The organism is Streptomyces sp. NPDC055025 (assembly GCF_053608565.1).
This window is the reverse complement of record NZ_JBSGVS010000002.1, coordinates 244,379-301,826: the sequence shown is the minus strand read 5'-3', so window position 1 is coordinate 301,826 and position 57,448 is coordinate 244,379. Positions and strand designations below refer to the sequence as shown.

General features: G+C 72.4%; 50 protein-coding genes and 1 riboswitch (1 of these 51 only partly in view). Of the genes, 26 read left to right on the top strand and 24 right to left on the bottom strand.

Annotation, left to right across the window (positions count from 1 at the left end; translation table 11 throughout):
- Positions 1-17: 17 nt before the first annotated feature.
- A complete protein-coding gene (locus tag ACWGDX_RS02370) occupies positions 18-1,877 on the bottom strand; it encodes a protein phosphatase 2C domain-containing protein (protein ID WP_453621386.1) in 1,860 nt (619 codons plus the stop codon).
- Between the two features lie 341 nt (positions 1,878-2,218).
- On the opposite strand from ACWGDX_RS02370, the gene ACWGDX_RS02365 reads away from it, so the two are divergent.
- Entirely contained in the window at positions 2,219-3,211 is a 993-nt protein-coding gene (locus ACWGDX_RS02365; RefSeq protein WP_453621384.1) for a helix-turn-helix domain-containing protein, read from the top strand.
- Between the two features lie 233 nt (positions 3,212-3,444).
- Here the strand turns inward: ACWGDX_RS02365 and rsgA are convergent, their stop codons facing one another.
- Positions 3,445-4,572: a ribosome small subunit-dependent GTPase A gene (rsgA, locus tag ACWGDX_RS02360; RefSeq protein WP_453621382.1), complete on the bottom strand. Its 1,128-nt coding sequence runs from the start codon at positions 4,570-4,572 to the stop codon at positions 3,445-3,447.
- A gap of 493 nt (positions 4,573-5,065) precedes the next feature.
- On the opposite strand from rsgA, the gene ACWGDX_RS02355 reads away from it, so the two are divergent.
- Entirely contained in the window at positions 5,066-6,094 is a 1,029-nt protein-coding gene (locus ACWGDX_RS02355; RefSeq protein ID WP_453621380.1) for a helix-turn-helix transcriptional regulator, read from the top strand.
- Between the two features lie 103 nt (positions 6,095-6,197).
- Here ACWGDX_RS02355 and ACWGDX_RS02350 read toward each other — a convergent pair whose 3' ends face one another.
- From ACWGDX_RS02350 to ACWGDX_RS02310, 9 genes are all read right to left on the bottom strand, one after another.
- On the bottom strand, positions 6,198-7,478 hold the full coding sequence (locus ACWGDX_RS02350) for an extracellular solute-binding protein (protein ID WP_453621378.1): 1,281 nt from the start codon (positions 7,476-7,478) through the stop codon (positions 6,198-6,200).
- Between the two features lies 1 nt (position 7,479).
- Positions 7,480-8,847 (bottom strand): MFS transporter, encoded by a 1,368-nt coding sequence (locus ACWGDX_RS02345; RefSeq protein ID WP_453621376.1) that lies wholly within the window; start codon positions 8,845-8,847, stop codon positions 7,480-7,482.
- Between the two features lies 1 nt (position 8,848).
- Entirely contained in the window at positions 8,849-9,529 is a 681-nt protein-coding gene (locus ACWGDX_RS02340) for a GTP cyclohydrolase II (RefSeq protein WP_453621374.1), read from the bottom strand.
- Positions 9,526-10,314, bottom strand: coding sequence for a PIG-L deacetylase family protein (locus ACWGDX_RS02335; RefSeq protein WP_453621372.1), 789 nt, complete (start codon positions 10,312-10,314; stop codon positions 9,526-9,528). The genes ACWGDX_RS02340 and ACWGDX_RS02335 overlap by 4 nt, the downstream gene beginning before the upstream one ends.
- On the bottom strand, positions 10,311-11,525 hold the full coding sequence (locus ACWGDX_RS02330; protein WP_453621370.1) for a hypothetical protein: 1,215 nt from the start codon (positions 11,523-11,525) through the stop codon (positions 10,311-10,313). The genes ACWGDX_RS02335 and ACWGDX_RS02330 overlap by 4 nt, the downstream gene beginning before the upstream one ends.
- A 1-nt stretch (position 11,526) precedes the next feature.
- Positions 11,527-12,654, bottom strand: coding sequence for a glycosyltransferase (locus ACWGDX_RS02325; RefSeq protein WP_453621368.1), 1,128 nt, complete (start codon positions 12,652-12,654; stop codon positions 11,527-11,529).
- On the bottom strand, positions 12,651-14,351 hold the full coding sequence (locus ACWGDX_RS02320) for a WD40 repeat domain-containing protein (RefSeq protein ID WP_453621367.1): 1,701 nt from the start codon (positions 14,349-14,351) through the stop codon (positions 12,651-12,653). The genes ACWGDX_RS02325 and ACWGDX_RS02320 overlap by 4 nt, the downstream gene beginning before the upstream one ends.
- Positions 14,352-14,362: 11 nt before the next feature.
- Complete coding sequence (locus tag ACWGDX_RS02315; RefSeq protein ID WP_453621365.1) at positions 14,363-14,917, bottom strand: GNAT family N-acetyltransferase; 555 nt, start codon at positions 14,915-14,917, stop codon at positions 14,363-14,365.
- Between the two features lie 134 nt (positions 14,918-15,051).
- Positions 15,052-16,275: an SAM-dependent methyltransferase gene (locus tag ACWGDX_RS02310; RefSeq protein WP_453621363.1), complete on the bottom strand. Its 1,224-nt coding sequence runs from the start codon at positions 16,273-16,275 to the stop codon at positions 15,052-15,054.
- 240 nt (positions 16,276-16,515) lie between these two features.
- Here ACWGDX_RS02310 and ACWGDX_RS02305 point away from each other — a divergent pair, with 240 nt between their 5' ends.
- From ACWGDX_RS02305 to ACWGDX_RS02285, 5 genes are all read left to right on the top strand, one after another.
- Complete coding sequence (locus tag ACWGDX_RS02305; RefSeq protein ID WP_453621361.1) at positions 16,516-17,250, top strand: RibD family protein; 735 nt, start codon at positions 16,516-16,518, stop codon at positions 17,248-17,250.
- Positions 17,247-17,945, top strand: coding sequence for an HAD family hydrolase (locus tag ACWGDX_RS02300; protein ID WP_453621359.1), 699 nt, complete (start codon positions 17,247-17,249; stop codon positions 17,943-17,945). Before ACWGDX_RS02305 ends, ACWGDX_RS02300 begins: the two co-directional genes overlap by 4 nt.
- 587 nt (positions 17,946-18,532) lie before the next feature.
- On the top strand, positions 18,533-19,666 hold the full coding sequence (locus ACWGDX_RS02295) for an NAD(P)/FAD-dependent oxidoreductase (RefSeq protein WP_453621357.1): 1,134 nt from the start codon (positions 18,533-18,535) through the stop codon (positions 19,664-19,666).
- A gap of 183 nt (positions 19,667-19,849) precedes the next feature.
- Positions 19,850-20,338: a MarR family winged helix-turn-helix transcriptional regulator gene (locus tag ACWGDX_RS02290; protein ID WP_453621355.1), complete on the top strand. Its 489-nt coding sequence runs from the start codon at positions 19,850-19,852 to the stop codon at positions 20,336-20,338.
- Positions 20,335-21,621 carry an MFS transporter gene (locus ACWGDX_RS02285; protein WP_453621353.1) on the top strand — a complete coding sequence of 429 codons (1,287 nt, stop codon included), beginning with the start codon at positions 20,335-20,337 and terminating at the stop codon, positions 21,619-21,621. The genes ACWGDX_RS02290 and ACWGDX_RS02285 overlap by 4 nt, the downstream gene beginning before the upstream one ends.
- Before the next feature lie 77 nt (positions 21,622-21,698).
- Here the strand turns inward: ACWGDX_RS02285 and ACWGDX_RS02280 are convergent, their stop codons facing one another.
- The 6 genes from ACWGDX_RS02280 to ACWGDX_RS02255 form a co-directional block, all read right to left on the bottom strand.
- The gene (locus tag ACWGDX_RS02280; RefSeq protein WP_363085856.1) at positions 21,699-22,205 is read right to left on the bottom strand and encodes a Dps family protein; all 507 of its coding nucleotides are present in this window, start codon (positions 22,203-22,205) and stop codon (positions 21,699-21,701) included.
- A gap of 160 nt (positions 22,206-22,365) precedes the next feature.
- Positions 22,366-23,187 (bottom strand): ECF transporter S component, encoded by an 822-nt coding sequence (locus tag ACWGDX_RS02275; RefSeq protein ID WP_453621351.1) that lies wholly within the window; start codon positions 23,185-23,187, stop codon positions 22,366-22,368.
- A complete protein-coding gene (locus tag ACWGDX_RS02270; RefSeq protein ID WP_453621349.1) occupies positions 23,184-24,854 on the bottom strand; it encodes an ABC transporter ATP-binding protein in 1,671 nt (556 codons plus the stop codon). The genes ACWGDX_RS02275 and ACWGDX_RS02270 overlap by 4 nt, the downstream gene beginning before the upstream one ends.
- Entirely contained in the window at positions 24,851-26,035 is a 1,185-nt protein-coding gene (locus ACWGDX_RS02265; RefSeq protein ID WP_453621347.1) for an energy-coupling factor transporter transmembrane component T, read from the bottom strand. The genes ACWGDX_RS02270 and ACWGDX_RS02265 overlap by 4 nt, the downstream gene beginning before the upstream one ends.
- A 3-nt stretch (positions 26,036-26,038) precedes the next feature.
- Positions 26,039-27,037: a hypothetical protein gene (locus ACWGDX_RS02260; protein ID WP_453621345.1), complete on the bottom strand. Its 999-nt coding sequence runs from the start codon at positions 27,035-27,037 to the stop codon at positions 26,039-26,041.
- Positions 27,034-29,820: a prenyltransferase/squalene oxidase repeat-containing protein gene (locus tag ACWGDX_RS02255; protein ID WP_453621343.1), complete on the bottom strand. Its 2,787-nt coding sequence runs from the start codon at positions 29,818-29,820 to the stop codon at positions 27,034-27,036. Before ACWGDX_RS02255 ends, ACWGDX_RS02260 begins: the two co-directional genes overlap by 4 nt.
- A 353-nt stretch (positions 29,821-30,173) precedes the next feature.
- A riboswitch (cobalamin riboswitch) is annotated at positions 30,174-30,248 on the top strand.
- 120 nt (positions 30,249-30,368) lie between these two features.
- On the opposite strand from ACWGDX_RS02255, the gene ACWGDX_RS02250 reads away from it, so the two are divergent.
- The 3 genes from ACWGDX_RS02250 to ACWGDX_RS02240 all read left to right on the top strand — a co-directional run bounded on the left by ACWGDX_RS02250 (position 30,369) and on the right by ACWGDX_RS02240 (position 34,355).
- The gene (locus tag ACWGDX_RS02250) at positions 30,369-31,781 is read left to right on the top strand and encodes a hypothetical protein (protein ID WP_453621341.1); all 1,413 of its coding nucleotides are present in this window, start codon (positions 30,369-30,371) and stop codon (positions 31,779-31,781) included.
- Between the two features lie 110 nt (positions 31,782-31,891).
- Entirely contained in the window at positions 31,892-32,062 is a 171-nt protein-coding gene (locus ACWGDX_RS02245; protein WP_453621339.1) for a hypothetical protein, read from the top strand.
- A 139-nt stretch (positions 32,063-32,201) separates the two neighbouring features.
- Entirely contained in the window at positions 32,202-34,355 is a 2,154-nt protein-coding gene (locus ACWGDX_RS02240) for a phosphocholine-specific phospholipase C (protein WP_453621337.1), read from the top strand.
- Positions 34,356-34,482: 127 nt separating this feature from the next.
- On the opposite strand, the gene ACWGDX_RS02235 is transcribed toward ACWGDX_RS02240, so the two are convergent.
- Positions 34,483-36,297: a glycoside hydrolase family 13 protein gene (locus ACWGDX_RS02235; protein WP_453621335.1), complete on the bottom strand. Its 1,815-nt coding sequence runs from the start codon at positions 36,295-36,297 to the stop codon at positions 34,483-34,485.
- A 233-nt stretch (positions 36,298-36,530) separates the two neighbouring features.
- The gene (locus ACWGDX_RS02230; RefSeq protein ID WP_453621333.1) at positions 36,531-36,842 is read right to left on the bottom strand and encodes a YkvA family protein; all 312 of its coding nucleotides are present in this window, start codon (positions 36,840-36,842) and stop codon (positions 36,531-36,533) included.
- Positions 36,843-37,679: 837 nt separating this feature from the next.
- Here ACWGDX_RS02230 and ACWGDX_RS02225 point away from each other — a divergent pair.
- On the top strand, positions 37,680-38,570 hold the full coding sequence (locus ACWGDX_RS02225) for a S1 family peptidase (protein ID WP_453621331.1): 891 nt from the start codon (positions 37,680-37,682) through the stop codon (positions 38,568-38,570).
- A gap of 232 nt (positions 38,571-38,802) precedes the next feature.
- On the top strand, positions 38,803-39,213 hold the full coding sequence (locus ACWGDX_RS02220) for a VOC family protein (protein ID WP_453621329.1): 411 nt from the start codon (positions 38,803-38,805) through the stop codon (positions 39,211-39,213).
- Here ACWGDX_RS02220 and ACWGDX_RS02215 read toward each other — a convergent pair.
- The gene (locus tag ACWGDX_RS02215) at positions 39,153-39,899 is read right to left on the bottom strand and encodes a helix-turn-helix domain-containing protein (protein WP_453621327.1); all 747 of its coding nucleotides are present in this window, start codon (positions 39,897-39,899) and stop codon (positions 39,153-39,155) included. The genes ACWGDX_RS02220 and ACWGDX_RS02215 overlap by 61 nt on opposite strands.
- Positions 39,900-39,903: 4 nt before the next feature.
- The gene (locus ACWGDX_RS02210; protein ID WP_453621325.1) at positions 39,904-41,148 is read right to left on the bottom strand and encodes a YihY/virulence factor BrkB family protein; all 1,245 of its coding nucleotides are present in this window, start codon (positions 41,146-41,148) and stop codon (positions 39,904-39,906) included.
- Positions 41,149-41,165: 17 nt separating this feature from the next.
- On the opposite strand from ACWGDX_RS02210, the gene ACWGDX_RS02205 reads away from it, so the two are divergent.
- The 14 genes from ACWGDX_RS02205 (at position 41,166) to ACWGDX_RS02140 (ending at position 55,264) form a co-directional block, all read left to right on the top strand.
- Positions 41,166-42,842, top strand: a complete 1,677-nt coding sequence (locus ACWGDX_RS02205) for an acyl-CoA dehydrogenase family protein (protein ID WP_453621323.1) — start codon at positions 41,166-41,168, stop codon at positions 42,840-42,842.
- Between the two features lie 190 nt (positions 42,843-43,032).
- Positions 43,033-44,418, top strand: coding sequence for a GAF domain-containing protein (locus tag ACWGDX_RS02200; protein WP_453621321.1), 1,386 nt, complete (start codon positions 43,033-43,035; stop codon positions 44,416-44,418).
- 222 nt (positions 44,419-44,640) lie between these two features.
- Entirely contained in the window at positions 44,641-45,264 is a 624-nt protein-coding gene (locus ACWGDX_RS02195; RefSeq protein WP_453621319.1) for a GNAT family N-acetyltransferase, read from the top strand.
- A gap of 159 nt (positions 45,265-45,423) precedes the next feature.
- Entirely contained in the window at positions 45,424-45,507 is an 84-nt protein-coding gene (locus ACWGDX_RS02190; RefSeq protein WP_342671247.1) for a putative leader peptide, read from the top strand.
- A 117-nt stretch (positions 45,508-45,624) separates the two neighbouring features.
- Complete coding sequence (locus ACWGDX_RS02185) at positions 45,625-47,322, top strand: nitrite/sulfite reductase (RefSeq protein WP_453621438.1); 1,698 nt, start codon at positions 45,625-45,627, stop codon at positions 47,320-47,322.
- 103 nt (positions 47,323-47,425) lie between these two features.
- The gene (locus ACWGDX_RS02180) at positions 47,426-47,602 is read left to right on the top strand and encodes a hypothetical protein (protein ID WP_405984442.1); all 177 of its coding nucleotides are present in this window, start codon (positions 47,426-47,428) and stop codon (positions 47,600-47,602) included.
- On the top strand, positions 47,599-48,300 hold the full coding sequence (locus ACWGDX_RS02175; RefSeq protein WP_453621316.1) for a phosphoadenylyl-sulfate reductase: 702 nt from the start codon (positions 47,599-47,601) through the stop codon (positions 48,298-48,300). The genes ACWGDX_RS02180 and ACWGDX_RS02175 overlap by 4 nt, the downstream gene beginning before the upstream one ends.
- On the top strand, positions 48,297-48,887 hold the full coding sequence (cysC, locus tag ACWGDX_RS02170) for an adenylyl-sulfate kinase (RefSeq protein ID WP_453621314.1): 591 nt from the start codon (positions 48,297-48,299) through the stop codon (positions 48,885-48,887). The genes ACWGDX_RS02175 and cysC overlap by 4 nt, the downstream gene beginning before the upstream one ends.
- Entirely contained in the window at positions 48,884-49,819 is a 936-nt protein-coding gene (cysD, locus tag ACWGDX_RS02165) for a sulfate adenylyltransferase subunit CysD (protein ID WP_365901807.1), read from the top strand. The genes cysC and cysD overlap by 4 nt, the downstream gene beginning before the upstream one ends.
- A gap of 2 nt (positions 49,820-49,821) precedes the next feature.
- On the top strand, positions 49,822-51,201 hold the full coding sequence (locus ACWGDX_RS02160) for a sulfate adenylyltransferase subunit 1 (protein ID WP_453621312.1): 1,380 nt from the start codon (positions 49,822-49,824) through the stop codon (positions 51,199-51,201).
- A 267-nt stretch (positions 51,202-51,468) separates the two neighbouring features.
- A complete protein-coding gene (locus tag ACWGDX_RS02155) occupies positions 51,469-52,584 on the top strand; it encodes an aliphatic sulfonate ABC transporter substrate-binding protein (protein WP_453621310.1) in 1,116 nt (371 codons plus the stop codon).
- A gap of 93 nt (positions 52,585-52,677) precedes the next feature.
- Complete coding sequence (locus ACWGDX_RS02150; protein WP_365901809.1) at positions 52,678-53,469, top strand: ABC transporter ATP-binding protein; 792 nt, start codon at positions 52,678-52,680, stop codon at positions 53,467-53,469.
- A complete protein-coding gene (locus tag ACWGDX_RS02145) occupies positions 53,456-54,442 on the top strand; it encodes an ABC transporter permease (protein ID WP_453621306.1) in 987 nt (328 codons plus the stop codon). The genes ACWGDX_RS02150 and ACWGDX_RS02145 overlap by 14 nt, the downstream gene beginning before the upstream one ends.
- 6 nt (positions 54,443-54,448) lie before the next feature.
- Positions 54,449-55,264 carry a sirohydrochlorin chelatase gene (locus tag ACWGDX_RS02140; RefSeq protein WP_453621304.1) on the top strand — a complete coding sequence of 272 codons (816 nt, stop codon included), beginning with the start codon at positions 54,449-54,451 and terminating at the stop codon, positions 55,262-55,264.
- 50 nt (positions 55,265-55,314) lie between these two features.
- On the opposite strand, the gene ACWGDX_RS02135 is transcribed toward ACWGDX_RS02140, so the two are convergent.
- From ACWGDX_RS02135 to ACWGDX_RS02125, 3 genes are all read right to left on the bottom strand, one after another.
- Complete coding sequence (locus ACWGDX_RS02135) at positions 55,315-55,677, bottom strand: nuclear transport factor 2 family protein (protein ID WP_453621302.1); 363 nt, start codon at positions 55,675-55,677, stop codon at positions 55,315-55,317.
- Entirely contained in the window at positions 55,670-56,218 is a 549-nt protein-coding gene (locus ACWGDX_RS02130; RefSeq protein ID WP_453621300.1) for a DUF1697 domain-containing protein, read from the bottom strand. The genes ACWGDX_RS02135 and ACWGDX_RS02130 overlap by 8 nt, the downstream gene beginning before the upstream one ends.
- Before the next feature lie 151 nt (positions 56,219-56,369).
- Positions 56,370-57,448: the 3' portion of a S8 family peptidase gene (locus ACWGDX_RS02125; RefSeq protein ID WP_453621298.1), read on the bottom strand. It continues 178 nt past the right edge of the window; the window shows 1,079 of its 1,257 coding nt (coding positions 179-1,257); its start codon lies beyond the right edge, outside the window; its stop codon occupies positions 56,370-56,372.

Below are 57,448 nucleotides of genomic sequence, written 5' to 3'. Positions count from 1 at the left end.
GGTCCGAACGAGAGGCCCTAGTCCTCCCACACCCCGGCGGCGGTGCGGTCGTCGGCGTATCCCTCGATCCTGAGCTGGATGTCCGCGAGGTATTCGGTCAGCCCCGGAGCGCCGGCCGGTGCCCAGCGGGCGGCCAGTTCCCCGGCGAAGGCGGGCTCGCCGCGCAGCGGTTCCGCGAGGCCGCCGCTGCACAGCAGGAGCGTGTCCCCGGGCCGGGCGACCGAGGCACGGAAGCGGAACGGCTCGGGCGGCGGCGGAAGCGGATCCTCTATATAGGGGGACGGGGGCTTGGTGATCGCCAGATCCATGGTGAGCTGATCGGCCTCCGGGGCCCTGGTGGGCCGGGAGCCGAAGCCGACGACCGGGGCACCGGTGACGGCGCCCGGCTCGGGGACCGCCGGTTCGAGGTCCTGCCAGACACCGTCCCGCAGCCGGAAGAGGCCGCCGTCGCCGACCCCGAAGAACACCCGCGTCCGGCACTCCGGGTCGGCGGAGAGCAGCAGACAGCGCAGGCCCGCAGTGTACTCCTCGGGTGCCACGCCCAGTTCGGCGGCGCGGGCGCGGAGCTTGCCGAAACCGCGGTCGGTGAGCCGGTGCAGCCCGGACTTGAGATCGCCCCTGCGTCCCGCCCTTATGTCCTCGGAGAGCCGGCTGTGGCTGCGCCCGACGGCGCCGCCGATCCAGCGGCACACATCCGCCGCCGCTCGATGGGTGCCCTCGGCCGCGCGGGAACCACTGGCGACGGCCACGAGGACGAGCGCGCCGACGCCGGTGCCGAAGCGGGCGGTGAGCAGCGCGTCGCGGCGGGGCTCGCCGCGGTAGCGGGCGGAGTCGCCTCGTACGGACACGGTCCGCAGGGAGTACGAACCATAGGACGCGCCGTCGAGAACGGTGTCCGGGACGAGTTCGTCCAGCCGCTCGGCGTCGGCGGCGGGCAGCGTGGCGGGCTGGGGGGCGTAGGTCGGGGGTCTGTCCCCGAGATGGGTGACAGCGGGCCGGGGGGTGGACGGCGGCGGGGGCACGGGCGGTGCCGGGGGCGCCGCTGATGTCCGCCGGGGCGAGGACGGCGGCAGGGCCCCTGACGGCGCGGCGGGGGCCTGGGCCGGGGCCCTGGTCGGGGCGGGGGCGGGTGCCGGAGGCGGAGGTGGAACGGGAGTTGGGGTCGGGGTCGGCGTCGGCGCGGGAGCCGGGGTCCGCGTCGGGGGCGGGGACGGCGTCCGCGTCGGGGGCGGGGGCGGCTCGGACTCCGGGCGCGGCTGCGGCCGCGGCGTACCCCAGGCGCTTCCCACCGCGGGGCTCCCGAGGGGGCCCTGCTGCCGGGGCAGCCATACGGTGTCGTTGTCGGCGGGGCCGTCGACGGGCCTGCCGGAGGACCTGTTGCCCGGTTCCGGCCGACGCGGATCCGGGACCGACGGACGGTCAGGACCGGGTGAATCGGCGCTCCCCGGCAGAGGTCTCGCGTCACTGGGGGTGTACGGCGGGGGTGGCGGCTCGGCCGACGGCCGCGCCTGCCGGTCCGGCTGCTGCTGCGGTGGCGTCTGCCGTGCGGGCGACTGCTGCGGCTGCTCCCACCAGGCCCTGGGCTGTCGCGCCTCGATCCCGTCGGGACCGGGCCCCGGGGCTTCCTTCGGCGTATCGGGCGCACCCCAGCCGTCCGTACCGGCCGCACTCCAGCCGTCCGTACCGGCCGCACCCCTGCCGTCCGTACCGGCCGTGTCCGCGGCCACCGCTTCCGCACCCACCGCGTCCGCGGCCGAGTCGAAGCGGTCGTCGAGCGTGTCCCCCGAAGCGGCGGCGGGACCGGTGTCCGGTGCGGACTCTTCGTACAACCGGTTCCACCAGTCGTCGGCGGCTGGCCTCTGCCCCTGCTGGCTCATGCCCCTATCTTCGACCGCGCCGGGGGTACGAAAACGGGGCACCGGGAAATATTCAAGTCCGCCGGGCGGCCCCACCCCCCACGGGAAGGACGCCCGGCGAACGTCACAGGTCCAGCGCGGGCCGATGCGCCGCCACCAGGGCCGCGCATATCGCTCTCCCGAGCAATCCGGGCCAAATCGCCCCCAAGGGGCATATGGCCGGGGTCTGTTGCTGCTGTGATGGCGCCACCTTGGCAGAGTGCCGTGCGCAACAGCGATGATGTGGCACGGCGGGTTTACGCCGTGGCCGGTATCCGCCACGGTCCGCGGTGGAACGCAGGGGTCCGGGGAGGGGAGCAGGGGTGCTCGGAGCGATAGGTCTCGACGAGAGACAGGAGTCCACCTACCGCGCGCTGGTGGCGATCGGCGCCGCGGAGGTCGCGGATCTGGCCCATCGGCTGGCCCTTCCCGAGCCGGACACCGAACAGGCCCTGCGCCGGCTGGAGCGGCAGGGCCTGGCCGCGCAGTCCTCGTCCCGTACCGGACGGTGGGTCGCGGCGCCGCCCGCCGTCGCGCTGGGCGCGCTGCTCACCCAGCACCGCCATGAGCTGGAGCAGGCCGAACTGGCCGCGGTGCTGCTCGCCGAGGAGTACCGCGCGGAGGCCACGGAACCGGCCGTGCACGATCTGGTCGAGGTCGTCACGGGCGCGAGCGCGGTGGCCCACCGTTTCCTCCAGCTCCAGCTCGGCGCGGCCGAGGAGGTCTGCGCCCTGGTCACCGGCAGGCCCGTGGCCGTGACCGGTATCGACAACGAGGCGGAGGAGCGCGCGGCGGCCCGCGGGGTCGCGTACCGGGTGGTGATCGAGCGTGCGGTGCTCTCGCTGCCCGCCGGGGTCAGCGAACTCTCCGCGGCGCTCGGGCGCGACGAGCAGGTCCGGGTCGTCGAGCGGGTGCCGACGAAGCTGGTGGTCGCGGACCGCACTCTGGCGATGGTGCCGCTGACGGGCCCCGGGGCGGAACCGGCGGTTCTGGTCGTCCATGCCAGCGGGCTGCTGGAGTCGCTGGTGGGGCTCTTCGAGTCGGTGTGGCGGGAGGCACTGCCGCTGCGGCTCGGCAGGGACGGCGCGGTGACCGAAGGCGGGGTGCCGGGACCCGACTCCACCGATCTGGAGATCCTGTCGCTGCTGCTCGCCGGGATGACCGACGCGAGCGTCGCCAAACAGCTCGACCTGGGACTGCGGACCGTACAGCGCCGGGTGAAGGGGCTGATGGAGCTGAGCGGGGTGACGACCAGGCTCCAACTCGGCTGGCACGCGTACGAGAAGGGCTGGGTGACGCGGGGTCTGCGGGAATGAGCCGCCCGTTCAGTGGTGCCGGTGGTGCGGGTGTTGCCGGTGGGAGCTGGGACCTCGACCGAAGCGGCGAGGCTCCGGGCGCCGGCGCCGTACGAGGTGACCGGGCCGGACGCGGACGGCAGGTCCCGCGCCCGGCCCGGCCCGGTGCGGAGCCGGACGCGGGGACCTGTCGCCCCGCACCGGCCCGCTCCCCCGGCGGCTACCGCGTACGGCCGGCTACCGCACACGGTTGGCTACCGCGTACGGTCGCTCCGGCCGCCCCGCTTGGCCTCCATGGCCGCGCGGCCCTCCGCGCCCTTGCGCTTCCACTCGCGCCGGATCTCACCGCGCAGCCGGGCGTCGGTCTTGGCGACGATGCGCTGGTTCTCCCGCAGCAACTTGCGGTAGCTCTCCAGCCTGCGCACGGACAGCGAACCGTCCTCCACCGCGCCGAGCACGGCGCAACCCGGCTCGGACACATGGGCGCAGTCATGGAAACGGCACCCCCGCGCCAGTTCCTCGATCTCCGAGAAGACCTGCCCGACCCCGGTCTCCGCGTCCCACAGCCCCACACCGCGCAGCCCAGGTGTGTCGATGAGCACCCCGCCGCCCGGCATCGCGAGGAGATTGCGTGTCGTGGTGGTGTGCCGCCCCTTTCCGTCGACGTCACGGATGGCCCGCACTTCCATCACATCGTCGCCGAGCAGCGCGTTCGCGAGCGTCGACTTGCCCGCGCCGGAGACCCCCAGCAGCACGCTCGTACCGCCCGACAGCACGGCCGAGAGCACCTCGACCCCGTCCCCCGTCGCCGCGCTGACGGCGAGCACCTGCACACCGGGCGCGGTGGTCCTGACGTCGTCGACGAGATGGCCCAGCACGGTCGGATCACCCACCAGATCGGCCTTGGTCAGCACGATCAACGGCAGGGCTCCGCTCTCCCAGCCCAGGGCCAGAAAGCGTTCGATGCGGCCGAGGTCGAGTTCGACGGCGAGCGACACGGCGATGATCGCGTGATCGACGTTGGCGGCCAGGATCTGCCCCTCGGACCGCAGGGAGGAGGTGGACCGTACGAAGGCGGTACGCCGTGGCAGATACCCGCGTACGAAACGCGGATCCCCGCCCACCGGATCGACCGCCGCCCAGTCCCCCGTGCAGATCACCCGCATCGGATCCGGCGGGACGACGAAGGCGGTGTCCGCGCGCACCACACCGTCGGCGGTGACGACATCACACTGCCCACGGTCGACCCGCACCACCCGGCCGGGCAACAGCCCCCGCCGGACATACGGCGCGAACTCCGCCTCCCAGCCCGCGTCCCAGCCGTACGGGACGAGCGGATGCGAAGCGGAGGAAGCCTCGGAAGAGGCAGAAGAGAAAGACAAGGGGAAACCCTTCACAAGGGCGGCCCCGGCACACGCGCCGATCAGGCGCGGAAGAAGACGAAGGTCAGCCGGAGACCACAGGAATGGGAACGATGAACCTCTGAACCTGGGCAGCGCCCAGCGCAATGACAGTCATCAACGTCCTCACCTCCTGCTTCCTCAACGGCCCGACAACACGTCGGCACCAGCGGTCGCAGCACCGCTCCGACCGGGACCCACCCTAGCCAGACCCCGCCGCCCGCCGCGAGCCATTTTCCCGCCCCGCCCCGCCCCCGCCCCGCCCCCGCCCCCGCCCCAAGGACAGCGGCCACGGACCGAACGGCATGGCTCAGGCGCGCGTCCCGCCGGGCGGATCATGGCCGAACACGCCCTAGGCGCATGGCTGGTCTATACCTATAGTTGCCTTTGTCCCCGACCGTCCAGGAAGGCCGAACTCCGTCCAGCCGCCGCCTGTCCCGACCCGCCTCCCGTCCTGCTACGTCCTGGAGATCCCGTGGACCTGCGTACGACGTTACGTTTCAGCCTCACGGCCCACAGCCGGAAGGTGTACGAGAACCTCGCCACGAACTCCCCGGCGGACCCCGAGACACTGGCCAGACGCCTGGGGCTGTCGCGGCGGCAGGTGGACAGCGCGGCGGAGGATCTCCAGGTGCTGCGGCTGGTGGGCCCGGCGCTCGGCAGGGAAGGCGTCCTGGTCGCGAACCCGCCCTCGCAGGCGCTGTCCCCCGTGGTCAGCGCGCTGGAGGCGGAGGTCTCGCGCACGTCCCGCTACGCGGATCAGGTACGGACCGTCCTCGCCGAACTCAACGAGGTGTACGAGGACTCCGGCGTCGGCGCGGAGAAGGCGGCCACGCCCGGGATCGACTACCTCGGCGACGCCGTGTCGGTCAGGTCGGCGCTGGAGAAGGCGGTGTCCAACTGCGAGAGCGAGATCCTCGCCGTCCGGCCGAGCCCCTCGCACACCGGCGAGGAGCCGATCGGCGGCCTGCCTCATGATCTGGTCTCCCGTAAGAAGAAGCTGCGCATCAGACTCATGTACCCGCACGCGATCAGATACCACCGGGCGTCACTGCGGTACGCGCAGGAGCTGGTGGAGATGGGGGCGCAGGTGCGGACATCGAACTTTCCGGTCCGGCAGGTCTTCCTCTTCGACAAGGAGGTCGCGTTCCTGCCCGACGCGGCCGACACGCGGGGTGCGATCGCGGTCCACGATCCGTCGGTGACGGTCTTCGTACGGGAGGTCCTGGAGGCGGCGTGGGTGAAGGGCGAGCCGCTGCGGAAGCCGCCCAGCAGCATCGGTGAACGGCATGTGCTGGCCGAGCGCGCCAAGCGCGAGATACTCCGTCTGCTGGTGAACGGGGCGAAGGACGAGGCGATCGCCCGTCAGCTGGGATTCTCGCTGCGGACCTGCCGTCGGCACATCGCGGAACTGATGGAGCGCGTCGGCGCCGAGAGCCGCTTCCAGGCCGGATGGCTCGCGGCGGAGACCGGGTGGATCACCGACCGGGAACAGACCGACTGACGCGGCGCCACTTTCGAAACACGCCCTGGAGCTCGGCGCACCCCGGAAGAGCGGCGCCGCCCGTGTGCCCGGCCGGTGAACGTACCCCTTGCCGCCAAGGCCGTTACGGGGCGCCCTGGTTCAGTCTCCGTTCGAGTTCCCGGTCGGCCCGGCGGCCCGCGGCGCGTGGCGGCTCGCCGGAGAGCGACGCGGTCAGCAGGACCTTGACCGGGTTGGGCGCCGCCTCCACCGCGGGCCAGCGGGGATCGACCGGGGTCGTACGGCCGTTCTCGGCCGCCGCGGCCTGTGCCCGGACGGCCGGGTCGTCGATCTGCTCCGCCAGCGACCGCCGGTTGGGCAGGGTGCCGTTGGCGATGGCCAGTCTGGTCTGGTACGCGGTCCCGGTGAGCCGGGAGACCCAGTCCAGGGCCAGTTCCGGTTGGCGCGCGCGGGCGGCGACAGCCAGATGCGTGCCGCCGAGGAACGAGCTGCCGGCCCGTTCCCGGGTGAGACCCGGAACCGGGAACATGGCGAGCTTTCCGCGCAGTCCGGGGTTGATGCGTTCGGCGTCGGCCAGCTCCCAGGGCATGCCGACCAGTTGTCCGACCTTGCCGTGTGCCAGCACCTCGTACTGCGGGGGCGTGCCCTCGTCCTGGTCGACGGGCGCCGTGGACCGGGCCTGGAGCCTGCCGTAGTAACGCAGTGCGTCAGCCGCCTGCGGGGTCGCCAGCCCGCCGTGCCAGTCGCCGGTCGCCTCGTCGCGGGTGGCGAGGTCGCCGCCCCGGTCCCAGAGCAGCCCGGAGAGGAAGTACCAGTTCTGCCCCGGCAGATAGATGGGCTGGAAGTCCGGGTCCGCGCGGTGCGCCCGGCCCAGTGCCCGGGTCGTGGCGAGCCACTCGCGCTGATCCCGTGGCGGCGAGAGCCGGGCCCGCTCGAACAGGTCCTCGCGGTAGACGACGACCCGCGACGCCGCGTACAGCGGTACGCCGTACTGCCTGCCCTGCCACGCCCCGGACGCGCGCAGAGCCGGTATCCACTCGTCCTGCCCCAGTGCGGGCGCCTGCGCGGAGAGGTCCTCCAGCAGACCGGCGGAGGCGAAGTACGGGGTCTCGGTCGTGCCGGTCTCCACGACATCGGGCGCGGAGTCCGAACCCAGCGCCTGCTCCAGTCTGTCGTGGATGCCGCCCCAGTCCTGGAGGGTCACCGTCACGTCGACACCCGGATGCGCCGCCTCGAACTCGCTCTCCAGGTCCTCCACGAGCGGCTGCGGTACGGAGCCCCACATCAGCCACACGGTGAGCGTGCGGTCGGAGGCCGGCCGCGGCGCCGCCGGCGCCGGGCTCTGCCAGCCCGCCAGCAGCAGGGCCAGGGCCAGCGCACCCAGTCTCGCGGTCGTTCTCGACATGTCATGCCTCCAACTGCTCGACGTCCCCGAGCCGTTCGGCCGGAGTGCTGCTGCGGCTCGCGCCCGCCCTGCCGACCCGGCGGAATCCCAGACCGCCCGCGGTGATCAGCAGCGCCAGGACACCCCACAGGACCATGCTGTGACGCTCGATCAGCGCGCCCACCAGCACGGGCCCCACCACGGCGGAAACGGCCCAGGTGAGGTTGAACAGGGACAGGTACCGGCCCCGGGCCGAGGCCGGTGCGGCCGTGGCCGCCAGCGCCGTCGTGGCGGGGCCCGCCGCCATCTCCCCGGCGGCGAAGAAGAGAACGGCCAGGGCGAGGAACGGTACGGCGACGGTGGCTCCCAGCACCGGCAGCAGGGCGAGCAGACCGACGCTCACCAGCATCAGCAGGGCTGCCCGGAAAACCATCCGGTGCCGCTCGACCTCGATGAACCGCCCGGTGAGGGCCGACTGCCCCAGCACGATGACCACCGAGTTGAGGGTGAGCGCGGCCGACGGCAGCCAGACCGGGAAGTCACTCACCTCGACGAGGTAGACCGGCAGGATGACGCCGGGGATGAGCCAGGCGAAGGTCAGCGCGAGCTGCGCGACGAGCAGCGTCAGCAGCGCCCGGTCCCGGAGGATGGCCCGCCATCCGGCCGGTGCCGCGCCACCGAGCCCGGACGAGGGGCCGGTCCGCGCCTCCTCACCCGCCGCTCCCTCGCGCGCGGCACCCGCTCCCGCTCCCTCGCCCGCGGCGGACGGCGCGCCCCGCGATGTGCGGGCACTGCGCGCGGGGAGGGCGAACAGCAGCGCCGTCACCACACTCGTACCGGCGTTCAGGACGACGATCGTCACCGCGGCCCCCGACCAGCCGCTGCCCAGCACGAGTCCGCCGATCGCTCCGCCGAGACCGACGCTCGCGTTCTTGCCCGCCGCGGTGAAGGCGTACCACTTGTCGAGTTCGGAGCCCTCGGCGATGTCCGCGACGAAGGCGGGCCACGACGCCCAGTACAGGCGCTCGGCGCACAGCACCACGAACATCGCGGCCACCAGTCCGGCGAGGGAGTCGACCGCGAGATAGCAGAGGTACCCGGCCGCCGCCAGGAGGTTGTTGGCGATCAGGCACGGCCTCGCGCCCCAGCGGTCGACCAGGGTGCCGGCGAGCGGCGCGAGCGGCAGCGAGACGACCGTCGCGATACCCGTGCCCCAGCCGACCTCGGCGACCGTGAGGTCCGTCGTGAGGACGAAGAAGAGGAACGACAGCGGCGCGAACATGCCCGCGCCGAAGGAATCGAGGGCGGTGGCGGTGACCACGCGCCCCTGGCCCGCCAGTTCGGGGACCCCGAGCCGCCACCAGCGGTCCTTCCGGTCCACCGCCCCCATGTCACCCCCTCGCCGGTACGGGCAGGGCGATGAGGTGTCCGGCGTGCCGGATCTTGGCCTGGAGGTAGCGGGTGTTGCTCTCCCTGACGAACACCCCGGTCCCCACCACGTCGTCGACCGCGATCCCGTTGTCCGTGAGCTGCCGGGACTTCTCGGGATTGTTGGTGAGCAGCCGGATGGACGCCACCCCGAGGCCCTTGAGCATCTGGGCAGCGACCCGGTAGTCACGCAGGTCGTCCACGAAATCCAGCTCCCGGTTGGCCTGGAAGGTGTCCATCCCCCGGTCCTGGAGCAGATAGGCGTCGAGTTTGTTGTACAGCCCGATGCCCCGGCCCTCCTGCCGGAGGTACAGCAGTACGCCGCCCTCCTCGGCGAGCACGTCCAGCGCCTCGCGCAGCTGGGGACCGCAGTCGCAGCGCCCCGACCCGAACACGTCACCGGTCAGGCACTCCGAATGCACACGCACCAGTGGTACGGCGGCGAGCGCGCCGCCGAAGACGAGCGCGATGTGCTCCCGCCCGTCGTGCAGACCGGTGAAACTCAGCATGCGTGCCGTGACCGTGCCGGAGGACGTCTCCACCGGCAGCGGAACGCTGGCGCGCACGGTGCCCTCGGGAACCGATGCCGCCGGCTGCTCGGGCACCGGGCGGGGTACGGGCGGCGGTGTCGCGGGTATCGTCATCGATGTCCTCCGGAACGTGTCAGTTCTGTGGCGGACCACCAGTACTCACGCCCGATGTTCTCGGGCTCCATGAGCACCCCGTGGACCATCTCGTCGAGCAGACCGAGCTGGCTCGCGTGCGAGCGGACGGCGGCGTCCTTCGCTTCCGCCCGCTCCCGGGTCAGCAGCACCTCGGCCGGCTCCTCGCCGTCCTCGCGCGCGGTGGGGAACTCGGCGCGGAACCACTCCGCGAGCGCGCGCGGACCGCGGTTCGTCCAGTCGTACGGGCCCCGGTCCTCCCGGGCCTTGTGGAAGTCGTCCATCTGGTAGAGCTGGTAGGGGTATTCGGCGTACAGCCGCACGTCGACGTCCAGCCCCGCACGCCGCGCTTCCGTACAGGCCGCGAGACCCGCGTCGCGTACCAGCACATGATCGGGGTGGGCGTAGATACCGGCCGGCAGCCACACCTCGTCCGCCCCCGCCATCTGGGCCCGTACGTCGGACAGCAGGGCCGCCCGGTCGGGCGGCCCGGTGCGGTACTGGCCGTCGAGATACGGCCAGGCCACCAGCCGGACTCCGGTCCCGGCGAACGCGGCGGCGTCCTCGTCGAGCCTCTGGAGGGCCAGCAGGCGTGAGCTGCGGGCGCCGAGCCTGCAGTCCCAGTCGGTGACCACGTCCGGGTCCTCGGGGATCCCGGCCAGGACGGTGACCACCGTCGCTCCGGGGGTCAGTGCCCCGAAGCAGGACAGGACGACGTCGTCGGCGTGCGGCGAGAAGAGCAGCCGGTTCGTCAGCCGGTCCGTCATACGCCGACCGCCTCGTCCGTCGCCTGCCAGATCCGCTCGGCGGGCGGCAGGGCGGCCAGCCGGTGCGCCGACAGACCCGGCGGGGGGCCGTACCGCGCGCGGTCCAGCTCACCGGCCGCGAGCCCCCGCCCGGCCAGGTCGATCAGATGGACGGCCGCCTGTTCCGCCCACAGCCGCAGCGGCCCCATGTCGGACGTGCCGCCGAGGACGAGGCTGCGCAGACAGGTCTGCACGGCGCGGTACGGCGGCGGGTCACCGGCCCGTGCGGTGTGGACGGCCAGCAGGTAGGCGGCGTGCCACAACTCCTCACGCAACCGCTCGACCTGGGCGGCCTCGGCGGGGGCCGCGGGGACGGGCCGGGGGCGCGGGTCGGCCTGTTCGGCGCGCCAGTGGGCGGCGGCGCGGCGGGCCAGGCCGGTCTCCTCCTCGTAGGCCCGGCGCGGCAGGTACACCGGCCGGCCCGGACGCGTACCGGCTCCCGACAGCACCACATGGGCCCGTCCGCGCAGGATGTGGACCAGCACGGGCGGCGCGGGGAGCACACCGCCGGACGCGTGGACGTCGACGGCCGCGTCGCCGATGTCGTCGGCGAAACAGGTGGCGTGCCGGGGGCCGTACGCGTCGTTGCCGATGAGGCTGCTCCGCCCGGTGTGCTCCACCAGGTGCGGGACCGAGACGAGCACCTGCCGCCCGCGCGCGGCGAGTTCCCTGGCGAGGACGACGTCGTCGGGCTCCGGATCGTCGGTGTCGCCGTCCACCGCGGCCAGCAGCTCGTCGACGTCCCGTCGCGGCAGCACCAGGCCCAGCGTGGGCACCCACTCGCCGGCGACGGCCGGGACCCAGCCCGCGCCCGCGAGCGCGGCGGCGCGTACGGCCGCGCCGTTCCAGGAATTCCAGTTCGAGTAGAGGGCCAGGGGGGATTCCGGGTGCCTGCGGACCGCGTCCAGGAGCCGGTCCGTGAAACCGTGGCACAGCTCCACGTCGTCCTGGAGGACCAGGTGGTGGGTGGTTCCGGGACGTACGGCCGCCCAGGCGGCACGCGCCGCGCGCAGGGTCGTGGGCGGCCCGTCCGGCCGCGGATCCTCCGCGACGACGGCTCCCCACCGGCCGAGCCGCGCCACGAGCGCGGTGGCGGCGGCCCTGCGCCGGGGATGCGTCATCACGGCGGCGCCGATGACCGGTTCCCCTACCCGTTCTCCGCTTGCGGGCACTTCACACTCCTTCTTCGTCACCACGTACGCTGTGCCAGCCCCGGTCTCCGCGGAGCAGTTCCCACAGAGCGAGATACACCGCGCCCGAGCCGAACAGATGCCAGGGCACCACCAGTGCCCAGCCCACCGCGTCGGTCCGCTCCCGGTACTCCGGAGTGCGGCGGGCTCCCAGCACGCAGACGGCGTCCGCGAGCAGCAGACCGGCCGTCAGCCCCCGCGCCCGGGGCGAGAGGGCGGACGCCACGACGAGCGCGGGCAGCGCGGCCCGTACGGCCAGGCCGCCCACGGTGACGGCGCCGAGCAGACGGCCCCGGGCCGTCATCCCGGACCAGTTGACCCGTACGGCCCGTAGCTGTCCGCGGCTCCAGCGGGCACGCTGGCGCAGTGCGGCCAGCGGCCGGTCGGTGGCGCTGACCAGGGAGGGCGAGGGCAGGAACCCGGTCCGTACCCGCGCGTCCATCAGCTGGAGGGACCAGTGGTAGGACTCCTCCACGTCGTCCGACCGGACGGGCCGGACCAGGTCCCAGGTCGCGGCCCACGCGTACACGGAACTGCCCGCCACGACATGGACCCCGGCGGCACGGGCCAGCCCGCGCACCGAGGCGTGCCAGACGGCGTCCTCGGCCGCCCTCGCCCTGGCGACCAGACCGGTGCCCGGTTCGCTGATCTCGTGCGCCTGGACCAGACCGAAGCCCAGCTCCAGGGCGCGCACCGCCTCCGCCGGCTGGCCCGGCGCGGGCACCACGTCCGCGTCGACGACGGCGATCACCTCGCCGTCGGCCAGCGGGAACGCGTGATTGAGCGCGGCGCCCTTGGGCCGCATCCCGGGCAGCCGGCGCAGCGTCCAGTCGATCCCGGTGGTGTCCGCCCCGGCGTCCGCCATCGCCCGCTCCGCCCGCCGCCGGTCGCTCTCGCCGTCCGGCCCGTCGCCCACCAGCCAGAGCACCTGGAGCAGTTCCGGCGGGTAGTCGAGCGCGGCGACGGCCCTGGCCGAGCGGTCGAAGGTGGCGGCGCTCTCACCGTGGAAGGGCATGAGCAGGGTCAGCCGGCGGGTGGGTCGCCGGCCCGGGTCCGGCCCGTCCACCGCGTACGGCTGCACGGGCCAGGTGGGAACCAGCAGATCGGTCATGCGGGAGCGCCCCGCAGCGCTACCTCGTACACGGAGCCGTCGTAGGAGCTGGCCAGGAAGAGCTGCCGGTCGTGGTCGAAGGCGAGGGACGAGATCCCGGAGACGGTGGGACGCACCTGGACGGGCCAGTCGCCCGCCGTGCGGTCGTGGACGGTGATCCGGCCGTCGTAGGCGCCCACCGCGACAAAGCGTCCGGACGTGTCGGCGGACACACACTTGTGGGAGTGCAGATGCGGGGTGTCGAGCACCTCGCACGAGAAGTCGGGCGCCCAGATCCGCAGTTTGCGGTCCCGGCTGACGCTGGCGAACCAGCCCTCACCCAGCCCCACGCAGCCGTCCGCGATCATGCCGTGGGCCTCGGGCAGCACATGGAGGGTCTCCAGGGTCCTGGCGTCCTGCCAGGCCGCTCCCGCGTCGGCGCACACCGAGAAGATGAGGTCGCCGGAGACGGCGACGCCCTTGATCGCGTTCTCGTGGAGGCGCAGGTCCTGTACGTACTCCAGGACGCCGGGGCCCTCCTCCCGCAGCAGGATCCCCTCACCGGTGTAGGTGCCGATCACGACGTGCCGGCGGCCGTCCCGCTCGTAGGAGGCGGCGCAGTTGAGGGGCGAGCGGTGCTGGTGGAGCGGCTTGCCGGTGAGCGCGTCGAACACGATGCCCAACTGGCCGCCCGAGACGAGGACATGGTCGAGCGGGGTGAGGAAGTTGCACAGGCTGTCGGGCGCGGACTGCGGAGCGCCGTCCTTGAGCACCTGGCCGGCGTCGCCGACGGCGAAGACCGAACCGTGCTGGACACCGACCGCGTTGAGCCCGCCGGTGGGCTCGATCGGGTCGTCCGCCCACGCGCCCTCCTCGAAGTCGTAGCGGTGGTAGCTGTCCCCGAAGGTGCCGAAGACGATGCTCGACGTGCCGGCGAAGGCGCAGGAGCGGGGCCAGACGACCGGTGGGAGGTCGACGCTGTCCCGCAGCGCGGGAGTGCCGGAGGAGACGTCCCACAGGCGCATCGTACGGTCGTAGCTGAGCGTGACCAGGAGTCCTCTGCTCCGCCCCAGCACCACGCGCTTGATCCCGGCGTCGTGCGCCTTCATCCTCTCCCGGCCGCCGTCGCGGACGATGAGGAGTTCGCCCTCGTCGTTGCCCGCGTAGACCGTTCCGTCGGCGCTGATGGCGATGGTGTCCGTCTCGACCCCGCCCAGGTCCAGGTCCTCGACCAGGGTGCCGGACGCCAGGGACCAGCGCTTGATGGTGCCGTCGTCGCTGGAGGTGATCAACTCGCCGCCGTCGTGGCTCCATTCGACCGAGATGACATCGGCGGTGTGGCCCTCGAAGCGCTGGAGCAGCCGCCCGGAGAAGTCGAAGACCCGCACATGGTGATCGCGCGAGGCGGTGGCGATCTTCTGCTCGGTGGGGTGGAAGACCGACATCTCGACGTCGTCCTCGTGGTCGCCGAGGACCGCCAGCAGCCGCATGCCGGGGACCGACCACAGACGGCCGCTGTAGTCGCTGGAGGAGGTGACGAGGAAGCGTCCGTCGGGGCTGAAGGCGCACTGGTTGGCCAGGTGGTCGTGCACGACCTGCTCCAGCGGGGTCCGGGAACGCTGGTCCCACAGGATGACGCGGTTGTCGTAGCCGGCGGTCGCCACATACGTGTCCTGGTACGCCGCGACCCCGCTGATGGGGCTCTTGTGACTTATCACTGCCGTTCCTCTCAGAGTTCGGTGCCGTCGCGTTCGATGGGCGATCCGGCCGGCCAGGCTTCCCGCGGGGAGCCGACCGGGAGGACGAAGGGCTGTGCGGTGGTCGTCGTGACGGTCAGCTCGTCGTCGGGCTCGTAGTGCCGGGTGACCACACCGTCAAGGCCGTGCCAGCCGACTGCGGTGTAGTAACCGGCCACGCTCGGATGGCAGTTGAGATAGCCGAAGGGGGTGTCGAGCAGTTCGAGCGCGGTACGGACCCGGTCGTTGAGCTGCCGGCCGAGCCCCGTTCCCTGAAGGCCGGGGTGGACCGCGACCAGACCCACCTCGCCCACGAGCTGGAAGCGCGGGCCGATCCTCAGGAAGCGGCGGAGGATGCCGGCGTGGGCGACCGGGCGGCCGTCGGCCGTCGCGATGACGCGCAGTTCCGGGCGGGCGCCGGCCCAGCTCCGCCGGCCGGGGAACTGGTCGACCGTGAAGGGGAACGCCGCTTTGAAGAGTTCGTTGAGAGCGGCGTGCCGGTCGGGGCCGACGTCGTTCTCGGCAAGGCTCTGCCAGCTCAGTGCCATGGGGGCTCCTGTACGACGGTGACGTGAGGTGTGCGCGCGTGGGGTGTGCGTGGGGCGGGGGCGCGTGGGACGCGGGCTCGTCGGGCGCGGGCGGGGAGGCGGGGCGTGTGGGGCGGGGCCGGGGAGGCGGCCGGTCAGCGGCGCCGGCAGACGAGGCCGACGCTGCCGCGCTTACGGTGGTAGGCCCGGCCGGCCGCCAGGAAGTCCAGCCGGGGGAGCGTCAGCGGGCTCTCCGACGCGATGTGCCAGGTGGCCCGGCCCGCTTCCGTGAAGTACGGGCGCAGCACGTCGTCCACGAGTTCCGGCGGCCCGGTCACGAACAGCAGGTCGGTGGGCAGGCGGTCGACCACGGACAGGTCGTCCAGGTAGTACATGACCTCGGCGAGCACATAGCCGTCGGCGGGCCGGGCCCGGGAGGCGGCGAGTTCCTCGACGCTCTCGGCGGTCACCACGGCATGGTCACCGGCCCGCCGGGCCAGCCGGGCCCGGAAGTCGGGCTGCGGTTCCGTGGCGGTCACCCGGAAGCCGGCCTCGCGCAGGGGGAGGGTCAGGGCGCCCTCGCAGGCTCCCGCCTCGACCAGGGTCGCCCCGCCGGGTACCGACCGGGGCGGCAACCGGTCCGCGACCCAGGCACAGGTGGCGGAGAGCCGTTCCCGCTCGTAGGCGGAGGTCTCGAACTCCCACGGATCCACGGGGACCGCGAACCCCGTCAACGGGCTGTACAGCAGGTAGTACAGGTGCTCGGCCCGGTCCGGGGTCAGGGTGAGGAACTGCTCGACGGAGGGCACCGTCCCGGTGGTGATCTGCCGGGATCCCGCGTCGTTGCCCATCAGTTCGTCGCCGATCTCGTTGAGAGCGGCGAGTTTGGCCCCGAGCAGTTCGGCGGAGAGCGGGTGGGCCTCGTCCACGACGAACTGGGAGTGTCCCGCGCTGCCGAGGGCGTGGCGTACCCTCCTGCCGTCGGCGGCGCGCGCCGCCGCCAGTCCCGACGCGGCCTGTTCCCGACGCCAGTCACCGGGGTTGTGCGCCCACCAGATGTCGTGCGCGGCCGGGACACCCGCGGCGGCCTCCCGCAGGAGTTCCGCGCTCGCGCTCCCGCTGTCCCGCAGGAGTTCCGCGCTCCCGCTGCCGGACCCGGACCCGGAGCCGGAGCCGAATCCCGAGGCGGAGCCTTCGGCGTGGCCCGGGTGGTTCGACAGCAGGTTCTTGAGGCGGACGGCCGCACTCGCCCGGGGAAGTTCGACGACCTCGCAGGACCGTCCCGTCAGAAGGATCCGCACGTCCTCGTCCGCCAGGTCGAGCACGCTCAGGAACTCGGCGATCACATCAGGAACGTCGTGGGCGACAACGGTGTGCACAGTGGCTGCCCCTCCAGAGTCTCGGATTCCCGCGGTCCCCCCAAGTCTCAGGAGTTACGGAGCCGTCGGGCCAGACGGCGCATCTCTCAGGAACCTGCCATGCAGGTTCCTGAGAGATGCGCCGCTCCCACCGGGGAGCCACCGCTTGCCACAGTGCTCAGCAGTGCCGGGGGCGGGGCCCGCTCATGGCACCGACGGTCGCAGGAATCCCCTCCTGCCCGAGGAAGGGTCGTATACACAGTGACTTCGCCCTCTCGCACCAGCCTGGCCGAGGAAGTGACCGAACTCCTCGGCCATCCGGCACCGAGGCCCGGACTCCCCTGGACCGTGGCCAAATACGCGCAGACGCTGGACGGGCGTATCGCCACCGTCTCCGGTGACTCGCAGTGGATCAGCTCGCCCGAGGAGAGACGCTTCACGCACGCCGTCCGGGCCCATTGCGACGGCATCCTGGTGGGCATCGGCACCGTACTCGCCGACGACCCCCATCTCACCGTGCGGGAGGTGCCGGGCCGTTCACCGGTGCGGGCCATCCTCGACTCCGCCCTCCGCACCCCCGTCACGGCCCGCGTCCTCGACACGGCGGCCCCCACCGTCATCCTGACCACGGAGAACGCCTCGGTGCGCCGGGGCCATGCCCTGCGCGAGGCGGGCGCGCAGGTCATCCGGGTGGCCTGCGACCGCGACGGGCGGACGGACCTCGAAACCGGTCTCCGGGCCCTGCGCGCGCACGGGCTGGAAAGCCTCATGGTGGAGGGCGGCACCGCGGTCCTCACCGCCCTGCTCCGCTCCCGCTTCGTCGACCGGGTGGTGGTGTCCCTCGCCCCCATCATCATGGGCAAGGGGCTCGAAGCCGTGGGTGATCTCGGTGTCCGACGTCTCTCCGACGCACTGCGGTTGACGGATCTGTCCACCGTACGGATGGGGCCCGACCTGGTGTGGGCCGGTACGCCCGACCACCCGCGACCCGCATGACCGCGCTGGACCCGGCCGGGACCCGGACGGCCCGCCCGCCGGTCGGGCTGGTCATCTTCGACTGCGACGGGGTTCTCGTCGACAGCGAGCGCATCGCCGTCGGGGTCCACGCCAGGATCCTGGCGGACCTCGGCTGCGACTTCACCCGGGCCGAGATCGTCGACCTCTTCGTGGGTTCCTCGAAGGAGGTCTACCGCGGGGCTGTGGAGGAACGGCTCGGCCGTGCCCTCGCCCCCGACTGGCAGGAGCCCTACGAGCACCTGTACCAGGAGGCGTACGCGGCCGGCGGACTGACCCCGGTCGACGGTGTCGGCGAAGCACTGGCCGCCCTCACGGTGCCGCTCTGTGTCGCGTCGAACACCCGCGCGGAGAGCGTACACATGAGTCTGCGCCGGACCGGTCTCGACCCGTGGTTCGGCGAGCACGTCTTCAGCGCCACCGAGGTGGAGCGGGGGAAACCCGCCCCGGATCTCTTCCTGTACGCGGCCCGCGTCATGGGAGTCCCCCCGGACCGGTGCGCGGTGGTGGAGGACAGCGCGTACGGGACGGCCGCGGCCCGCGCGGCGGGTATGCGCGTCTTCGCCTACTGCGCCGGGCTCACACCCGCCGAGCGGCTGGCCGGCCCCGGCACGGTCGTCTTCGACGATATGAGGCGGCTGCCCGGACTCATCGCGCGGCGGACCACCCCGGAGTGACCGCGGGGAACCGGTCGTCCAGGGGTGTCGCGGGGTCCGGCAGGCCGGTGAACGGGCTGCCGGACATCCGCTGTTCGCCGTCCCGACCGTACCCCGCGCAAGCCGTGCGGTCCCGGATAACCCGACCACGGAGACTACGGAGAGTTTATGTCTCTGTACGCTAGGTATCGATATCCAGGTGGGGTTGGGTGCCGCCCGCGGGTGATGGCTCTCGCGGCCGGCTTCCCGCCGCCCCGGTGCCGGGGCGGCGGAGAGAGTGAGGAGCGGAGATTGGCTCAGCAGAAACGCGCGCGTGCCGACCTCGGGGCGTCATGAGGCCGCGGCTGACGGAGAACGTGCGGTACGTGGAGTCCGGGGGCGCGCGGTCCGCGCGGGGCGGTTGGCGGGCCCGGTGCGTCAACGGGGTGCGGGGCGAGGGTGGTTGAGCGGCGCGGTGCCCGATGTTCCGGCCGCCCAGGCGGCGTTGTCCCGCCGCGACCATCCGACGGGCGCGGCCCCGCCGGCACCGCACACGCCGCGGGAGCGGGTCCCGGGATACGTCCTGGACCGGCCGACCCCTGACGACACCCCTTCCAGATAGGCCCGACATGTACGACGTGATCGTGGTGGGCGCGCGCTGCGCCGGAGCGGCGAGCGCTCTGCTGCTGGCCCGCGCCGGCCGCAGTGTCCTGCTGCTGGACCGCGCCCGCTTCCCCAGCGACACCCTGTCCACCCTCTACATCCACCAGCCCGGACTGGCCCGGCTGGACCGGTGGGGCCTCCTGGGCGAGGTACTCGCCACGGGCGCGCCCCTGCTGACCCGGCTGTCCCTCAACTTCCCCGGCGCCCGCCTCACCGGGCCCGCCCCCGCCCTCGGGGCGATCAACGGGGGCTGCGCCCCCCGCCGTTACGCCCTGGACCATCTCCTGGTGCGGGCGGCCGTCCGCGCGGGAGCCGAGTTCCGCCCCCGTTCCACTGTCGTGGATCTGGAGTGGGAGGACGGGAAGGTGACCGGTGTGCGCCACGGCACCCAGCGGGGCTCCACGACCCTGGCACGCGCCCATCTGGTCGTCGGCGCCGACGGCCGGAACTCCACCGTGGCCCGCCTGGCCGACGCACCCGTGGTGCGCCAGGACCCCCGCGGCACCCGTGCCTACTACTCCTACTGGAGCGGCATCACCGACCACGGTCTGGAGATGTACACCGGACAGGGCATGGGGGCCGGCTGCATCCCCACCCAGGACGGGCTGACCCTCGTATCCGTCCAGGTCTCCCGCGCCCTCCCCGCCGACGACGACCGGCAGCGGACCTACCGGGAGATGGCCAGGCGGTCGTCGGCGGAGCTGGACCGGCGACTCTCCGAAGGAACACAGGAAGACCGCCTGTACTGCTGTTCGGACCTGCCCAACTTCTTCCGTCAACCGCACGGCCCTGGGTGGGCGCTGGTCGGTGACGCCGCGCACAACAAGGACCCCACACCCGGGCGGGGGATCAGCGACGCCTTCATCCAGGCCGAAATGCTCGCCGAGCGCCTGGACATCCCGCTCGACGACACCCAGCAGGTGGATGCCGCCTTGGCGAAGTACGCCCAGCAACTGCGTGAGGAGTTCACCCCGGCCTATGAAAGCGCCCTGGTCACGGCTCGCCTGGAGCCCGCCGGGTACATCCGGCACCTGATCGACAACCAGCACGATCCCGCCCTCACCGACCGTTTCTTCCGCGCCTTCGCCGGCCTCGACTGACAGCCGCCACCGGCGTACGACTCGCGGCGTACGCCAGCTCGAATCCATAGCACCGGACGAGGCGCGCGCCCTTCGAGCGACTCCGTGCGGTTACGACCGGCACGACGGCGGTCAGGCGCGACGGCGGTCAGGCGCGACGGCGGGTGCGGTATCCGATTATCGCTGCGCTGTTATATTAGCGCTGTGACATCTTCTGATCCCACAGCGCTGCCCGATCCCTGGCAATCGCTGCACAAGCTGCTGGCCGCCATGGACTCCGAGATCGAGCAGGTCTACGTCGAGCGTGGCATCGAGGGGGTGCGGCCCCGGTTCGCCTATCCGCTGATCCGGCTCGCCCACACCGGGCCACTGACCATCCGCGAGCTCGCGGAGTCCCTGGACCGCTCGCACTCCGCGATCAGCCAGACCGTCGCCGCGATGCGCAAGGAGGATCTGGTCACCTCCGAGCCGGGGCCCGACGCCCGCACCCGGCGGATCGACCTGACCGAGCGCGGCCGGTCGCTGGTGCCGTTCCTGGAAGCCGAGTGGCGCGCCACCCACGCGACGGTCGCCGAGCTGGACGGCGAGATCCCGTACGCGCTGACCACCGTCGTCGAGGAGCTGCGGCGGGCGCTGGAGCACCGGTCGATGCGGCGGCGGGTCCTCGACCATCTCGTCGAGCCACCGCGATGAGGGGGCGTGTCCGGTTCCTCGACACCCGCCCGCTGCGTGGCAGCCGGCCCTTCCGCGATCTGTGGATCGGCTCCTCCGCCTCCCAACTCGGCGCGCAGATAGCCACGGTGGCGGTGCTGGCGCAGGTCTGGGACCTGACCGGCAGCCCGGTGGGCACCGGCGCCATCGGACTCGCGACCGGCCTGCCGATGGTGCTGTTCGGGCTGCTCGGCGGCACGTTGGCCGACACCGTCGACCGCCGTACGGTGGTGCGGGCCACCACCGCGGGCCAACTGCTGGCCGCCGCGGGGCTGTGCGCCCAGGCTCTGGCGGAGAACCGGAACGTGCTGCTCCTGCTCGCAATGGTCGCCCTGGGGAGCGCTTGCGGTGCGCTCGGCGCCCCCGCCCGGCGCACCTTTCCCGTCCGGCTGCTGCCGGCCGACCAGGTCGCGGCCGGGCTCGCGCTGACCAGCGTCTCCTTCCAGGCGGCGATGCTGGCCGGACCCGCGCTGGCCGGGCTGATCATCGCCCGCTGGGGCTTTCCCGCCGCCTATGCCGCGCAGGCCGTGGCCGTCGTGGTCTCGATGCTCGCGGTGATCCGGCTTCCGGCCATGAAACCCGGGGGCGCCGACGCGGCGGGCGGTCGGCGCCGGCCGGAGCGCGGCGGCTGGCGGATCGTTCTGCGCCGCCCGACGCTGTGGGGCTCGTTGGCCGCCGACCTGTCCGCGACGCTGCTGGCCATGCCGGTCGCGCTCTTCCCGCTGGTCAACGAGATCCGCTTCGACGGCGATCCGCGGACCCTCGGGCTGTTCCTCTCGGCCGTCGCGGTCGGAGGGATCACCGTCGGTCTGCTCTCCGGCACCGTGACACGCCGGCGCCGTGCCGGCCTGGTCCAGCTGACCGCGGCCGGCGTCTGGGGCCTGGCGCTGGCCGGTTTCGGTCTGGCCGGGCCGCTGTGGCTCGCGCTCGGCTGTCTGGCCGTGGCCGGCGCCGCCGACACCGTGTCGGTGGTCACCCGCAGCACCCTGGTCCAGTTGGAGACCCCCGACGCCTACCGGGGGCGGGTTTCCTCCGTGGAACACGTCATCGGTGTCGCGGGCCCCGAACTCGGCAACTTCCGCGGCGGTCTGCTGGCGTCGGTCACCTCCGCCCCCTTCTCCCTGGTCACCGGCGGCCTCTTCGCCACCCTGGCGGTCGCCGCCGTGGCCGCGGCCAACGCCCCCCTCCGCGCCTACCGCGCACCGTCCGCCGCCGTGGAGCCGGCCGCCCCCGGGGTGACCGACGCGGCGACGGCCGCCGGTTAGGCTCACCGGTCCGGTCCGGTCCGGTCCGGCTCTTGGCGAGTACGGCTGCCGGCGCCCCAGGTCGCGGAGGAACGGCCTCAGACGGAACGGTTCTCCGCGCTGACCATCCAGGCGTGCTTCTCCAGGGAGTCGATGATCGCGTGCAGCAGGTCGGCCGTGGAGGGATCCTCGCTGTCGACCTGGTCATGGTGCGTGCGCAGCGTATCGACGGTGGCACGCAGGCGCGCGGTGACAAGATCGACGACGGCACTCACACTCAGCTCCCCCTCCGGGAACGCGGGGAGAGTGGTGGTCGCCGCCACGGTGTCGGAACGGCCGTCCGGCCAGGTCGCCAGAGCACGCATGCGTTCGGCGATGGTGTCGGCCGACTCCCGGGCGTCGTCGACGACCTGATCCAGTTGCAGATGCAGGTCCCGGAAGTTGTGGCCGACGACATTCCAGTGGGCCTGCTTCCCCTGGAGGTGCAGTTCCACGAGATCCACCACGATCTGCTGCAACGCTCGGGAAAGCCGCGGTGAGGCGGCGAATCCGGCGGCATCGGACTCCGGACGCCGGGAAGCTCCAGGAGCGGAGGAAGCCGCCATGACGTATCTCCTTCTGAGAGCACAAGAGAGCGGACCCCCGGAAACAGGAGGCCCGTTGGCCTACGCCCCCAAGCCTACGAACGTCCCTCTCCGCCGCCACCGGGCGTTCGTCCGTCTGCCCGCCCGGTCGCGGCGGAGAGGGGACCTGTGGTGCGGGTGGTCAAGGATCCCCGGCGTCGCCCGGTGCGGGGGTGGCGAAGCGGACGGGGGCCTGGAAGCGGGCCTTGCGTGCGGCGCGGCGGAAGGTGGTGAGGACGGCGGGGCCGGCGAGTGCGACGCAGAGGAAGTTGGTGACGGCGCGGCCGGTGTCCCAGCCGAGGGAGGTGGCCAGGTCGAAGGCGAGATAGCGCTGCCACTGCTCGGTGAAGGGCAGTCCCGGCAGATAGGCGATGGAACTGCCGGGATCCAGGGAGAAGGGCCAGAAGGAGAGGTTGAGCAGAAAGCCGAAGAGATAGCCGGAGAGTGCTCCGTAGAACGCCAGCATCAGTACCTCGCGCCGGCCGGTGGCGCGCGGGAGCAGGCCGGCGAGCATGCCGACGAAGGCGCAGCCGAACATCTGGTAGGGCATCCAGGGGCCGACTCCGCCCGTGATGAGCGCGGAGGCGAAGAGTGAGGTGCAGCCGAGGGTGAAGCCGAACCCGGGGCCGTAGACACGGCCGGCCAGGACGAGGACGAAGAAGACGGTCTCGATGCCCGCCGTGCCCGCGCCGAGCGGCCGCAGCGCCGCGTTGACCGCCGACAGCACCCCGAGCATGGCGAGCGCCTTCGAGTTGATGCCGCCCTCGGCGATCTCGGAGATCACGACACACAGGACGAGTACGAGGAGCACACCGAAGATGAGGGGCGGCGCGTAGTTCGATCCGAAGGTGCCGGGGGCGACGAGGAAGGGCCAGAAGAAGGCGACGGCACCGAGGAGGGCCGCCAGGGTGATGACGATTCCGGCGCGCGGCGTGATGCCGATGGCCGCGGCGCGCGGGCTCATGACTCCGCCTCCTCGTCAGGGAGTACGGCGGCCACCTGGCCGGCCGTGAGGTAGGGCAGGGGCGCCAGGATCTTCGCGACCTGCGGTGCGAAGACCGGTGAGGCGAGGATGACTTCCGGGGTCGGGGCGTCGGCGACGATGTCGCCCTCGGCCATCACGACCACCCGGTCGGCGGCGCGGGCGGCGAACTCGACGTCATGGGTGGAGATCACGACGGCCCGGCCCTCGGCGGCGAGACCGTCCACGATCTGGATGAGCCGGCTCTTGGCCCGGTAGTCGAGGCCGCGGGTCGGTTCGTCGAGCAGGACGACCCGCGGGGCCGCGGTGAGCTGGATGGCGAGGACGAGGGCGAGTTTCTGTCCCTCGGAGAGGTCGCGTGGATGGGTCGCGTCGTCGATGCCTGGAGCGAGCCGGTCGAGGATCGCGCGGGCGGACGCTCCGCCCCCGGGAGCTCCGACGGCGCCGGACCCGGCGCCGGACTCGGAGTCGGCCTGGGCGAGTTCCTGCCCGACGCTCTCCAGATAGAGCAGGTCGGTGGGTGTCTGGGGCACCAGGCCGACCAGCCGCCGGGCCCCGGCCGCGGACAGCGTCCTCGGGTCGCGCCCGCGCGACTCGTCGTCGGACCGTACCTCCACGGTGCCGGCCTTGCGCGGACCTGAGCCCTGGAGGGCCCACAGCAGGGAGGACTTGCCGGAGCCGTTGCGTCCCATGAGGGCCGTGATCTCGCCGCCGCGCAGGTCGAGATCGACTTCCCGTACGGCCGGTACGCCGTGGTGGGCCACGGTGATGCCACGGGCCTTGAGCAGGCCCGGCCGCCCGGTGCCGGGCACCGGACGGACGGGGGGCGGCGGTGTGTCGGCCAGCCGGGCGCGCAGCGGGACGGCGGCGCGACGGGCGTCCCGGATGGAGAGGGGCAGGGGTGACCAGCCGGCGGCGCGGCCCAGTTCCACGATGGGCGGGGCGATGGGCGACGTACGGAAGATCTCCGCCGGCGGGCCGGGGACGACGCGGCCGTCGCCCGGCAGCAGCAGGACCCGGTCGGCGTACTGGACGACCCGCTCCAGCCGGTGTTCGGCGAGGAGCACGGTGACACCGAGGTCGTGGACGAGGCGGGTGACGGCGGCCAGCACCTCCTCGGCCGCGGTCGGGTCGAGCGCGGATGTCGGCTCGTCCAGGACCAGGACCCGCGGGTGCGCGGTGAGGACGGAGCCGATGGCCACCCGCTGCTGCTGACCGCCGGAGAGTTCGTACAGGGCGCGATGGCGCAGATCCGCCAGGCCCAGCAGGTCGAGGGTCTCCTCGACGCGCTTGCGCATGACCGCGGGCGGAACGGCCAGCTGCTCCATCGCGTAGGCGAGTTCCTCCTCGACGGTGTCGGTGACGAAGCCGTCGAGCGGGTCCTGGCCGACCAGGCCGACGACGTCGGCGAGTTCCCGGGGCGGGTGTTCGGCGGTGTTCCGGCCGTCGACCGTGACACGCCCGTGGAGGGTGCCGCCGGTGAAGTGCGGGACCAGCCCGTTGACCGCGCCCAGGAGGGTCGATTTACCGGCTCCGGTGTGGCCGACGACCAGGCACAGCTCGCCCTCCTCGACGGTGAGGCTGACGTCACGCAGGACCGGTCCCGCTCCGTCGTCGTACTCCACGCCGACCTGGTCGAAGGTGATCACTTGGGTTCCTCGGTGCGCTGCGCGGGGACGGGGTGCGTGGGCGGGGCGGGCGGTGGCGCGAGGATTCCGGCGGCTCCGGCGAGGAGGATCGCGGCGGCCGGGACCAGTGGCAGGGCCGGCCAGGTCAGCGGATAGATGGAGGGGTTGAGCTCGGCCGGGTCGTAGCCGGCGTCACTGAAGAGCAGTACGGCGGAGAGCACACCGCAGCCGGCCACGGCCCATTCGGCGAACCGCCAGGGGTCGGGCCGGTAGGTGGTCCGGGTGATCCGGCGTCCGCCGAGGCGGAGTCCCGCGACGCACAGGAGCGAGCCGGCCGCCAGCGCGGGCAGACCGAGCGGCTTCGGGGCGGTGGCGTCGAGGAGGCCGTACGCTCCGGCGCACAGTCCGCACATGCCGAGCAGCATGAGCGCGCCGGTGAGCCGGCGGGAGCGGGGGGTGGCCGAGCCCGCGCGGCCGTAGCCGCGGGAGTCCATGGCGGCGGCCAGGCGGAGGGAGCGTTCGAGCGCGTCTTCGAGTACGGGGACGGCGATACCGCGCAGGGCGCGCGGGCCCTTGTGGTGGCCGGCCCGCAGCCGGCGGGCGCGGCTCACGCGCTGGACGCTCTGGACCAGTTGGGGCGCGACGCTGAGCGACACGGTGACGGCGGCGCCGAGTTCGTAGAGGGCACCGGGCAGGACACGCAGGGCGCGTTTGGGGTTGGCGAGGGTGTTGGCGGCGCCGACGCAGCAGAGCATGCAGGCGAGGCGCAGGCCGTCGGTGGCGGCCGAGAGGACCGCTTCGAGGGAGACGGGCCCGCCGATCCGGATGCCCGCGTACCAGTCGGGGGTGGGGACGCGGGGAAGGGAGAAGAGGAAGTGGTCGTGCGGGGTGATACCGGTGGCGAAGACCGCGCGGAAGATCACCCGGATGGCGACGACGGTCAGCGCCAGGTAGAGGTAGTACTTGAAGCCGCGTGCCCAGGGCGCCTCGGTGCGCCGGGCGGTGATGACGTAGCCGAGGACCGCCAGGACGAGGAAGAGCAGCAGCGGGTTGTTGGTGCGGCTGACGGCGGTGGCGAGGGCGAGGGCCCAGATCCACCAGGCGACGGGGTGCAGGGTACGGGGAAGCCGGCGCCCGCCCGGGTCCGGCGCGGGCCGGCCGGACGCGGGGGCGAGCCGCTCGGACGCGGGGGTGCCTGACACGTACTACTCCGCCCGGCGCCGGCGCTCGGCCGCGAAGACGGCCGCGCCCGCGATGACCAGTATCAGACCGGCCGTGACGGTGACGGGCAGCGTCGATCCGGAATCGTGGGCGGCCTCGGTCGCCGGGGCGGCGTCGACCACTCTTCTCCCGTCCCCGTCCCCGTCCCCGTCCCCGTCCCCACGCCCGTCCCCGTCCTCGGAAGGCGCGGCCGGCGCTGACGACGGGGACGGCGAGACCGGCGAGGCCGGTGGGGCGGTGGTGGACGACGGGGACGGCGCGGCGGGCACGGGCGCGCCGGTGGACCGGGACGGCACGACGGCGGGCGGGGCGGGCGCCTTCGCCGAAGGCGCGGGCGCGGACGCGGGTGGTTTCTCCGCCTCCCCTCCCCCGGTGCCGCTGGGCCGGGGGGCGGGCTCGTCCTGCGAACCGGACCCGACCGGCTCGGTGTTGTGGGCGCGGAGCTGGTCGGGGGTGAGCGTCGGGCGGCCCTCGGTGCCCTCGATGTCCGTACCGCCGAAGATCCACAGATCGACGCTGCCCGGCCTCGGCTTGTAGGTCATGGCGCCGAGCCGGCTGTACTCCCAGGTGCCGGCACCCGGGTCGGCGTGCCAGTACGACCAGTACGCGGAAGCGGGCGGGGTGAGGACGCAGTCCTCCTGCCGAGGGGTGGGGTACTGCCTGCCGCCCTGGTAGCCGCTGTAGCCGATCCGGCAGATGAACGCCGGGCCGTCGTGACCCGTTCCCGTGGTGCGCCAGCCGCCCTGGTTGAGCAATTCGTAGCCGGTCGTGGGCGTGGTACCGCAGGAGCGGTGGACCGGGCCGCCCCAGGGGCTGAAGTCGACGGCGAGGACGACACCGGACGTCGTGGTGCACATACCGATCGGCTGTGGCGCGGCGGCGGCCGTGCCGGTGGCCGCGGCAAGCGCGCCCGCCGTCGTGCCCGCCGTCAGTACGAGGGCCGAGACGACGCGGGCGCGGGCGCGCGGGAGACGGATCCTCACCGTGCTCCCCCCATCGCCGCGCGGCGCCTGCGCGCGAGGGCGACCGTGCCCCAGCCTGCCAGGGCCAGCGCTGCGGCGGCGGTCGCGAGCGCCCCGGCCCGGACGCCGGTCGACGCCAGGTACCCGCCGCCGGAGCCGCCCGTACCGCCCGTACCGCCCGTACCGCCCGTATAGCCCGTACCGCCGGCTCCCCCGGCGGTGTCGCCGGGGGTGGCGATCACCGAGGCGGAGGAGGACGGGGCGGGGGCGGGCCGCGGGACGGTACCGGTGAGGTCACGGGTGAGCAGCCCGAAGGAGATACCCGTGGCGCCCCCGACGGCCTGGGTGGAGGCGCGTATGTCGGAGCCGCGCCGGCCCTCCTTCGCGACATTGAAGCCGCCGTCGCCGTTCTGCTGGGAGGCGAGGAACGTACGGGCCCTGGCGATCCGCGCGCTGTACTTCGGCGCGTCCAGGGAGAGTCCCTGGACCGCCAGCGCCGCGGAGTTCACCGAGTTGCCCGCCGCGCCGGGAAAGCCGCCGTCCGGGAGCTGCTCGGCCGCGATCCAGGCGAGCGCCTTGTCCACCGCCGTCCGGGCTCTCTCGTCCGCCACCAGATCCAGGGCCATCGCGGCCATGGCGGTGGAGTCGACATCCGAGTCACCCGTCGCCGGGATCAGGCTGGGCCAGGCGCCCGAGGCGTGCTGAAGGCTCTCCAGATACGCGACGGGCGCCCGCGCCGCGTCCTTCTCCCCGGCCCGCAACTGGGCCAGCACGCCCAGGGACTGGGCGAAGACGGACGGGGCGTGGGTGTAGGCGCCCTCGGCCGGACAGCTCCGGTCCGGTGCCCGGGACGGTGTCCGGCACACCGCCGTGGCGAGAGCGGCGATCAGGTCCCGACCGCCGAAGTCCCGGGGGTCCCGGCCCACGCTCTCGGCGAGGAGCGCGGTCTTGCCGATCGATCCGCCCGCGGCGTACTCGGTGCCGACGCCTGTCCAGTCGTGGACCGTACGGCCCTCGGGGTCCTTGCCGCCCTTGTCGAGGAAGTCGACGACGCCGCGCAGGGCGTTGTTGTCGTGGCCGGTCGCGGCCAGCGCGAAGGCGCCGTCGATGGTGAGACCGAAGTCCGCACGGCCGGCGCCGGCCGTGTAGTACCGCCCCTGTTCGAGATGGGCCGGGCTGGTCAGATACGCGACGCCCTTCCTCAGGTCCGGGCCCGCGCCGGGCGGGGCGGTGGGGGGAGCCGTCGGCGGGGTCGCCGGCGGCTGCGTCGGGTCGGGCCGCTCCGTGGTCAGGGTCACCAGGCTGGTGTCCACGCCCGCGAGTACGGCGGGGGCGGTCGGATAGAGGGCCGCGTCCGAGGCCCCTTCCTCGAATCCGAAGCCGCCGTCGGGGAGTTGCCGCGCGGACAGCCAGGAGACGGCGGCGTCCGCCCGGTCCGTGTCACCGAGGGCGCGCAGCGCCTGGGCCGCGTAGGCGGTGGCGGTCACACTGCCGGTGGCGGAGCCCGTCCAGCCGGGGAAGCCGCCGTCCTGGCGCTGGGCCTTCCCGAGATACGCGCGGGCCTTGCCGACGGCGTCGGCCTGGCCGCCCGCCCTGTCCAGGACAAGGGCGACGAGCCCGGTGGTCGCGGGATCGCCGTCGCAGTACTCACCCGGACGGATCAGGATGCTGGTGATACCGCCGTCCCGGCACTGGAGCTGGGTCAGCCGCTCCACGGTCCCGGCCGGGGGACGGAGACCGCCGCGCAGCACGGCCAGCACGGCGAGCGCCTGCCCGTCGGCGTACGAGGCACCGGGGAAGTCGCCCTTCGCCGTGCAGCCGGGTGCCGGACCGCCGGACTCGGGACCGGCCGCGCAGACGTTCTCGACCAGATCGCCGAGCAGGTCATGGCCCGCGAAGGCACGCGGGTCGCCTCCGGTGATCTCGGCGAGCAGGGCCAGACGGGCGGCGGCGCTCGCGTCGGGCGGGGCGTCCTCGCCGCCGGGATAGGCGTAGGCGTCGGTACTGGCCGTGAGGAACGCCGTGACCTTGTCGAGGCCGGCGCTCCCGCCGTCGGACGCGGCGAGGGCGTAGGCGGCCTCGGTCGTCAGGAGGTGGTTCGGACTGTCCGCACCCTCGTCGACGACCCGCTCGCCGTCCGTGAGACGGCCCGTCAGCCATCGGGCGGCGGCGGGAATGTCCACCTCACCCGCGGGAAGGGTCGGAGGGCCGCTGGGCCCGGACGGGCCGCCGCCGCCACCCGCGCGTATCTGATCCGGGGTGAAGGCGGGTCTGCCGGTGGTGCCGCCGGCATCCGTGCCGACGAACACCCACGCGTCGACATCGCCCGCCCCGGGCTCGCGGTCCATGGCGCCGAGCGGGCTGTAGGACCAATCGTCCTGTCCGGGCGAGGCGATCCAGTACGACCAGTAGGCGGTGGCCTGCGGTGTCAGTACACAGTCGTCCTTGTCGGGAGTCGGGTACCGCGTACCGGAGTCGAAGGATGCGGAACCGATACGGCAGATGAAGGCGGGACCGTCGTGCTCGGTGCCCTCCGTGGTGAACCCGCCCTCGTGCAGGAGCTCGTAGCCGGTGGTGGGGGTGGTGTCGCAGCCCCGCTCGACCGTGCCGCCGAAGGGCCCGAAGTCGACGGCGACCACCGCGCCCCTGGTGGCCGTGCAGTCCCCGAGGGGGTCGGCCGCCGCGGGGGACGTTCCCGTGACGAACGCCATGGCGGCACCGAAGACGAGAAGGGCCGCCGCTATCAGCGCCACCGGTCGTCTCCGCCCGGCGTCGCGCCGGTCTGCTTCCTGTGCGGTCCCCACCACGGCCCCTCGTGTTGTCCGGGCGGCTCGCGCGTGGCGAACAGACCCCCGTCACACGGCTCATGTCCTGGGGAGGCCGATCGAACCACGCCGTAGTCCGCGACGGCGTTTCTCGCTGATCCAGCACTCCAGGCAGTCCGGCTCGCCCTTGCTGCGTCGGGCCTACGGTTGCGGGTCAGCGCCGGATTCCGACCGGCTTCCCCTGGAGCTGCTCGCTTATCAGCCGGATTGGAACACGCCCGTGAAGACAGCGTCAAGGCGGCCTGGACCGCGTCCGTTTCCCCGCGGCGGGCGGCGGTCGGGGCATCTGGCGGGCCGGTGATCCCTCGGGTAGCGTCCTGGGCTGCCATGTGGGGGAACCCGGTGGGAATCCGGGGCTGACGCGCAGCGGTATGGGACGGCGGGGGCCGTCCCGAGCCCGAATGCCCATATGGCGGCGAGACCCAGGAAGCCGTGCCACGCGTCCGGACGGCGGCCCCGCCCGTCTCCGGCGTTCCGGCCGCGAGAACGGCGTGCCAGGCCGGCGTCCCTCATCCCAGGAGCAGGCCATGTCCCGTTCTCTCACGTCCCGCCGTGTCGCTCTCGCCGTCCCGGCGGCGCTGGGGGCTTTCGCCCTGACGGCGCTGCCCGCCGCCGCGACCTCTACTCCGGCGCAGATCGCCACCTCGAAGACCAACGGTGTCGCCTACCTCAGAACACTCCAGGCCGCGGACGGTTCGTACGCGGGCACCGGGCTGTCCAACGAGTGGGCGTTCAGCGCCTTCGCCGCGGCCGGTACGGCCGCCGTGGACGTCACGCCGGGCGGCGACGTCACCAAGAACGCCCGCTCCGTCTACCGCGCTCTCCTGGCCACCGCCGGGTGGCCGTCCGCCTCGCCCGTGGTCACCGACTACGAACGCGGCACGCTCAACGCGTACGCGGCCGGGGTCGATCCCGCGCGCGTGTCCGCCTCCCGCAACCTCATCGCGGACATCTACTCCTACTGGCAGACCGCGGAGGCCGGTTACTTCGGACCGTCCGCCAACTACAACGGCACGGTCTTCGCCGCGCTCGCCCTCGGCGGCGCCAGAACCCAGGCGGGCGGACAGCGGGTGCCGCAGGCCCTCCTGGACGCGATGATCACGCGGATCCGCGCCAACCAGCACAACGACGGCGGCTGGAACTACGGCAAGGCCGAGGGCAACCCGGCCCAGCTCGCCGCCGCGAGCGACATCGACATGACCGGCGCCTCCATGGCCGCGCTCTGCGCCTCCGGCGTGCCGAACACCGATACGGACATCAGCCAGGCCAAGGCCTTCCTCAAGAGCAAACTCGTCAGCAACTCCGGCGCCTTCAACGCCATGTTCGGCGCCAACACCGACTCCAACGGCTGGGCCGTCTCCGGACTCAACGCCTGCGGCATCAACCCGCAGACCGGCGACTTCCTCACCTCCATGGGCAAGACCCCGGTCGACTTCCTGATCGCCCAGCAGTTCAACCCCGGCGGCGGCTTCAGATACCTCCCCGGCGACACCTCGCCCTCCGCCTACGCGTCCATCGACGGACTGCGCGCGGTGGCGGGCGGCGGCTTCACCACCGCCCCGCCGGTCCCCGTCACCGCCGGCGCCCCGCGGTGGGCCGCCCAGAGCACCTTCGCCGCGGGTACGGCGACCACACTGGCCGTGACGGTCGACGACGGCGCGGGCGGCCTCAAGGTCTGCTCCGTGGCCCTCACCCCCACGGGCACGACGACCACCCTCGGCGACGTCCTGACGGCCGCCACGACCGCGGCCACCCCGGCGGGCTGCGTGACAAGTGTCACCCCCGCGTCCGGCACCGGCACCATCACCGCGGTCAACGGCAAGGCCAACAGCGGAACTTCGACCTGGAAGGTCGGCGTCGACGGCGCAGCCTTCGCGGGCGCCGCCCGCGACAAGGTGATCAACGTGGGCGACACCGTCGCCCTGCGCTGGGGCGTCTGACCCCACCCCTTCCGGTGCGGGTCCGCGCCCCACGGCGACACGGCCCGGACCCGCACCGGAACCCCTCTCGGGGAAGGGCGGAAAGCGCCGCGCCCGCGGTGGAGACGGTCATGCCGGGCGACACGCTCGCGCCGGACCCTGCCGCGGCTCGGCCTTCCCCGTCCCCCCGCCCCGTCGGCAACGGCAACAGCAACGGCAACGGCGACAGCGACAGCGACAGCGACAGCGACAGCAAGACGGTCTGGTTCGCGTACCCCCTGCCCGGCCCGGCCGCCGACTGATCTCCCGGGGCCCGCTGTTCGTGTCGTGTACCGCACGGCGTCGAGTGGGCGATACCGGTCATTCCCCCTCGGTGGGTGACCTTGAAAGCCTCCTTCCGCTTCGCTCCCCACACCCCCGAAGAGACAGGTCCCCACGCTCATGCCCGAACTCAATCGGCGACGGTTCCTCCAGATCGCCGGCGCGACCGCGGGCTTCTCCGCGCTCTCCGAGAGCATCGCCCGCGCCGGCTCCATCCCGGCCGGGCGGCGGTCCGGCACCATCCAGGACGTCGACCACATCGTCGTGCTGATGCAGGAGAACCGTTCCTTCGACCACTACTTCGGTTCGCTCAAGGGCGTCCGCGGATTCGGCGACCCGCGCCCGGTGACCCCGGTCGACGGCCGGTCGGTCTGGCATCAGTCGGACGGCACCAAGGACGTCCTGCCGTACCACCCGGACGCCGAGGATCTCGGTATGCAGTTCATCGCCGGGCTCGACCACGACTGGGCGGGCGGTCACCAGGCGTGGAACCAGGGCCGCTACGACCAGTGGATCCCGGCCAAGTCCCCGGGGACGATGGCGTATCTGAAGCGTGACGACATCCCGTTCCACTACGCGCTCGCCGACGCCTTCACCGTGTGCGACGCCTACCACTGCTCGTTCATCGGGGCCACCGACCCCAACCGCTACTACATGTGGACCGGCCACACCGGGAACGACGGCAAGGGCGGCGGCCCCGTCCTCGGCAACGACGAGCTGGGGTACGGCTGGACGACCTACCCGGAGCGGCTCGAAGAGGCCGGTGTCTCCTGGAAGATCTACCAGGACACGGGCGACGGGCTCGACGCGGCCGGCGGCTGGGGCTGGATCGACGACGCCTACCGCGGCAACTACGGCGACAACTCCCTGCTCTACTTCAACAACTACCGCAACGCCAAGCCCGGTGACGCGCTGTACGAGAAGGCGCGTACGGGCACGGACGCGAAGAACGGCGACGGCTTCTTCGACATCCTCAAGGCCGATGTGAAGGCCGGGAAGCTGCCGAAGATCTCCTGGATAGCCGCGCCCGAGGCCTTCTCCGAGCACCCCAACTGGCCCGCGAACTACGGCGCCTGGTACATCTCGCGGGTGCTGGACGCGCTGACCTCCAACCCCGAGGTGTGGAGCAGGACGGCCCTCTTCATCACCTACGACGAGAACGACGGCTACTTCGACCACGTCGTACCGCCCTATCCCCCGGCCTCCGCCGCGCAGGGCGCCTCCACCGTCGACACCTCGCTCGACCACTTCCCGGGCGACAGCCGGCACGCGGCGGGACCCTACGGTCTGGGCCAGCGGGTCCCCATGCTGGTCGTCTCCCCGTGGAGCACCGGCGGCTATGTCTGCTCGGAGGTCTTCGACCACACCTCGATCATCCGGTTCATGGAGCGCCGGTTCGGGGTGCGCGAGCCCAATATCTCGCCCTGGCGGCGGGCCATCTGCGGCGATCTGACCTCCGCCTTCGACTTCGGCCTCAAGGACACCAGGCCCGCCTCGCTGCCGGACACCGACGCGTACGAGCCGACGGACCACGAGCGGCACCCCAGCTACCGGCCGACCCCGCCCGACCGCGCCGCCCTGCCCAAGCAGGAGAAGGGGTCCCGGCCCGCGCGCCCGCTGCCGTACGCGCCGTTCGCGGACGGGTCCCCGACCCCCTCGACCGGGCGTTTCACCCTCACCTTCAGCGGTGGCGCGTCGGCGGGCGCGGCCTTCACCGTGACCTCCGCGAACCGCTCCGACGGTCCCTGGACCTACTCCACCGGAGCCGGGCAGCGGCTCTCCGACACCTGGAACACGGCCTATTCGGAGGGCGTGTACGACCTGTCGGTGTTCGGGCCCAACGGGTTCCTCCGTACGTTCCAGGGTTCCGGCACCGCGGCGGGCCCCGAAGTGACCGCCCGCCATGAGGCCCACGAGAGCCGTGGGGAGCACGGAGGCCACGGGGACCACGAGGGCCACGGAGGTCATGACGGCCACGGGTCCCGCCGGGGTCCGGGCAAGGACTCCGGCGCCGCGCGTGTGGTGCTGACCCTGACGAACGCGACCAGGACCGACCGCCGTCTGACGATCACCGACGCGTACGGCGGGAAGAGCGTGACCGTCAAGGTGCCGGCGGGCGGACAGGTGGTCCACCCGGTGGAACTGCGCGGCGACAGGCGCTGGTACGACCTGACGGTGGTGTCCGACAAGGACAAGGGCTTCCTGCGCCGGCTGGCCGGACATGTGGAGAACGGCGCGCCCGGTGTGAGCGACCCGGCGATCATCACCGGCTGACACCGTCACCGGCCGGCACCCGCCACGGAAGGGGCCGCTCGTACGAGATACGGGCGGCCCCCGCCGTCGAAACGGCCTGCCGGAACGGCCCGTCGGAACGGCCCGCCCGTCGGAAGGGCCCGTCGGATCAGCTCGCCCCGGTGCTCAGCCAGACCGCCGTGTCGGGGGGCAGCAGAGGGCCGGTCGTCGCGTCTCCCGCCAACTCGGCACTGGCCAGCAGCGGTTCGGCGCCGGCCGGCAGCGGCAGCGGCCCGTCGGAGATATTGACGCGGCACTCCAGACCCGCGTTCCCGTTCCCGCCCGCACCCTTGCGCCCGCCCTTGCGGAAGGCCAGTTCGCCCGGCGCCGACGGCAGCCACGCGAAGTCCTCGTCCCCCAGAAAGCTTCGGCGCAGACGCAGCGCCGTACGGTACAGCTCCAGGAAGGACCCGGGAGAACCGGTCTGGGCCTCGACCGAGCGCTCGCCCCATCCCCGGGGCTGGGGCAGCCAGCTGCCGCCGGACCCGAAGCCGTACGAGGATCCCGTCCTGGTCCACGGCAGCGGCACCCGGCAGCCGTCGCGGCCCTTCACGGCGTGGCCCGTCCGCTCCCACATGGGGTCGCGCAGCGCGTCCGCGGGCAGGTCGGCCACCTCGGGCAGGCCCAGTTCCTCGCCCTGGTAGAGATAGGTCGTACCGGGCAGCGCGAGGGTCAGCAGCGCGGCGGCCCTGGCCCGCCGGCGGCCCCGCTCCTCGTCGACGGCGGGTTCCCGGCCGTCCGTCAGCAGCCAGCCGCGCAGATCCGTGCCCTCGGGCACCCCGTAGCGGGTGGGGTGGCGCACCACGTCATGGTTGGACAGCACCCAGGTCGGCAGTGCCCCGTTGGCCGCCGCTCCGGTGAGTGAGGTGTCGATCACGTCACGGAACGCGCCCGCGTTCCACGGGCAGCGCAGATGGAAGAAGTTGAAGGCCTGGTGGAGTTCGTCGGGCCGGGTGTAGAGCGGCAGCCGGTCGGCGCTGACGCCCGCCTCCGCGACCATGATCCGGGGCGGCGCGTAGGAGTCGGTGATCTTCCGCCACTGACGGTAGATCTCATGGACCTCGTCGCGGTCCCAGAACGGATGGTCCTCGCCGCTGGGCGGGGCGTTGAGGGACGCCGAGTCGCCGCCGTGGGTGTTGCGCAGGGGCGCGGCGAGGTCCTTGCGCAGCCCGTGGGCCACATCGATACGGAAGCCGTCGACGCCCAGGTCGAGCCAGAACCGCAGGATGGCCTCGAACTCTGCGGCGACCTCGGGGTTCTCCCAGTTCAGATCGGGCTGGGCGGCAGCGAAGATATGCATGTACCACTGGCCGTCCGGGACCCGTGTCCAGGCCGCGCCGCCGAACTTGGACTGCCAGTCGGCGGGCGGCTCCGCGCCGCCGGGGCCGGTTCCGTCCCGGAAGACGAAGCGGTCGCGGGCGGCGGAGCCGGGCGGGGAGGCGAGTGCCTCGACGAACCACGGGTGCCGGTCGGAGCAGTGGTTGGGCACGATGTCGACGATGGTACGGAGACCGAGCGTCCTGGCCCGGCCGAGCAGCGCGCGGAAGTCGTCGAGGGTTCCGTGGCGCGGATCGACCTGGCGGTAGTCGGCGACGTCGTAGCCGCCGTCGGCCAGCGGGGAGCGGTAGAACGGGGTGAGCCAGACCGCGTCCGCGCCGAGGTCCGCCACATGGCCGAGCCGGTCGGCGATCCCCCGGAGGTCGCCCATTCCGTCCCCGTCGGCGTCGGCGAAGCTCGGAACGTAGACCTGGTAGACGACGGACTCCCGCCACCAGTCGCGATCGCCGCCGCCGGTACGCGGGCCACCACCGGAACCGAGGCCGCCACCGCCGTGGGTGCCGCCATCGGTGAAGACGCCGTTGCCTTCACCGATGCCTTCACCGTCGCCGTTTCCGTTGCCGTCCGGGAACGCGTGCTGAGTCACTGATACCTCTCGTGCCGGGATGTCGAGGTCGCTGGGCCGACTGCCATGGTGCCGGTGCGATCATCCCTTGAGCGCATCAAATGGGTCAGCCCGCGGTGTGAGACTTCCCGCAGGGCGTACGGTTCCGGCCGCACGGCCGGGACCCGGCGGGGCGGTCGCGGCGCTGGTGGACGCCCTGTCCGGGCCGTCGGCGGCGGTGGTGGACGCGGTGCCCGTACCGGTGGGTGTGATCGTTACCGAGTGGTCTTCGACCGGAGTTCCGGCGTCCGTGAGCGGAGTTCCGGGGTCCGCGGCCGCAGCGAGCGCAGCGCCAGCATCAGCACCCCGATGTCGTCGACGAACACCGGATCGGGCAGCAGATCGACCGGGAGCACCAGATAACCGATCGCCGCCCAGAACACCCAGCGCCTCTCGACCGGCAGCCCCGCCCGGTTCAGCGCGCGGCGGGCCCGCACCAGCCGGACGGCCAGAGCGATCGCGACGCCCAGGGTCAGCGCGACCAGGACGGCCGCCACCGCGATGAGGATCTTCAGTTCGCCGCTCATGCCGGGGCTCCTCGCTCGGGGCCGTGGGGCCGGCCGCTGCTACCCGGGTACCCCGGGCGCGGGCCCGCCACCCCGGGGCCTCCGCCGTACGCCCGCCCCTCCGGGGCCCTCTACCCACCAGCCCGACCAGTCGGTATGTTGCCGTGGCACCGACCGGCGGCCTCATCCGCCGACCCATCCGGAGCACACGCCACTGATGCCCCGCAAGAGCGCCCCGCCGGTCGAATCCGACCGCCGTCCCACGCCGTTCCCCCTCCGGACGCACCGCCTCCGCTCATTTCCGGCCATGATCAACTCGGGCACAATTGGGGGGTACGCCGCGCAAACGGGCGAGCCGCCCTCCGGGACGCGGGTAGAACTTCCGCCGCGCCGCCGCCTTCCGGCCATCACACACCGGACCCCCCGGACCCGCTGCGTCATACACCCACCACCCACGGTGAAGCATGTGTGATTGTGACGCCCCGGCCACATGGCCGAATGGCGCTCCCGGTCGATTCTCATGCTGACCGTGCGTTCTGACGGCCATTCACCGGTCACACTCCCGTCGGCACGGGCTTTGCAGCAATTCACTGAGGGGTGCGAGGGCCGGAAGTCCGGCCCCGCCAACAGACCTTCCCACGGCAGGACTTCGGACCCGCCCCGGGCGCGTGTCCGGTCACGGCGGCCGTTCTCCGCCCGCCGGTCCAGAAGTGGGCCTTGCCCAAAGCCCAAACGGAGTCAACGATTCAGTCGTGCGATTGACAGGTTCACGGCCAAAACCGAATGGCGGTGAACAGTCGCACCGCAGCGGCCCGATTACCCAACGGATCGCGAGTTCCCCCACCTATGGAGGATGTTGTGACCTTCAAGCGCTTTTCCCCCCTCGGCGCGGTATCAGGACGCGTACGGCTTCTCGCCGTCGCCTCCGGTCTGATGACCGCTGTCGCGCTTGCGGCCCCGACTGCCATCGCGGCGCCCGCCCCGGCCCCCAAGGCCACCGCGGCCCAGCTCGCCGACGCCAGCTCCGCCGTCCGCGGCGCCGACGTCGCCGGTACGGCCTGGTACACGGACGCGGCCTCCGGCAAGGTCGTCGTCACCGTCGACAGCACGGTCTCGGACGCGGAGATAGCCGAGATCAAGAACTCCGTGGGTGCCACCGCGGGCCTGACGATCAAGCACACCCCCGGCACGTTCAACACGCTCATCGCCGGCGGCGAGGCCATCACCACCGGTGGCAGCCGCTGCTCCCTGGGCTTCAACGTCCGCAGCGGCTCGACGTACTACGCGCTGACCGCCGGACACTGCACCAACGCCGGCGCCACCTGGAACATCGGCACCCGTGCCGGTTCGAGCTTCCCGACCAACGACTACGGCATCATCCGCCACTCCAACGCGGCCGCGGCCGACGGCCGGGTGTACCTGTACAACGGCTCGTACCAGGAGATCACCGGCGCCGCCAACCCGTCGGTCGGCCAGAGCGTCCGCCGCAGCGGCTCGACCACGGGTGTCCACAGCGGTACGGTCACCGGTCTCAACGCGACCGTCAACTACGGCAGCGGCCAGATCGTCGGCGGTCTGATCCAGACCAACGTCTGCGCCGAGCCCGGCGACAGCGGCGGCTCGCTCTTCGCCGGCACCACGGCGCTGGGCCTGACCTCGGGCGGCAGCGGTAACTGCTCCTCCGGCGGCACCACGTTCTTCCAGCCGGTCGTGGAGGCCCTGAACGCCTACGGCGTCAGCATCTTCTAGTCTCCGCGCACCACTCGCACGACTCGCACCACTCGCACCACGGCACGGACAACACGCTTCATCCGCTTGATCCTTCCTCGGAACACCGACGGGCCGCGCACCTGGTGCGCGGCCCGTCGCGTTCCCCCGGACACCGCCCTTCCTCCCCGACACCTCCGGCACACCTCCACGGGGGCGACGGACGTCCGATTCGTTCAAGACCGGCTCCCGCGCACGCTCCTACCGTGGAGACATGACTACCGCTTCCGTTCCGACCCCACGACTCGACGCGATCGGCCTGGTCGTCTCCGACATGGCCGCCTCGCTCGCCTTCTACCGCGCGCTCGGCGTGCCCGTACCCGCCGAAGCCGATACCGCGCCCCATGCCGAGGCCACCCTGCCCGGGGGTGCGCGCATCCTCTGGGACACCGAGGAGACCGTCCGTACCTACGATCCCGGCTGGAGGCGGCCGGAGCGCGGGGGACGGATCGGGCTCGCCTTCCTCTGCGGGAGCCCCGCCGAGGTGGACGCCGCCTACGACTCCCTGGTCGCGGCCGGGCACCGGGGGCATCTGAAGCCCTGGGACGCCGTGTGGGGACAGCGTTACGCGGTGGTCCTGGACCCGGACGGCTGCGAGGTCTCGCTGTTCGCCAGTGCCACATAGGCACCGAGGGTGAGCCCGGCCAGATCGCGTGTCTCCCGGGCGAGATGCGCCTGGTCGGCACAGCCCGCGGCGAGCGCCGCCACGGCGTACGGCTTCCCCGCCCGTACGAGCGCCAGCGCGCGCTGGAGCCGCAGCACGCGGGCCAGCGTCTTGGGCCCGTAACCGAAGGCGTCCAGGGAGCGGCGGTGGAGCTGGCGGGCGCCGAGCCCGACGGCGGCGGCGGTCGCCGCGACCGTACGTCCGGCGTTCAGCCCGTCGACGACCGCCCGCAGCAGCGGATCGGGCGGTCCGACGGCCGCGGCCCGCCGCAGCGCCACCGCCTCCAGCGCGTCCGCCGGGTCGTCGGCGGACGCGAGCCGCCCGGTGAGCGCGCGCACCTCGGCCGGTGACCAGAGAGCGGCCAGCTCCACCCGCAGATCGCGCAGTTCGTGCGCCGGTACGCCGAGGAACGCGGGCGCGGCCCCGGGCGCGAAGCGCACCCCGGCGCAGTACAGCCCGTCGATCCCCTCGGGCGCGTAGGCGTGGGTATCGGGTCCGGCGACCAGCAGTCTGTCCCCGATCCACAGCAGATCCATACAGCCGTCGGGCAGCACGGGGTAGGGCGTGGACCGCTCGCCCGCCGTCACCGTCCGCGTCCAGACGACCGCGCCTTCGAGCCGTGACGCCCGTTCCTCGTACCTGCCCACGAGGCTAGGGCCTCTCGTTCGGATCTCGCTGGGCTCGCGTGCCCTGGCCGCCCTGCCCCTTGTCGCCGTTCCCCTGGCCGCCACGGCCCCTGTCCCGGCTCCCGCGGTAGCCGTCCCATCCCGCGTGCAGCCGGGCCTTCACACGTGCCTTCACATCGTCCGGCGGCAGGAACCTCGACCATCTCTCCGGGTACTCCGAGGGCATGCCCGGATCGCTTCCGTCGTCGTCCTCGATCGCGTTCCTGGCCTCCGCGGCGGCCGCGGCGCGGGCCACCAGTTCCGCCGCGTGGGCCGCGCGCAGACGTTCGTTGGAAGCGCGCGCCGCCGCCGTGGCGACCGACGGCCAGACCCGGTCGGTCGCCGCGTTGACCGCCGCGCCCACCAGGACCGCGAACGCGGAGACGCCGATCCAGAGCAGTACGGCGATGGGCGCGGCCAGCGAACCGTAGATGGTCGGGCCCTCGACCGTGCTGGTCAGATAAATCCGGAGCAGAAAACTCCCCAGCACCCACATCGCCAGCGCCACCAGCGCGCCCGGCACATCCTCCAGCCAGCGGCGGGACCTGGCCGGCACCGATACGTGGTAGAGCGTGGTCAGAAAGGCGATGGAGAGCGATATGACCACCGGCCAGTACAGGACGCTCACCACCGCCGTGCCCCACGGGACGAGTTCGACCACCCGGTCGGGGCCGACCACCGCCAGTGGCAGCACCACCGCGCCGATCAGCAGCGCCACGAGGAAGAGCAGAAAGGCGAGCAGCCGGGTCGCGACGATGCCGCGCCGCCCGTCGAGCCCGTACATCACCGTGATGGTGTCGACGAAGACATTGACCGCCCGGGAGCCCGACCAGAGCGCGATCGCGAAACCGAGCGAGATCACATCGGGGCGTCCGCCATGGGTGATGTCCTTCAGCAGCGGCTTGGCGATCTGGTTGACCCCGCGGTCCGAGAGCACGGTGCCGACCGCCGAGAGGATGTTCTTCTCGATCGAGGCGACGGTGGCGGTGCTGGTCCAGTCGTCCACATAGCCGAGCAGACCGATGAGACCGAGCAGCAGGGGCGGCAGCGAGAGCAGCGTGAAGAACGCCGCCTCGGCCGCGAGCCCCAGCACGCGGTACTCGATGCACGAGTTGACCGTGTCCTTCAGCAGCAACCAGGTCATCCGCCGCTTGGATACGTTGCGGTAGAGGACTCGGGCCCGGTGGAGTCGACCCGCCGGCCGCTCGGGTGTTTCTTTTGCTGCCTGCACCTCCTTACCGTATCGGCATGGCAGCCACCACCCACACAGTGACCAATCAGGTTCCGCCCCTGGTGGGGTACGACGTCTTCAGCGCCGACCGGGTCCTCGTGGAGGGCGTGGAGCGCCACAGCGCACCCGCTCTTCTCGACGAGACCCGCGCGGAGCTGATGGCGCTCGGCCGCACCGCCGGATCCGCGGCGGCCCAGGAGTGGGGAGCGCGGGCCAACGAGTGTCCGCCGACGCTCCGCACCCATGACCGCTACGGCAACCGGATCGACGAGGTCGACTTCCATCCGGCCTGGCACCAGGTGCTGGGGCAGGCGGTCTCGGCCGGACTGACCGACGCCTGGGGCAGACCGGGCGGGCATCTGCGCCGTGCGGCCGGCTTCTTCGTCTGGACGCAGGTGGAGGCCGGGAACGGCTGTCCGGTGTCGATGACCCATGCCGCGGTGCCCGCGCTGCGCGCCGAACCGGATCTCGCGGCCGAGTGGGAGCCGAGGCTGACCTCCCACCGGTACGAGCCGGGGCTGCGGCCGGCCGCGGAGAAGGCCGGCGCGCTCTTCGGGATGGGCATGACGGAGAAGCAGGGCGGCAGCGACGTACGCGCCAATACGACGAGCGCGCTGCCGCTGGGCACGGAGGGCGAGTATCTGCTCACCGGGCACAAGTGGTTCTGCTCGGCGCCGATGTGCGACGGCTTCCTCGTACTGGCCCAGGCGCCCGGCGGACTGACGTGTTTCCTGGTCCCCCGGGTCCTGGCCGACGGAACGCGCAACGTGTTCCTGATCCAGCGCCTCAAGGACAAGCTGGGCAACCGGTCCAACGCGTCGGGCGAGGTGGAGTTCGACGGCACATGGGCCAGGCGGGTCGGCGAGGAGGGCCGCGGGGTGCGCACCATCATCGAGATGGTGGCGGCGACCCGGCTCGACTGTGTGCTGGGATCGGCCGCGCTGATGCGGCAGTCCGTGGCACAGGCCGTGCATCACGCCACCTACCGCGGCGCGTTCGGCGGTGAGCTGATCGACAAACCGCTGATGCGGAACGTACTGGCCGATCTGGCGCTGGAGTCGGAGGCGGCGACGGTGCTGGCGCTGCGGCTGGCGTCGGCGTACGACGTGATCCAGGACGCCGGCGGTGGCGGCGGGAACGGCGGCGACGGCGGCGCGGACCATGAGCGGGCCTTTCTGCGGCTCGCGGTGCCCACCGCCAAGTACTGGGTGACCAAGCGGTGTACGCCGGTGGCGGGCGAGGCGCTGGAGTGCCTGGGCGGCAACGGCTATGTGGAGGAGTCCGGTATGCCGCGGCTGCTGCGCGAGTCGCCGCTCAACTCGATCTGGGAGGGGTCCGGGAACGTACAGGCACTGGATGTGCTGCGGGCCCTCCAGCGTGAGCCGGAGGCGCTGAACGCCTTCCTCCAGGAGGTGGGCCGGGCGCGCGGCGCCGACCACCGGCTCGACGCGGCGATCAAGGATCTGCTGACCGAACTCGCCGATCTGACCGGGATCGAGGCCCGTGCCCGCCGGCTGGTGGAGCGGCTGGCTCTGGTGCTCCAGGGCTCGCTGCTGGTGCGCTGGGCACCCCCGGAGGTCGCGGACGCGTTCTGTGCCTCGCGGCTGGGCGGGGACTGGGGCTCGGCCTTCGGGACGCTGCCCCACACCCTCGGTCTGGCGTCGGTGGTGGACCGGGCGCGGCCCGTCGGCTGAAGGACGGGGGCGAGCGGGCGGACAGGGGCGAGGCGGGCGGACGGGCCCGAGGTGGGCCGGAGGTGATGCCGCGCCGACACGGCACCACCTCCGGCCCGTACTCACCTTCTTGTACGCGTCCACCGCTCGCCAGGGTTGCAAGCCGTTGCAGAAGAACCGATTTAGCAGCACCGGTGGCTGGGGGAGGCCGATGAAGAACATTCCGCTCGGTGACACACCGCTCAGAAACACCCCGCTCGGGAACGCGCCGCTCGGCGGGACACCTCTCAGGAACGGACCGCTCAGGAACGGACCGCTCGACCTGGCGAGGCTCACCGCCACGGACAGCGCGCGGGGCGCCCGGCTGCTCCATGAGATCCGGGACGCCGTCCTCGCGGGCGAACGGCCCCCGGTGGCACCGCGGCCGGTGATCGACGCGTCCTGGAGGCGGATGTTCCGGATCGGGGCCGACCCGGAACGGCACGACTCCGGCGCACTGCTGGAGCGCGACGAACTGGAGCACCGCCGGCGCACCTCCGCGCTGGGCGAGGTGGTGCGTACGCTCGTCGGTTCCCTCAGCGAGATCATCGAGTCCTCGCTCCAGATCATGGTGGTCACCGACGACGAGGGACGGGTGCTGTGGCGCAGGGGCGGCCTCGGCGGGCTGCGGAAGTCGAACGGCATCCAGCTCGAAGAGGGCGCCGCCTGGTCCGAGCACTCCACGGGGACCAATGCCATCGGTACGGCGCTGGCGGCACGCCGGCCGGTACGGGTCCACTCGGCCGAGCACTTCGCCCAGACGCTGCACACCTGGACCTGCGCGGCCTCGCCCGTGCACGATCCGAGGGACGGCCGGCTGCTGGGTGTGGTGGATGTCAGCGGTCCGGCGACGGGCTTCCATCCGATGACGCTGGCGCTGGTCACCTCGGTCGCCCGGCTCGCGGAGGGCGAGCTGCGCGAGCGGCACGGCCGGGCCGTCGAGCGGCTCCGTTCGGTGGCCGCGCCGATCATGTGCCGGCTGGGCGGGGGCCGTGCGGTCGCGGTCGACGCGCACGGCTGGACCGCGGCGGTCACGGGCATGGCGCCGGTGGACCGGCTGCCGCTGCCCAAGTCCTTCCGGGCGGGCCGGGTCCTGCTGCCCTCGCTGGGCATGTGCACGGTCGAGCCGCTGCCCGGCGGCTGGCTGGTACGGGTGGACGAGGCACGGCCGCGGGCGGAGACACCGGGCCGGGTCGTACTGGATCTGAGCCGGCCCCGGCACCCGGCGGTCACGGTCTCCGGCTCGGCGGGGAGCTGGACCCAGGAGCTGACTCCGCGCCACGCCGAGCTGCTCTATCTGCTGGCCGTGCACCGGGACGGCCGGAGCGCGGCGGAACTGGCCGCCGACGTCTTCGGCGACCCCACCCGGACGGTGACGGTACGGGCGGAGGTCTCCCGGGTCCGGCGCCATCTGTCGGGCGTGCTGGCGCACCGGCCGTACCGTTTCAGCGAGGGGATCGAGGTGGCGGTGGTGGGGCCGGAGAACCCGCTGGATCTGCTGCCGCGTTCACAGGCGCCGACGGTACTGAGCGCCAGGCAGCCACCGGGCGGCACGTGAGACCGGCGCGTGAGGCCGACGGGCCCGGGGCGCGACCGGCCGGTCCCGGGGCCCGGGGGTCCTGGTGACCGGTGGCCCGCCGTGTCCGCCGCCCTGTCCGCCGCCGTGTCCGTACGGTCAGCCGGCCATGATGCCCTCACGGCTCCCTGCCGGCGTCCGATCGCGCGGGGCGGCCCGGGGGCGGCTTCCCGCGCGTTCCCGGCGCGTGATTCGCTGGCCGCTATGAGCATCACCGTGACCACCTGGTCCCTGGAGCAGACCTCGCCCGCCGATCTGCGGCCCGCCGCCGAGCCCGCGGGCGAGGTGCGGATCGTCCGGGCCGAGATCCCCTCGCCCGAGTTCAGCCGCTTCCTCTACACGGCCGTCGGCGGGGACGTCCGCTGGACCGACCGGCTGACGCTCTCGTACGCCCAGTGGCAGGAGTTCCTCTCGCGGCCGGGTGCCGAGACCTGGGTCGCCTACGAGAAGGGCACCCCGGCCGGCTATCTGGAGCTGGCGGCGGGACCGGAGGGCGTGGTCGAGATCGCGTACTTCGGGCTGATCCCCGCCTTCCGCGGCCGGCGCATCGGCGGCCATCTGCTCTCGTACGGAGTGGCACGGGCCTGGGACCTCGCCGAGCGGTGGCCCGGCGCCGAGCCGACCAAGCGGGTCTGGCTGCACACCTGTTCCAAGGACGGCCCGTACGCCATGGACAACTATCTGCGCCGCGGCTTCACCCTCTTCGACACCAGGATCACCGAGGAGCCCGAAGTGGCCGCCCCCGGCCCCTGGCCCGGCGCGCGGTCGCCCCAGGGGACCCACGCGCTCCACGCGCACCAGGGACCGGATGCCACCAGGTCCGTATGACCGCCTCGGGATCACGGGATCCGGCCGACCGGGCCACCGGTCGCGGTCAAACCCGCACACCCCGTGACGGGCGACACATCGTCTCGCGGAGTGGGACACTCTCGTCCAGATAATGGATAGTGGTGGACTGCCCGGAGATACGCGTGACACGCTTCCGTCATGTCTAGAGCTGGAATAGCCTTGGTGAGTCGGCGGCACGTCGATCTCGGCCGCCTGTCCAGCGCCATCTGTCCAGCGGGCTGAGAGTCCCAGCACCGCCGCGATCCCCCCCTCTCTGTCATCCCGCCGCGCACCGACGCCCCCCGCGTGAGTGTGCGGCTCAGAGCCGCCCTCCTGCATGTCTCGAAGGACGTACCCGCCATGGCCGCCACCCCGGAAAAGCCGTCCACCGCCACGCCCCGCCGCAAGGTGAGCCGTCACCGCGGCGAGGGCCAGTGGGCCGTGGGTCACTTCACTCCGCTCAACGGCAATGAGCAGTTCAAGAAGGACGACGACGGTCTCAACGTACGGACACGTATCGAGACGATCTACTCCAAGGCGGGCTTCGACTCGATCGACCCGAACGATCTGCGCGGACGGATGCGCTGGTGGGGGCTGTACACCCAGCGCAGGCCCGGGATCGACGGCGGCAAGACCGCGATCCTGGAGCCGGAGGAGCTGGACGACGAGTACTTCATGATGCGGGTGCGCATCGACGGCGGACGGCTGACCACCGAGCAGCTGCGGGTGATCGGCCAGATCTCGCAGGAGTTCGCGCGCGGCACGGCCGACATCACCGACCGGCAGAACGTGCAGTACCACTGGATCCGGATCGAGGACGTGCCGGAGATCTGGCGGCGGCTCGAAGCGGTCGGTCTCTCCACGACCGAGGCCTGCGGTGACACCCCCCGGGTGATCCTCGGTTCACCGGTCGCCGGGATCGCCGAGGACGAGATCATCGACGGCACCCCGGCGGTCGACGAGATCCACCGCCGGATCATCGGGAACCCCGACTTCTCCAATCTGCCGCGCAAGTTCAAGTCCGCGATCTCCGGATCGCCGCTGCTCGACGTGGCGCACGAGATCAACGACATCTCGTTCGTCGGGGTGAACCACCCCGAGCACGGCCCCGGTTTCGATCTCTGGGTGGGCGGCGGACTCTCCACCAACCCCAAGATCGGCCAGCGTCTCGGCGCCTGGGTGCCGCTGGACGAGGTCCCCGATGTCTACACCGGCGTGATCTCGATCTTCCGCGACTACGGCTACCGCCGGCTGCGCACCCGCGCCCGGCTGAAGTTCCTGCTCGCCGACTGGGGTACGGAGAAGTTCCGCCGGATCCTGGAGGACGAGTACCTCAAGCGCGAGCTGATCGACGGCCCGGCGCCCGAGCAGCCCGTACAGCGGTGGCGCGACCATGTAGGGGTGCACCGTCAGCGCGACGGCCGCTTCTACGTCGGCTTCGCGCCCCGGGTCGGGCGGGTGGACGGCGCCACACTGACGAAGATCGCCGAGCTGGCCGAGGCGCACGGCTCGGGCCGGCTCCGTACCACCGTCGAGCAGAAGATGATCGTCCTCGATGTGACCGAGGACCGGATCGACTCACTGGTGGCCGGTCTCGAAGCGCTCGATCTGCGGGTCAAGCCGTCGCCGTTCCGGCGCGGCACGATGGCGTGCACGGGCATCGAGTTCTGCAAGCTGGCGATCGTCGAGACCAAGCGGCGCGGTGCCACGCTGATCGACGAACTGGAGCGCCGTATCCCGGACTTCGACCAGCCGATCACCATCAACGTCAACGGCTGCCCGAACGCCTGCGCCCGGATCCAGGTCGCCGACATCGGTCTCAAGGGCCAGCTCGTGCTGGACAGCAACGGCGAGCAGGTCGAGGGCTTCCAGGTGCATCTGGGCGGCGCGCTGGGCCTGGAGGCGGGCTTCGGCCGCAAGGTGCGCGGGCTCAAGGTCACCTCCGACGAGCTGCCCGACTACATCGAGCGGGTGCTCGGCCGCTTCCAGAAGGAGCGCGAGGAGGGCGAGCGCTTCGCCACCTGGGCGGCCCGCGCCAGCGAGGAGTCGCTGTCATGAGCCGCGCTGTCATGAGCGGTCCCGTCATGGGCGGCCCCGTCACGAGCGGCCCCGTCGTACGCGGCGCGGGCCCCCGTGGGCGGCGCCGGGGGAGGGCGGGCTCATGAGCGAGCGCGCGGCCCCCTTCTACTGCCCCTACTGCGGCGACGAGGATCTGCGTCCCAGCGAGCAGGGCCATGGCGCCTGGGAATGCGCGGCCTGCAATCGGGCCTTCCAGCTGAAGTTCCTCGGGCTGCTCGCCCGCGGGCTCCGGCACGGTGACGGCGGGGAAGAGATATGACGGCTCCGACGGATACCGGCGGTCCCAGGGCGCTCGCCGAGCGGGCGGGCCGCGAGCTGGAGGACGCCTCGGCCACGGAGATTCTGCGCTGGGCCGTGGACACCTTCGGGAAACGTTTCTGCGTCACCTCCTCGATGGAGGACGCGGTGGTCGCCCATCTCGCCTCCCGGGTGCGGCCCGGCGTCGACGTGGTCTTCCTCGACACCGGCTACCACTTCCCCGAGACGATCGGCACCCGCGACGCGGTGGACGCCGTGATGGACGTCAATGTCATCACGCTCACCCCCCGCAGGACCGTCGCCGAGCAGGACGCCGAGTACGGTCCGAGGCTGCACGACCGCGATCCCGACCTCTGCTGCGCCCTGCGCAAGGTCAAGCCCCTCGAAGAGGGCCTGACCGGCTATGACGCCTGGGCCACCGGACTGCGCCGCGACGAGTCCCCGACCCGGGCAGGGACACCCGTCGTCGGCTGGGACGAGAAGCGCGGCAAGGTCAAGGTCTCCCCGATCGCGCGCTGGACGCAGGACGACGTGGACGCCTATGTCACCGAGCACGGTGTCCTCACCAATCCCCTGCTGATGGACGGTTACGCCTCCGTGGGCTGCGCCCCCTGCACCCGCCGGGTGCTGGAGGGCGAGGACGCGCGCGCCGGCCGCTGGGCCGGCCGGGGCAAGACCGAATGCGGGCTGCACGGATGACGGACCATCAGGAGGGGCACGTGCGTCGTCACGAGGGGCGCGCGAGCGCGACGGAGCGGGGCACGACGGTCTGGCTCACCGGACTGCCGAGCGCGGGCAAGACGACCATCGCGTACGAACTGGCCGGCCGGCTCCGTGCCGAGGGCCACCGGGTCGAGGTGCTCGACGGCGACGAGATCCGGGAGTTCCTCTCCGCCGGTCTCGGCTTCAGCCGCGAGGACCGCCACACCAATGTCCAGCGCATCGGCTTCGTCGCCGAACTGCTCGCGTCCCAGGGCGTCAAGGCGCTGGTGCCGGTGATCGCGCCGTACGCGGACAGCCGGGAGGCGGTGCGCAAGCGCCATCACACGGAGGGCACCGGCTATCTGGAGGTGCATGTGGCCACCCCGGTCGAGGTGTGCTCCGTACGTGATGTGAAGGGGCTGTACGCCAAGCAGGCGGCGGGCGAGATCTCCGGTCTCACCGGGGTCGACGACCCCTACGAGGCCCCCGAGGCGCCGGATCTGCGGATCGAGTCGCACACCCAGTCCGTCGAGGAGTCCGCCGCCGCGCTCCACGCGCTGCTCACCGAGAGGGGTCTCGCGTGACCACCGTCGCAGCCGTCACCGGGGGCACGGACGCCCCGTACGCGCTGAGCCATCTCGACGCCCTGGAGTCCGAGGCGGTCCATATCTTCCGCGAGGTGGCGGGGGAGTTCGAGCGGCCGGTGATCCTGTTCTCCGGCGGCAAGGACTCGATCGTCATGCTGCGTCTGGCGCTGAAGGCGTTCGCGCCCGCGCCGGTGCCGTTCTCGCTGCTGCATGTGGATACCGGGCACAACTTCCCCGAGGTGCTGGAGTACCGGGACCGTACGGTGGCCGCGCACGGACTGCGCCTCCATGTCGCCTCCGTCCAGGAGTACATCGACGCCGGGAAGCTCCGGGAGCGGCCCGACGGCACCCGTAATCCGCTCCAGACCGTGCCGCTGACCGAGAAGATCCAGGCCGAGCGGTTCGACGCGGTCTTCGGCGGCGGCCGGCGCGACGAGGAGAAGGCGCGCGCCAAGGAGCGGGTGTTCTCGCTGCGCGACGAGTTCTCCCAGTGGGACCCGCGCCGGCAGCGGCCGGAACTGTGGCAGCTCTACAACGGCCGCCACGCGCCCGGTGAGCATGTCCGGGTCTTCCCGCTCTCCAACTGGACCGAGCTGGACGTCTGGCAGTACATCGCCCGCGAGGAGATCGAACTCCCCCGGATCTACTTCGCGCACGAGCGCGAGGTCTTCCGGCGCTCCGGCATGTGGCTGACCGCCGGTGAGTGGGGCGGCCCCGCCGAGTCCGAGACCGTCGAGCGGCGCCAGGTGCGCTACCGCACGGTCGGGGACATGTCCTGCACGGGCGCGGTCGACTCGGACGCCGGCACGCTGGACGCGGTGATCGCCGAGATCGCCGCGTCCCGGCTGACCGAGCGCGGCGCGACCCGCGCCGACGACAAGCTGTCCGAGGCCGCCATGGAAGACCGCAAGCGCGAGGGGTACTTCTAACCATGACGAGCACCACCGGGCCCACCCAGCCGTCCGCCGGGTTCGCGGAGTTCACCGAGCGGCTCTCGGCGACCACGCTGCTGCGCTTCGCCACCGCGGGCTCCGTCGACGACGGCAAGTCCACCCTGGTGGGCCGGCTGCTGCACGACTCCAAGTCGGTGCTCACCGACCAGCTGGAGGCCGTCGAGCACGCCTCCCGCAGCCGGGGCCAGGACGCTCCCGATCTGGCGCTGCTCACGGACGGGCTGCGGGCCGAGCGCGAGCAGGGCATCACGATCGATGTCGCCTACCGCTACTTCGCCACGCCCCGGCGGCGGTTCATCCTCGCGGACACCCCCGGGCATGTGCAGTACACCAGGAACATGGTGACGGGCGCCTCCACCGCGGAGCTGGCCGTCGTCCTGGTGGACGCCCGCAACGGCGTGGTCGAGCAGACCCGCCGTCATGCCGCGGTGGCCGCGCTGCTCCGTGTCCCCCATGTCGTCCTCGCCGTCAACAAGATGGATCTGGTCGACTACGCCGAACCCGTGTTCGCCGCCATCGCCGAGCGGTTCACGGCGTACGCCGCCTCCCTCGGCATCCCGGAGATCACCGCGATCCCGATCTCGGCGCTGGCCGGTGACAATGTCGTGGAGCCGTCGGCGCACATGGACTGGTACGGCGGCCCGACCGTGCTGGAGCATCTGGAGACCGTGCCCGTCAGCAGTGATCTGGCGAGCAGCCCGGCGCGCTTCCCGGTGCAGTACGTGATCCGTCCGCGGACCGCCGAGCACCCCGACTACCGCGGCTACGCGGGCCAGATCGCCTCCGGGGTGCTGCGGGTGGGCGACCCGGTGACCGTGCTGCCTTCGGGCCGTACGAGCACCATCGAGGGCATCGACGCGCTCGGGGTGGGCGTGGACATCGCCTGGGCGCCGCAGTCGGTGACCGTCCGGCTCGCCGACGACATCGACATCTCGCGCGGCGATCTGATCGCGCCCAGCGCCGGCGCGCCCGCGACGACCCGGGACGTGGAGGCGACCGTCTGCCATGTCGCCGACGCGCCGCTCGTCGTCGGCCAGCGGGTCCTGCTGAGGCACACCACCCGTACGGTCAAGGCGATCGTGAAGGACATCCCGTCACGGCTGACGCTGGACGATCTCTCCCAGCACCCGGATCCCGGGCAGCTCGTGGCCAATGACATCGGCCGGGTCAGGGTCCGTACGGCGGAGCCGCTCGCGCTCGACGCCTACGCGGACTCCCGGGGCACCGGCTCCTTTCTGCTGATCGACCCCGCGGACGGCACGACGCTGACCGCCGGCATGGCGGGCGACGCGTTCACCGACGTGACCGCCGGGACCACCGCGGCCGTGACCGCCGACGACGAGGGCTGGGATTTCTGATGGTGATGGACGTGTTCGCGACCTTCGCGAAGGAGGGCGGCCGGGTCGGCAGCGGCGCCCTCGGCGCGGGAACGGGCGGGGTGGCGCGATGTGCGTGATGACGTACGCGCACCGCTCGCGCGCCCGCACCCCCCACCTGCCGTACCTGTCTTCCCGTCTCCCGCACCACCCGAACCCCCCGCACCGCCGAAGACCTACCGACTTCCCGGCCCCGCCCCCGTACTCCGGAAGGGCGTGAGCACCGGGCCAACGAGAGGAAAACCTCCCGTGCCAGCCTCCCGCTCCCTCGCGCGCCGCCGTCTCGCCGCCGTCGCCACCGCACTGCCGCTGCTCACCGTCGCGCTCACCTCCTGCGGCTACGGCTCGGACTCCGACACCAAGGACGACAAGGTCGCCCCCGCCGCCACCGGCAAGGCGCTCTCGGCCGACACGGTGAAGATCGGCTACTTCCCCAACCTGACCCATGCCACGGCTCTCGTGGGCATCCAGGAGGGGCTCTTCCAGAAGGAGCTGGGCGGTACGAAGGTGGCGCCCTCCACCTTCAACGCGGGCCCCTCCGAGATCGAGGCCCTCAACGCGGGCAGCATCGACATCGGCTTCATCGGCCCCTCCCCCGCCATCAACGGCTACACCCAGACGGGTGGCAAGAGCCTGCGTATCATCGGCGGCTCGGCCTCCGGCGGTGTGAAGCTCGTGGTCAACCCCGACAAGATCAAGACCCTGGACGACATCAAGGGCAAGAAGATCGCCACGCCGCAGCTCGGCAACACCCAGGACGTGGCCTTCCTCAACTGGGTCTCCGAGAAGGGCTGGAAGGTCGACGCCCAGTCCGGCAAGGGCGATGTCTCCGTCGTCCGTACGGACAACAAGATCACCCCGGACGCCTACAAGGCCGGTTCCATCGACGGCGCCTGGGTGCCGGAGCCGACCGCGTCCAAGCTCGTCGCCGAGGGCGCCAAGGAGCTGCTGAACGAGTCCGACCTGTGGCCGGACAAGAAGTTCGTGATCACGAACATCATCGTGTCGCAGAAGTTCCTCGGCGAGCACCCGGACGTGGTCGAGGCCGTGCTGCGCGCCTCGGTGAAGACGAACGAGTGGATCAACGCCAATGACGCCCAGGCGAAGGCGTCCGCCAACGAGGCGCTGAAGGTCCTCTCCGGCAAGGCGCTGCCGCCGGAGGTGCTCGACCCGGCCTGGGAGTCGATCGAGATCATCAACGACCCGCTGGCCGCCACGCTCCAGGCGGAGGCCGAGCACGCGGTGAAGGCCGGTCTGCTGGAGAAGCCCGATCTGGCCGGTATCTACGACCTGCGGCCCCTGAACAAGGTGCTCACGGCCGCCGGTCAGCCCGAGGTCGCCGACGCCGGTCTCGGCGTCGGGTAACCGCGATGTACGCCGTCTCCGGCGCATCCGGCGTATCCGCCGGATCCGCGTGACTCCCGACCGTTCCCACACCGTTCCCAGGAGGTGACGACCATGGCGACAGCTCTCGCCAAGGCCGCCGACAGCACCCCGGCGGTGGACCACGCCGCCCGTATCGCGCATGTCTCGAAGTCCTTCGTGACGCCCGCCGGGCAGCAGCTCGTCCTGGACGACATCACCCTCGATGTCGCTCCCGGCGAGTTCGTCACCCTCCTGGGAGCGTCGGGGTGCGGCAAGTCCACCCTGCTCAATCTGGTCGCGGGGCTGGACCGTCCGTCCGCCGGGTCCATCGAGACGCCCGGCGGCCGGCCCGCCCTGATGTTCCAGGAGCACGCGCTGTTCCCGTGGCTGACCGCGGGCAAGAACATCGAGCTGGCGCTGCGGCTGCGCGGGGTGCCCAAGCAGGAGCGGCGCGGCGAGGCGGAGCGGCTGCTCTCCCTCGTACGGCTGGACGGCTCGTTCGGCAAGCGGGTGCACGAGCTGTCCGGCGGTATGCGGCAGCGGGTCGCGCTGGCCCGCGCGCTCGCCCAGGACAGCCAACTGCTGCTGATGGACGAGCCGTTCGCGGCGCTGGACGCCATCACCCGGGATGTGCTGCACGACGAGCTCACCCGGATCTGGCGCGAGACGGATCTGTCGGTGCTGTTCGTCACGCACAACGTACGGGAGGCGGTGCGGCTCGCCGAGCGTGTCGTCCTGCTGTCGTCGCGGCCCGGCCGGGTGGCCCATGAGTGGCGTGTGGACATCCCGCAGCCGCGCCGTATCGAGGACCCCGCCGTCGCGGAGCTGTCCGTCGAGATCACCGAAGAACTGCGTGGGGAGATCCGCCGCCATGGGCAGCACTGAGACCACAGCGCCGAAGGACACGACACCGGAGGGGCCGGGGCCGGCCGGCGGGGCGGGCGCCTCGTCGCGGAAGGGCCCGGCGGCGGGCGGGACGGAGTCCGGGGACCCGGCGCTCCCGCACGATCTGGCGGGCCTGGAAGCCGGGCTCGACGCGCTGGACACCGTGCAGACCGGACGGGCGCCGCTGCGCGAGACGCTCGTCCAGAAGGTCCTGCCGCCCGTCATCGCCGTCGCGCTGGTGCTGGTGGTGTGGCAGATCCTCGTCTGGGCGAAGATCACCGACGACTACAAGCTGCCCTCGCCGTCGGCGGTGTGGGACGAGGTGGCGGACGCCTGGGCCCAGGGCACCCTCCTCGGCTATATCTGGACCAGTGTCTCGCGCGGTCTGCTGGGCTTCCTGCTGGCCCTGGCGATCGGTACGCCGCTCGGACTGCTGGTGGCCCGGGTGCGGTTCGTCCGCGCGGCCATCGGTCCGATCCTGTCCGGACTCCAGTCGCTGCCCTCGGTGGCCTGGGTGCCGCCCGCGGTGATCTGGCTGGGGCTGAACGACTCGATGATGTACGCCGTGATCCTGCTCGGCGCGGTTCCCTCGATCGCCAACGGTCTGGTCTCCGGCGTCGACCAGGTGCCGCCGCTGTTCCTGCGGGCCGGGCGCACACTCGGCGCGACCGGGCTGCGGGGCACCTGGCACATCGTGATGCCAGCGGCGCTGCCCGGCTATCTGGCCGGGCTGAAGCAGGGCTGGGCGTTCTCCTGGCGCTCGCTGATGGCCGCGGAGATCATCGCGTCCTCGCCCGATCTCGGCGTGGGGCTGGGCCAGTTGCTGGAGAACGGCCGTACGGTCGGCAGTATGCCGATGGTGTTCCTCGCCATCTTCCTCATCCTGGTCGTCGGTATCGCCATCGACCTGCTGATCTTCAGTCCGCTGGAGCGGCGGGTGCTGCGCGGCCGCGGTCTTCTCGTGAAAAGCTGATTCCCCATGCGCCACCACTCCGCCCAGCCGTCCGGACCGCGGTCCGGACCACGGCCCCTCCCCCGGCCGGTGCTGCTCGTCGTCGCCCACGGCAGCCGTGATCCGCGGCACGCCGCGACCGTGCACGCCCTGACCGGGCGGCTGCGCACGCTGCGGCCCGGACTGCGGGTGGAGACCGGCTTCCTGGACTTCAACGCCCCGGCCGTGCCACGACTGCTCGACCGGCTGGCGCGGGAGGGCGTACGGGACGTGGTGGTCCTGCCGCTGCTCCTGACGCGCGCGTTCCACGCCAAGGCCGACATCCCGGCGGTGCTGCACGAGGCGGCGGCGCGCCATCCGCGGCTGCGTATCCGTCAGGCCGAGGTCCTCGGCCCGTCGCCGCTGCTGACCGACGCGCTGGAGCGGCGGCTGTACGAGGCGGGGCTCAGGCCCGCGGACCGGGCCTCGACCGGGGTCGTACTGGCCTCGGCGGGCTCCTCGGACCCGGAGGCGATCGCGGTGATCGCCGGTATCGCGCGGGAGTGGCTGCGCACCGGCTGGTGCGCCGTGCGCCCCGCGTTCGCCTCCGCCTCCCTTCCGCGCACCGAGGACGCGGTGCGCGCACTGCGGGCCGAGGGGGCACGGAAGGTCGCCGTGGCGCCGTATGTCATCGCCCCCGGCTTCCTTCCCGACCGGATCGCGGCGGGCGCCCGCGAGGGCGGCGCCGACGTACTGGCCGGTGTCCTGGGCGCCGCCCCGGAGCTGGCAAGGCTGCTGCTGCGCCGCTACGACGAGCGGGCGGCGGCCCCGGACGGTCTCATACGGCTGGCCCGCCCCGCCTGACCCGGTGACCCGCGTGACCCGGTGACCCGCGCCGGGCGGACGGCGCGGGATCAGTCGAACGGTGTGCCCTGATGGAAGTAGAGCAGCCAGCCGCGCTCGGTCAGCCGCCACAGCGAACTGCGATGGGCCCGGCGGCCGTTGAACTCCGTGTCGAAGGTCAGCAGCACCACGCCGGGGGCGAGCTGGACGCCCCGCATCTTGGAGGTGGTGATCGGCCGGGGTCCGGGCGCGCCCCTCGCGCCGAGCGCCTCGACGATCGAACCGCGGTCCCACTCCCGGCCCGAGACGCCGAACTCCCTGAAGTCCGGATGGAGCAGTTCCGCGAGCAGGGCGGCGGAGGAGCGGACCGCCGGGTCGAGCAGACGCAGTTCCGCCTCGATGGCGGCCGAGATCACGGAGACGCGGTCAGTCACGGGTCAGCTCCACCAGTTTGACAACGGTGTTCCAGTTGCGGCTGGTGGCCGTGACGCCCCGCAGCAGACCCGGCCTGGCCAGCGCTTCGGCGAGCTTGGAGCGGCCGAGACCGTTCGGCGTGTAGAGATACAGCACCCGGTCACCCAGCCGGAAGTCCTCGGGGAGATACGCGGCCCGGTCGACGGTGGCGAGCCGCTCGGCCTCCACGGGCCCGGAGAAGTACGTGGCGTGGAGCTGCTTGCCCTCAAGGGTGGCCGCGGGGAAGGGGCAGTCGTCGGCGACGGCCCGCAGATAGGCGGCGCCGCGCACCAGACAGCCGACGGTGAACCCGAAGCGCCGCTCGATGGCACGCTCCAGACCGGCCGCGAGGGCGCTCTCGTCGTCGGAGTCGCTGGTGAAGACCGCGTTGCCGCTCTGGAGATACGTACGGACATCGCGATGGCCCAGTCCCGAGAGCAGCTCGCGCAGATCGGCCATCGGAACGCGTCGGTGGCCGCTGACATTGATTCCGCGCAGGAGCGCCGCGTATGTCGTGGTCATCAGCACACGATAGGCCGCGGGGCCGCGCCGGGGGCGCCAGGCACGAGCGGGGCGGCCGCCGCGCCCCGTGGGGGAGGGCGCGACGGCCGCCGGTCCGCGGACGGTGCGGCTGCTCGCCGATCGCGGTTCGCCGATCGCGGTTCGCCGATCGCTACTCGACGATCTTGAGCAGCTTGTTCGGGGTGCCCTCCGACGCGTTGACGATCGCGTCGGGCGTGGCGCCGTCGGTCAGGGCCGTGGCGACCTGGTCGGGGGTCGCGTCCGGGTGACCCGCGAGATGGAGGGCCGCCGCGCCGACCACATGGGGTGTGGCCATCGAGGTACCGGAGATGGTACTGACGGCGGTGTCGCTGTTGTTCCAGTCGGAGGTGATGCCGGAGCCCGGGGCGTAGATGTCCACGATCGGGCCGAAGTTGGAGAAGGACGACTGCGCGTCGTCCTCGGTGGTCGAGGCGACGGTGATGGCCTCCTCGACCCGGGCCGGGGAGATGATGCTCGCGTCGGCGGCGTTGTTGCCGGCGGCGACACCGAAGGTGACACCACTGGCGATGGCGTTGCGTACGGCTTCGTCGAGGGCCGGGTCGGCGCCGCCGCCGAGGCTCATATTGGCGACGGACGGGCCCTGGTGGTTCGCGGCGACCCAGTCGATCCCGGCGATGACCTGCTCGGTGGTGCCGAAGCCGCTGTTGTCGAGCACCCGTACGGAGACGATCTTCGCCTTCTTGGCGACTCCGTGCGCGGCGCCGGCGATGGTTCCGGCGACATGCGTGCCGTGGCCGTAGCCGTCGTCGGCGGAGTTGTCGCCGTCGATGGCGTCGTAGCCGTAACTGGCGCGGCCCTCGAAGTCCTGATGGGTGATCCGGACCCCGGTGTCGATGACATACGCCGTCACCCCCTCACCGGCGCTGTCCGGGTAGGTGTACGAGCTGTCCCCGGCGGTCGTGGTCTGGTCGACACGGTCGAGGCCCCAGGAGGGCGGGTCGCTCTGGGTGGCGCTGACGCCGAACGTCTTGTTCTGGACGACCTTGGCGACGGCCGGGTCGGCCGCGAGACGCTTGGCCTCCGCCTCGGTGAGTCCACTGGCGGAGAAGCCGTTGACGGCCGTGCTGTAGTTCCGCGCGAGCCGGCCGCCGTACTCCTCGGCCAGTTCCCGCTTCTCGGTCCTGTCGTAGGTCTGCGGGGCGGGCTTCTCGCCGGTCTTGCGGCCGGTGTCCTGACCGGCCGGCCGGT

What these genes read in the sequence shown, in the direction of transcription:
- ACWGDX_RS02370 (WP_453621386.1), bottom strand. Translation starts at nt 1,877, where the DNA reads ATGAGCCAGCAGGGGCAGAGGCCAGCCGCCGACGACTGGTGGAACCGG.
- ACWGDX_RS02350 (WP_453621378.1), bottom strand. Translation starts at nt 7,478, where the DNA reads ATGTCGAGAACGACCGCGAGACTGGGTGCGCTGGCCCTGGCCCTGCTG.
- ACWGDX_RS02345 (WP_453621376.1), bottom strand. Translation starts at nt 8,847, where the DNA reads ATGGGGGCGGTGGACCGGAAGGACCGCTGGTGGCGGCTCGGGGTCCCC.
- ACWGDX_RS02340 (WP_453621374.1), bottom strand. Translation starts at nt 9,529, where the DNA reads ATGACGATACCCGCGACACCGCCGCCCGTACCCCGCCCGGTGCCCGAG.
- ACWGDX_RS02335 (WP_453621372.1), bottom strand. Translation starts at nt 10,314, where the DNA reads ATGACGGACCGGCTGACGAACCGGCTGCTCTTCTCGCCGCACGCCGAC.
- ACWGDX_RS02325 (WP_453621368.1), bottom strand. Translation starts at nt 12,654, where the DNA reads ATGACCGATCTGCTGGTTCCCACCTGGCCCGTGCAGCCGTACGCGGTG.
- ACWGDX_RS02315 (WP_453621365.1), bottom strand. Translation starts at nt 14,917, where the DNA reads ATGGCACTGAGCTGGCAGAGCCTTGCCGAGAACGACGTCGGCCCCGAC.
- ACWGDX_RS02300 (WP_453621359.1), top strand. Translation starts at nt 17,247, where the DNA reads ATGACCGCGCTGGACCCGGCCGGGACCCGGACGGCCCGCCCGCCGGTC.
- ACWGDX_RS02295 (WP_453621357.1), top strand. Translation starts at nt 18,533, where the DNA reads ATGTACGACGTGATCGTGGTGGGCGCGCGCTGCGCCGGAGCGGCGAGC.
- ACWGDX_RS02285 (WP_453621353.1), top strand. Translation starts at nt 20,335, where the DNA reads ATGAGGGGGCGTGTCCGGTTCCTCGACACCCGCCCGCTGCGTGGCAGC.
- ACWGDX_RS02280 (WP_363085856.1), bottom strand. Translation starts at nt 22,205, where the DNA reads ATGGCGGCTTCCTCCGCTCCTGGAGCTTCCCGGCGTCCGGAGTCCGAT.
- ACWGDX_RS02275 (WP_453621351.1), bottom strand. Translation starts at nt 23,187, where the DNA reads ATGAGCCCGCGCGCCGCGGCCATCGGCATCACGCCGCGCGCCGGAATC.
- ACWGDX_RS02250 (WP_453621341.1), top strand. Translation starts at nt 30,369, where the DNA reads ATGTCCCGTTCTCTCACGTCCCGCCGTGTCGCTCTCGCCGTCCCGGCG.
- ACWGDX_RS02245 (WP_453621339.1), top strand. Translation starts at nt 31,892, where the DNA reads ATGCCGGGCGACACGCTCGCGCCGGACCCTGCCGCGGCTCGGCCTTCC.
- ACWGDX_RS02240 (WP_453621337.1), top strand. Translation starts at nt 32,202, where the DNA reads ATGCCCGAACTCAATCGGCGACGGTTCCTCCAGATCGCCGGCGCGACC.
- ACWGDX_RS02230 (WP_453621333.1), bottom strand. Translation starts at nt 36,842, where the DNA reads ATGAGCGGCGAACTGAAGATCCTCATCGCGGTGGCGGCCGTCCTGGTC.
- ACWGDX_RS02220 (WP_453621329.1), top strand. Translation starts at nt 38,803, where the DNA reads ATGACTACCGCTTCCGTTCCGACCCCACGACTCGACGCGATCGGCCTG.
- ACWGDX_RS02205 (WP_453621323.1), top strand. Translation starts at nt 41,166, where the DNA reads ATGGCAGCCACCACCCACACAGTGACCAATCAGGTTCCGCCCCTGGTG.
- ACWGDX_RS02200 (WP_453621321.1), top strand. Translation starts at nt 43,033, where the DNA reads ATGAAGAACATTCCGCTCGGTGACACACCGCTCAGAAACACCCCGCTC.
- ACWGDX_RS02195 (WP_453621319.1), top strand. Translation starts at nt 44,641, where the DNA reads ATGAGCATCACCGTGACCACCTGGTCCCTGGAGCAGACCTCGCCCGCC.
- ACWGDX_RS02190 (WP_342671247.1), top strand. Translation starts at nt 45,424, where the DNA reads ATGTCTAGAGCTGGAATAGCCTTGGTGAGTCGGCGGCACGTCGATCTC.
- ACWGDX_RS02185 (WP_453621438.1), top strand. Translation starts at nt 45,625, where the DNA reads ATGGCCGCCACCCCGGAAAAGCCGTCCACCGCCACGCCCCGCCGCAAG.
- ACWGDX_RS02180 (WP_405984442.1), top strand. Translation starts at nt 47,426, where the DNA reads ATGAGCGAGCGCGCGGCCCCCTTCTACTGCCCCTACTGCGGCGACGAG.
- ACWGDX_RS02175 (WP_453621316.1), top strand. Translation starts at nt 47,599, where the DNA reads ATGACGGCTCCGACGGATACCGGCGGTCCCAGGGCGCTCGCCGAGCGG.
- cysC (WP_453621314.1), top strand. Translation starts at nt 48,297, where the DNA reads ATGACGGACCATCAGGAGGGGCACGTGCGTCGTCACGAGGGGCGCGCG.
- ACWGDX_RS02160 (WP_453621312.1), top strand. Translation starts at nt 49,822, where the DNA reads ATGACGAGCACCACCGGGCCCACCCAGCCGTCCGCCGGGTTCGCGGAG.
- ACWGDX_RS02150 (WP_365901809.1), top strand. Translation starts at nt 52,678, where the DNA reads ATGGCGACAGCTCTCGCCAAGGCCGCCGACAGCACCCCGGCGGTGGAC.
- ACWGDX_RS02145 (WP_453621306.1), top strand. Translation starts at nt 53,456, where the DNA reads ATGGGCAGCACTGAGACCACAGCGCCGAAGGACACGACACCGGAGGGG.
- ACWGDX_RS02140 (WP_453621304.1), top strand. Translation starts at nt 54,449, where the DNA reads ATGCGCCACCACTCCGCCCAGCCGTCCGGACCGCGGTCCGGACCACGG.
- ACWGDX_RS02130 (WP_453621300.1), bottom strand. Translation starts at nt 56,218, where the DNA reads ATGACCACGACATACGCGGCGCTCCTGCGCGGAATCAATGTCAGCGGC.